Origin of the sequence: Nocardia sp. CY15 (assembly GCF_009829295.1) — a bacterium.
Lineage (GTDB): Bacteria > Actinomycetota > Actinomycetes > Mycobacteriales > Mycobacteriaceae > Nocardia > Nocardia sputi.
In genome coordinates this window covers 171,847-228,429 of sequence record NZ_VUOT01000001.1, presented here as the reverse complement: position 1 = coordinate 228,429, position 56,583 = coordinate 171,847, and the positions used below count along the sequence as shown (strand labels likewise).

The following is a 56,583-nucleotide window of genomic DNA, read 5'->3' as shown; positions in this document are numbered from 1 at the left end:
TCCGGCGTCGGCTCGCGGCCGAGGTCCTGGAGCAGCTCGCGCTGGATGCGGCCGAGCTTGTTGATGACCTCCACCATGTGCACCGGAATGCGGATGGTGCGGGCCTGGTCGGCCATGGCGCGGGTGATGGCCTGCCGGATCCACCAAGTGGCGTACGTGGAGAACTTGTAGCCCTTGGTGTAGTCGAACTTCTCCACCGCGCGGATCAGACCCAGGTTGCCTTCCTGGATCAGGTCGAGGAACGCCATGCCACGGCCGGTGTAGCGCTTGGCCAGCGAGACGACCAGACGCAGGTTGGCCTCGAGCAGGTGGTTCTTGGCGCGGTTGCCGTCCCGCACGATCCAGTTGTAGTCGCGGCGCATCGCGACCGGCAGCTTCTCGCCCTGTTCGGTGAACTCGCGCACCTTCTCCGCGGCGTAGAGGCCCGCCTCGATCCGCTTGGCGAGTTCGACCTCCTCCTCGGCGTTGAGCAGCGCGACCTTGCCGATCTGCTTGAGGTAGGCGCGCACCGAGTCGGCGGAAGCGGTGAGCTCGGCATCCTTGCGGGCCTGGCGCAGCGCCTCGGATTCCTCTTCGTCCCAGACGAAATCGCCGGAGGCCTTGTCCGCCGCCGTGGGTTCGTCGGACTCGGCCTCGGGCGCCTCGGCCTCCTCGGCGGCGTCGACCAGGTCGTCGCCGTCGGTGAGGTCCTCCTCGGAGACCTCGAGATCGCCGAGATCCTCGAGATCGAGCGACTCGTCCTCGATCGCCTCGTCGGCGCCGGGCTCGCCGTCCGGACCCGCCTTCTTGGTGCCGGCCTTCTTCGCGGGAGCCTTGGTCGCCTTCGCGGCTTTCTTGGCAGGCGCCTTCTTGGCGGCGGCCTTCTTCGCCGGAGCCTTCTTCGCGGCAGCTTTACGGACCGGCCGTGCTGCGTTTACATCTGCGGAGTCGGCATCGGCCGATTCGGCGGTCTGACGGGTATTCGTGGCTACCACGTACGCCCTTTCGTGACGGTCTCGTGCGGCGTCACGCCAGAGTTGGGTTCCGGCGGAGCGATCTGTCGGGTTTCACCGGCGCAGCGCCGGTCGGGGTTTCTCCGGCTCAGCCGGGCACGTTCCATTGTAACGATCTAACCAGGGTACCTACGGCACGATGCCGGGAACGGCATCCTCGCGGTACCCGCGCGCCTCATGGGGCGACACCCCCCGCGATCGCCATGGCGGCGCCGACGATGCCCGCGGTGTTGCGCAGGCGCGCCGGAATGACCGGGGTCTGGTTCGTGAGCAGCGGAATCCAGTGCTCGGCGTCCCTGCTGATGCCTCCGCCCGCGACGAAGACGACGGGGAAGAACAGGTTCTCCAGTGTGGTCAGGACCAGGCTGACCTGCGCTGCCCACTGTTCGTAGGTCAGGTCGTCGCGTTCCTTCACCGAGGCCGCCGCGCGGTGCTCGCTCTCCATGCCCCCGACCTCCAGGTGGCCGAGCTCGGTGTTGGGCACCAGCGTGCCGTGGTAGAGCAACGCGGAGCCGATGCCGGTGCCCAAGGTCAGCAGCATGACCAGTCCCGCGAAATTCCTGGCCGCGCCGTAGCGGTCCTCGGCCATGCCCGCGGCATCCGCGTCGTTGAGCACGGTGACCGGCCGGCCGCCGAGGGCGGCGGAGAACAGCGCGCGCGCGTCGGTGCCGATCCAGGACTTGTCGATGTTGGCCGCGGTGCGTGCCACACCGCCGATCACCACGGCGGGCAGTGTGAGGCCCACCGGACCGTTCCACCCGGCCTTGGCGACCAATTCGGCCACCGCCTCCGCCACGGCGAACGGTGTCGCGGGGTGCGGCGTCGCGATCTTGATCCGCTCGTGGACCAACTCGCCGGTGGCCAGATCGACCACGCCGCCTTTGACGCCGCTGCCGCCGATATCGATGCCGAATGCGTGCCCCCGAGCGGACATGACTAACCCCTCGTTCCCTGTGCTGGCCGATGTGATGACAGCGCTGCACGGGGCCCACGGCGCCACGGCGGGCGTTGCGATGGGATGCCCGACGACGGCGCTGTGTCGTGCACGACAAGAGTAATGCGACCCCGAGGCTGGGCGTTCGGCGAGGATATGTGATGCGATGGAAGGCGTGCCGGAAACCACATCGTCAGTGTCCGACTACACCTCCGACTCGTTCGTCTCGATCGTCGCGCGTGGCGACGAAGCCGACCTGCGGCGTATCGCGGTCGACATCGCCGAGACGGCCGCCGCCCATGTCCGCACCCGCCGTCCCGAGGTGTTCGGGCCTTCGGGCGCGCACGCCGAAGGCGCCGTACAGTCCAAGAGCCACGAGACCGACCCGGTGACCATCGTGGACACCGAGACCGAAGAGCTGATCCGAAAACTGCTCGCCGAACAGCGCCCCGGCGACCCGATCCTCGGCGAGGAGGGCGGCGGCAGCATCGATGACGCGAGCGCCGACACCGTCCACTGGGTGGTGGACCCGATCGACGGCACCGTCAACTTCCTCTACGGCGTCCCCGGCTACGCCGTGTCGGTGGCCGCGCTGCGTGGCGGGCGACCGGTCGCGGGCGCCGTGGTGGACGTGGCCCGGGCGGCCACCTACAGCGCGGGGCTCGGCCTCGGTGCGCTGCGGGTCGACGCCGACGGCGTGGTGGAGCACTTGAGCTGCACGCCCGTCGAATCGGTCGCGATGGCTTTGGTCGCCACCGGATTCGCCTACGGCAGGCACCGCAGGACCAGGCAGGCGGAACTGGTCGCGCAGGTGCTGCCGCACGTGCGCGACATCCGTCGTTTCGGCGCGGCGGCGCTGGACCTGTGCCATGTCGCGGCGGGCCGGGTGGACGCCTATTACGAGCACGGACTGAACGCCTGGGACTGGGGCGCAGGCGCGCTGATCGCCGCGGAGGCGGGCGCGCGGCTGACGTTGCCGCCCGCGACGGTGCCGGGCACCGACGGCGACCTGGTGGTGGCCGCCGCGCCCGGCATCGCCGACGAACTCGGGGAACTGCTGGCCCGGGTCGGCGCTACCGAGCCGATTCCGGACCGCTGATCAACAGCGCGCGTTCCGCGCGGCTGGTCAACAGCGCGCGTTCCGCGCGGCGTCGAGCAGCTTGATATCGATGGATGTGGAGTTGCCCGGCGCGGGGTTCTTGAGCGAACGCAGCACTTCCTCGGCGTCGTTGCTGGGCCGGATGTCCCGGAACAACGAGCCGAGCACCAGATCGACCGTGTCGTCGCCGCGCTGATCCTCGATCAGCTCGGCGCACGGCGCGACCAGTTGCACGGATGCGGCGGCCGGTCGGCCGTTGACGCCGAAGCGGATCTGTCCGGCGCATTCCAGGTCGCCGTTGACGTATACCGAATCGTTGCCGTACTGCATTCCTGGCGCGCCGGCGAAGCCGAGGTCGCCGAGCTTGGCGGCGACGTGCGCGGCCTGCCCGCGCTGGTTGTTGGCGTTCAGCACGCGCACCTTGCTCGCTGACAGCGGTGCGGGTTCCACGTCTTCCAGTCGCCCCGCGCCGACCCGCTGACCGAGCGGAGTCGCTTGGGGCGCACCCGGATCCGAGGCGGGGCTCGGTGAGTTGCACGCCATCGCGGTGTAGTCGGTGTCGTGCGTCGTGAGGGCTTTGATCCAGACGATCCCGCTGATCAGAGCGAGAACGCCGAGCATGATGAGCCAGGGCTGCGGGCGGCGGCGCAGGAACGGACGACCTTGCGGATCCGTCGCGCTGCCTTCGGTGATCAGTGAAACCACCAGCACACTCTACGAAAATGTGGCGAGGGCGCGGCGCAAGGTCTCGGTGCGTTCCCCGAACGGTGTCGATTGGCCCTCGATTTCGACTCGTCTGTGTTTTGATTGCGACTTTTGCTCCGGCGTCCGCTATTGTCTGGCGGCCCAGATCGAATCGCCGGTGCGGAAATCAGTGGTCGGTCGCGGGAACAAGAAGGGCATGTCCTGCGTTTACCCAGCGCTATCGGGAGTGGATCGGCACGATCCGCCCTGATAGGCGACCGGTGTACGTGTGACGTGCACCACCGGCGGGGCGGCTTCCGTCGCGGCGGTTCCGGCAGGAATCGGGTGTGAGCGGACCGGTCCGGGATATACGGAGTTAGGACGAGGGGAAGACGACATGGCAACCGACTATGACGCACCGAGGCGCACCGAAACCGACGATGTGTCGGAGGATTCGCTGGAGGAGCTGAAGGCTCGTCGTAACGAGGCACAGTCCGCCGTCGTGGATATCGACGAATCCGATACCGCGGAGTCGTTCGAGCTTCCCGGCGCCGACCTGTCCGAGGAAGTGCTGACGGTTCGGGTGATCCCGAAGCAGGCCGACGAGTTCACCTGTTCCAGCTGTTTCCTGGTCCATCACCGGAGCAGGCTGGCCAGTGAGAAGGGCGGCCAGATGATCTGCATGGATTGCGCCGCCTGATCTCGACGAGATCGAACAATGTGTCAGCCCGCGCTCGGTAGACCGAGCGCGGCAAGGACCCGTTCGGGCCGCCGCGTACTGACCAGCCAGTACGGCGTCGGATCGTCCGGGTCGTCGAGCACGAGCAAAACCATCGGCCCCACCCAGGGGCGATGCTGGACATAGGCGGCGGGGTCGAGCTGGCGACCCAGCGCCGCGCTTTTCGCGGTGGGGGCGACGATGGCCGCGCGGGCCACGAAATTCACCGGCAGATGCGCGCGATCGGCGCGCAACTCCGGTGTCCCGGTCGCGTCCGGCGCCACTTCGACGCGATGTCTGCTCAGCCACAGCAGCACCCAGACCGGCACCGGGAACAGCAGCACGTAGGGCAGCCACGCCCGTAATCCCGGGGCTCCCATGTGGATCTCCGCCGCGAGCAACCCGGTGAGAGCGAAGGCCACGGGCCACCACCACAGCGGCACCCACAGACGCTCCCGGTACAGGTGCGCTTGCTGCTTTTTCTCGTCCGCGGTCATGGGATTGGGCTGGTCCGACACGAGTCAACACTAAGTCACGAGGGCGAACAGCCTACGCGTAGGCTCGTCCAACGTGAGCGCACTTTCACCCATACCCTTGCTGCGGCTGGACCCCGGCATACCTGTGCCCACGCGCGCCCATGCGGGCGACGCGGGCGTGGATCTGTGCACCACGCAAGACGTCATCCTGGAGCCGGGCGAGCGGGTGCTGGTCGGCACCGGTGTCGCCGTCGCGCTACCGGCCGGCACGGTCGGCTTGATCCATCCGCGCTCGGGTCTGGCGGCCAAGGCCGGCCTGTCGGTGGTCAACACCCCGGGCACGATCGACGCAGGGTATCGGGGCGAGATCAAGGTGTGCCTGATCAACCACGACCCGCGCACGCCGATCGAGTTGCGTCGCGGCGACCGGATCGCGCAACTGCTGGTGCAACGAGTGGAGCTGGTGGATTTCGTGGAGGTCGACTCGCTCGACGAGACGACCAGGGGGGCGGGCGGCTACGGCTCCAGCGGCGGCCACGCGAGCCTGACCGCGCAGACGAACGGGGCGGGCCGGACGACCGGCAAGGAGGCATGACGGGAATGTTCGGAAAGAGAAAGAAGTCGAGCCGGGCCGCGGACGACCGATACGACGAGGCGGAGGACTACGCCGACTATGAGCCCGAGTCCGACTACGAGTCCGACTACGAGTCCGACTACGAGTCCGACTATGAGTCCGACTACGACGACGACTTCTACGACGACGCCCCCACCGACGAGCGCTCGTACGAGGGCGTCGACCTCGACGCCGACCGGCCGCACGGCCGACCCGGCCCCTACGACTACGACGAGGTCGACGAACTGCTGGATTCGGTGTCCGAGCAGCGGCTGGATCTCGGGTCGGTCCTGTTGCCGGTCCCGCCGGGCGGTCAGCTGCAGGTCGAGATGACCCCGGAGGGGCAGCCGCAGGCGGTGCACCTGGCCACCGAGCACGGCCGGATCACCGTCGCGGCCTACGCCGCGCCCAAGACCTCCGGCCAATGGCGGCTGGTCGCCGCGGATCTCGCCGACTCGCTGCGCAAGGACGGGGCCAGGGTGTCGGTGGAGAACGGCCCGTGGGGCCGGGAACTGCTGGCCCTGACCGAGGGCGCCGACCTGCGTTTCATCGGTGTGGACGGCTATCGCTGGATGGTGCGGCTGGTCGCGGCGGGCCCCTCGGGCGCTGCGGACGACGGCAGTCCGCTGGTGAAGGCGGCGCGCGCGATCTTGAGCGAGACGGTGGTGCGGCGTGGCGAGGACCCGCTGCCCGTGCGCGAGCCGCTGCCCGTCGTGCTGCCGCAGCAGTTGTCCGAGCAGCTGGCCGCGGCCCATCAGCAGCAGGTCGAAGCTCAACAGCAGGCGATGGCCGCGCAGGCGGCGGCGCAGACCGGCGCGCAGCCGGTGGTGCCGCGGATGTCGCAGGGACCTCGACGCGGTGCGGACGGCTCGGCCATGCAGCAGCTCGGCCTGAACTGAGCCGACCGAGCCGACGAACTCACTCGAAGGCGCCGAGCCCCGCGTGCCCCAGTATCGCGGGGTCGGCGCCGAGTTCTTCCAGGGTGATCCGGTGCAGGTGGGAGTGCGGGGCCGCCGTCGCCCACTCCTCGGCCACCGCCGCCGGGTGCACCGGGTCGTCGACCGCGGCGACCACCGCGAGCGGCGGCTCGAAGGTGGCCAGCCGCTCGACGTCCGGCCACTTGTAGTCCGCGGCCTCCTCCAGCGCCTGCGGAAGATCCGGCCACTGGGCCCGCCAGGACTGGGTCAGCGCGTCCGCCAGCCACCGCGGACTGCTCGACCGCATGCGGTCGAGCACCGTCGCCAGACCGTCGGCGCGCAGTTGCGCCGCGGTGGCCGCGGCGCTGAGCGCGGCCGGGCAGGCGGCGGTGTCGCTCCCGGTCCAGGCGGGCAGCGCCGCCACGACCCCGACGACGCGATCCGGATGCTCGGCCGCCCACTCCAGTGCTATCGCGGCGCCGAGCGAGATCCCCGCCGCCAGCACCGGTGCCGAATCCGCCGCGGCGTCCAGCGCGGCCCGGCAGCTCGCCACCACGCGGCGCGGGTCCGGTTCCACCGCGACGAATTCCAGTCCGCGGGCAGCGCTGGCGGGCCCGAAGGCGCGCCTGGCGAAGGCGGCGTCGGACCCGGTTCCGGGCAGTGCCACGACGCGAGCGAGGTGTGGGGAGGCGAACATCGGTCCGAGCGTAGCGGGGGTCGCCCGGCCCATCTACAGTGGCGTTGTACGACCACGACAGGTCGTGCGGATCGGATCCCTCACGATGGTGTGCGACCCACGCCATCTGCTCTACGCAGGAGAGCGTGCACAATGTCATCCGCAGCCTCAGGATATTTTCGCCGTCTGGGCCGCAGGCTGACCGAAGACATCGATCAGCTGGATGCCGAAGAGCTGGCCGAGACATCCGAGGCCTCGGGAGCGTGTCGCGCGTCGGAGTGCCGACGCGGTGACGAGGCCACCATGCTCGGTAGGCTCCGCAGCGTCGAAGCGTGTCCCAAGTCCGCAGGCGCCAGCGTCCAGGCGGAGTTCTTCGACGGCACCGACGCCATCACGCTGGTCTGGATCGGGCGTAGGCGCATTCCCGGCATCGAGCCGGGTCGGCGCATCCTCGTCCGTGGCCGGGTGGGCGATCGGGACGGCCGCAAAGTGATCTTCAACCCTTACTACGAATTGCGCGGGAACAGCTGACGTATGCCATTGAGCGACGACAACGCAGGATCGGACGACCGCACCGGGCTCGCCGTGCCCGACCGTGAGGAAGAACGTGCCGAGCAGACCCTCCTCGAACAACTCGGCGGCTTCAGCGGCCTGATCTACTCGACGCTCCCCGTTGTCGTGTTCGTACCCGTCAACAGCGTCGCCGGGCTGACCGCCGCCATCTGGTCGGCTCTCGGGGTGGCCGCCGCCATCCTCCTCTGGCGTCTGGTGCGGCGCGATCCCATTCAGCCCGCCATCTCGGGCTTCTTCGGCGTCGGCATCTGCGCTTTCATCGCCTACCGGATGGGCGAGGCCAAAGGGTTCTTCCTCTTCGGCATCTACACCAGCCTCCTCTACGCCGGGGCGTTCCTCGTGTCCATCCTCGTTCGTCGGCCGCTGGTCGGCGTGATCTGGGGGGTGCTCAACGGCCACGGCTCGGACTGGCGGTCCGATCCGCGCGCGGTGCGACTCTACGACCTGGCCACCACGACCTGGATCGTGGTGTTCGGCGCGCGCTACCTGGTGCAGTCGCAGCTCTACGACACCGACCGGACGGGCTGGCTCGCGTTCGCCCGTATCGGGATGGGCTGGCCGCTGACCGCCGTGGCGCTGGGCGTCACCATCTGGGCGGTGCGCCGGGCTGGTCACCTGCCCACCAAGACGGTGGCCGCGACCGGCTCGGCCTGAGCGTCGGCCCCGCGCCGCCGCCCGGCGAAAACCACAGGGGTGGGGTAAGTCCCACCGCCGAGGTGGGTGGTAACCCACCCTGGGGTGCCTGGTTGCCGTTCCGCGTTCATCAGACGATCTATGCGTACCGAGAACACGCACTGATCGGCAAGAAAGGACTAGGACGTGGCTACCGAGCACAACACCGCGGCGCTGCCCAAGAACCACCATCCCGCTCTCTCGGAGAGCCGGCGGGTATCGGCCGAGTTGGACAAGCTGATCGGCCCGGCGGCCGCGGGCGACCGGCAAGCGATCAGCGAGATCATCCGGATCGTGCACCCGCTGGTGCGCCGCTACTGTGGTGCGCGCCTGGGCAACACGGCCCATCTGCACGTCACCGCCGACGACGTGGTGCAGGAAATCCTGCTGGCCACCGTGAACGCCATTCCGCGCTACCGCGATCAGGGCAAATCGTTCCTGGCCTTCGTCTACGGCATCGCGGCCAACAAGGTCGCCGACGCGTTCCGCCGCTCGCAGCAGCATCCCGCCTACCCGACGCCCGACGTCCCGGACCGCGCATCCTCCGCGGCCGGCCCGGAGGAGTGGGCGCTGGCCTCCGAACGGCGCACCGCCACAAGGGAACTCATGAAAGTGCTGGCGCCCGCGCACCGTGACGTGCTGGTGATGCGCATCATGCTGGGCTGGTCGGCGGCGCAGACCGCCGAAGCCATCGGCACCAGCCCGGGCGTGGTCCGGGTGATGCAGCACCGGGCGCTGAACAAGCTGCGCGCGCAGCTGAAGCCGGCCGCGTAGTCCCGCGTGCGGCGCTTCGCCGACAACGCATCCGGCCGTGTACGGGGAGTTATGGCCTGATGCCGTGATTGGCGAGTTCCACCCGGAGGTCCTCCTCTGCCTCCACCGAGGTCACGAACAGCAGCTCGTCGTCGCCTTCCAGCGCGTCGTCCGGCTGCGGCACGATCACCCGCCCGCCACGCAGGATGGTCACCAGGGCGGCGTCGCGCGGCAGGGTGAGCGTGCGCACCGGCTTACCCGCCAGCGCGGTGTCCGCGGGCAGTGTCATCTCCACCAGGTTCGCCTGGCCCTGACGCAGCGTCATCAGGCGCACCAGATCGCCGACAGACACCGCCTCCTCGACCAGGGAGGCCAGCAGCCGCGGCGTGGATACCGCGACGTCCACACCCCAGGAACCGTCGAAGAGCCACTCGTTGCGCGGGTCGTTCACGCGCGCCACCACGCGCCGCACCCCGAACTCGGTCTTGGCCAGCAGGCTGTGCACCAGGTTCGCCTTGTCGTCACCTGTGGCCGCGATGACCACCTCGTAGGTCTCGAGCCCGGCCTGCTCCAGTAGCGCGAGTTCGCACGCGTCCGCGTGCACCCAGATCGCGTCGGGGATCGCGACCGCATCGATGTGCTCGAGCTGACGCTCCAACAGCATGACCCGGTGTCCGCCGCGCAGAAGCTCCCTGGCGATCGAACGGCCTACGGCGCCCGCTCCGGCGATGGCCACTTTCATGTTCAATCCTCGCTCGCTGGGGGCTTGGTGGCCATGGCGACGGCTTCGCCCACGGTGCCGGATGCGGCGGCCACATAGACGATGTCGTCGGCCTGGATGATGGTCTTGCTGTCGGGAAGCAGCGCCTGGCCGAACCGGATGACGAACGCCACTCGGGCCGAGATGGTCTGCTCGAGGTCGCGCACCGTGCGGCCGTACCACTCTTCGTGCAGCGTCAGCTGGGTCACAGCAACTGTTCCGGTCGGGTCCCGCCAGGTGGTGGTGCCGGTGTCGCCGATGAGCGCGCGCAGGAAGCGGTCGGTGGTCCACGGGACCGTCGCGATGGTCGGGATCCCGAGCCGTTCGTAGACGGCCGCGCGCTTGGCGTCGTAGATGCGGGCGACCACCCGCTCCACCCCGAACATCTCTCGGGCGACCCGGGCGGAGATGATGTTCGAATTGTCACCGGAGGAGACCGCCGCGAACGCTTCGGCTCGCTCGATTCCCGCCTTTATCAGCACATCTCGATCGAATCCGACGCCTGTCACCCGCTCACCGGGGAAGTCGGATCCCAGGCGTAGGAAGGAACTGGGGTCCCGATCGATCACGGTGACCTCGTGACCTACGCGGACCAGGGCATGGGCCAGTGACGAGCCGACCCGCCCGCACCCCATGACCACTACGTACACCGTGCAACCTCGTTCCTGAAACCATGGTGTTCGGTCTGATCTGCCGTTCGGTCGAACGCTACCCGTCGAATGATTCCACCGGCCACGTTCCCCCTCCAGCCCGCGAGCAAACCTGCGAGCCACGCGCGCGATCCACCGTGCGGGGGCCTATGCTCGCTCCAGTGTCCAAGTTGACGACGGCAGCGAAGCGAGTGCTGCTGGGCAGGCCTTTCCGTAGTGACTCGCTCGGCCACACACTGCTGCCGAAGCGGATCGCGCTTCCGGTGTTCGCTTCGGACGCCATGTCGTCGGTCGCCTACGCCCCCGAGGAGATCTTCCTCGTCCTCTCGGCTGCCGGGGTGGCGGCGTACCTGTACGCCCCGTGGGTCGGATTGGCGGTCGCCTTCGTCATGGCGGTGGTGGTGGCCAGCTACCGGCAGAACGTGCATGCCTACCCCTCCGGCGGCGGCGACTACGAGGTGGCCACCACCAACCTCGGCCCCAACGCCGGGCTGACCGTCGGCAGCGCGCTGCTGGTCGATTACGTACTCACCGTCGCGGTGTCGATCTCTTCGGCCGCGTCGAATATCGGCTCGGCCATTCCGTTCGTCGCCACCCACAAAGTGCTGTTCGCCGTCGTAGCCATCGCGGTGCTGACCGCGATCAATCTGCGCGGCGTGCGGGAATCGGGCACCGCGTTCGCCATTCCGACCTACGCGTTCATCGCCGGAATGTTCATCATGCTCGGCTGGGGGCTGATTCGGATCTTCGTGCTCGGCGAGGAATTGCGGGCCGAATCGGCCGGCTTCGGGTTGATCGCCGAGCACGAGCATCTCTACGGCTTGGCGTTCGCCTTCCTCATCGCGCGCTCGTTCTCCTCCGGCTGCGCCGCGCTGACCGGTGTGGAGGCGATCAGCAACGGGGTGCCTGCCTTCCGTAAACCCAAATCGCGCAATGCCGCCACCACCCTGCTGATGCTGGGGGCGATCGCGATCGTCTTGCTGATGGGCATCATCATCCTCGCCCAGAAGATCGGAGTCGTCTACGCGCACAACGTCGCCGACCTGACCGGGGCACCAGCCGACTACCACCAGAAGACGCTCATCGCCCAGCTCGCCGAGACGGTGTTCCACGGGTTCCCGCTCGGATTCTTCTTCATCACGGCGGTGACCGCGCTGATCCTCGTGCTCGCCGCGAACACCGCGTTCAACGGGTTCCCCGTGCTCGGCTCGATCCTGGCGCAGGACCGCTACCTGCCGCGCCAGCTGCACACCAGGGGCGATCGGCTGGCCTTCAGCAACGGCATCCTGTTCCTGTCCGGTGCGGCCATCGCGTTCGTGGTGCTGTTCGGCGCCGAGGTGACCAAGCTGATCCAGCTGTACATCGTCGGCGTGTTCGTATCGTTCGTGCTCAGCCAGACCGGCATGCTGCGGCACTGGACCCGCCTGCTGCGCACCGAGACCGACCCGGCGCAACGCGGGCGGATGAAGCGATCACGGGTGATCAACGCGGTCGGTCTCTCCGCGACCGGAGCGGTACTGGTGATCGTGCTGATCACGAAGTTCTTCGCGGGCGCCTACATCGCCATCTTCACCATGGTCGCGATCTTCGTCGTGATGAAGCTGATTCGCAGGCACTACGATTCGGTCGCGCGTGAGCTGGACGAGCACGAGTGGGACGGCGTGCTGCCCAGCCGCTCGCACTCCATCGTGCTGGTCTCCCGGCTGCATCTGCCGACCCGCCGCGCGCTGGCCTACGCGCGCGCCAGCCGCCCCGACACGCTGGAGGCGGTGACGGTGAACGTCGACGATGCCGACACCAGGGCGCTGGTGCGCGAATGGGAGAAAAGCGATATCACGGTGCCGCTCAAGGTCATCGAGTCGCCGTACCGCGAGATCACCAAACCGGTCCTCGACTATGTGAAGCGGGTGCGCAAGGACGCCCCGCGCGACGTGGTGACCGTGTTCATCCCCGAGTACGTGGTCGGACACTGGTGGGAACAGATCCTGCACAACCAGAGCGCGCTGCGGTTGAAGGGCAGGCTGCTGTTCGAGCCGGGCGTGATGGTGACCAGCGTGCCATGGCAGCTGAGTTCGTCGGCTCGGGCCAAGGCGCCGGGTGTGGTGAACGCGGCCGGTGCGTGGCGGCGCGGCTACGAGGACCGGACATGACGCTCGCGGAGCATGCGCGATGAACGATCGGCGGACGAGGACGTTCGAGGTGCGGCTCGGGCCGCCGGGGCACGGCGGCTTCTGCGTCGCGCGGCACGAGGGACGCGTGGTGTTCGTCCGGCACGGACTGCCCGGTGAGCTGGTGCGGGTCCGGGTCACCGAGGATCGCGGCGGCTCGTTCTGCCGGGCCGACGCGGTCGAGGTGCTCGAGGCGTCACCGGACCGGGTGCCCGCCATCTGCCCGGTCTCCGGTCCCGGTGGCGCGGGGTGCTGCGATTTCTCGTTCGCCACGCCGACGGCCCAGCGCACGATGAAGGCCGCGGTGGTGGCCGAACAGTTGCGACGGGTGGCCGGTATCGAGCGCGAAGTGCTGGTGGAGCCGATCGGACCCCCGGACGCGGTCGGCGGATGGCGTACGCGGGTACGGCTCGCGGTCGACGCGCACGGCCGCGCGGGAGTACATCGTTATCGCAGCACCGACGTGATCGCGGATCTGCGGTGCCCGCAACCGGTCGCGGGGGCACTGGAGGGAATCGCCGACCGGCAGTGGACGCCGGGCGCGGACTTGGTCATCGCGGTGGACGGTGACGGGATCCGGCACGTCGTCGAGCTGGCGCCCGCCGCCGAGGCCGAGCCGGTCAGCCGGGGCGGGGATCGGCGCGGCCCCGGCGGGAGTGGGCGGCGATCGGAGACCGGTGGTCCGGACCGGCGTGAACGCGCCGGAAGCGGTCGGCGTGAGCGGCCGCACGGCCGCGATCAGCGTGGGGGACGGCGTGGCGGCGGCGGAGCGTGGGCCGGCGCGGACAACCGGCGCGACGGCAGGCGCGAGGCGTCCGCGCGACGTGCCGCGGCGCACGCGGCGCGTGACGAGTGGGTGTTCGGGGGAAGCGGCCGCGCGGTCGAGTACGTGGCGGGCCGCCGGTGGGAGGTCGCGGCGACGGGCTTCTGGCAGGCACATCGCGGTGCGGCGCAACGCTATTCGGATCTGATCGCGCAGTGGGCGGACCTCGGGCCGGGCGGGCGGGCCTGGGATCTCTACAGCGGCGCGGGGGTCTTCGCCGCGCGCCTGGGCGAGCAGACCGGGCGGACCGGGGTGGTGCTGGCGGTGGAATCTGCGCGGCCCGCGGTGGCCGACGGGTCCGCCGCGTTGCGTGATCTGCCCTGGGTGGAGCTGCGGGCGCAGCGGGTGGAGCGCTGGGTGCTCGAGCACGTCGGCGCGGCCGCGCCGGATGTCGTCGTGCTCGACCCGCCGCGCGCGGGCGCGGGCAAGGAAGTGGTCGGCGCGGTCACCGCCAGCGGGCCTGCGCGCGTCATCCACGTCGGGTGTGATCCCGCCTCGTTCGCTCGCGATCTGGGCCTGTACCAGGCCGCGGGCTACCGCCTCGCCGATCTGCGCGCCTTCGACGCGTTTCCCGCCACGCACCACGTCGAATGTCTTGCGTTGCTGCGGCGGTGAGTGCAGGCTCACCGCCATGACCGTGTATGTGATCGCACAGCTGAAGTTCACCGATCGCGCCGCTTACGATCGCTACCAGGCGCGATTCCTGGACGTCTTCGTCCGCTACTCCGGCACGCTGCTGGCGGCCGACGAAGCCCCGCAGACCATCGAGGGCGTCACCGACCGCGAAAAGGTGGTGCTGATGTCCTTTCCCGACGAGCCGTCGTTCCGCGCCTGGGCCGAATCGCCGGAATATCAAGAGATCTCGAAGGATCGTCATGCCGGAGCGGACACGGTGAGCCTGTTGGTGCGAGGTCTCGGTCACGGTTCGTGAACCACCGGACCTCCGGCACGATGGAGGGATGATCCATCACGTCCAATTGTGCTGTCCCGCAGGCGCCGAGGACCGGCAGCGTGGTTTCTATGCCGGGGTACTGGGGTGGCCCGAATTGCCGAAGCCGCCGCTGTTGGCCGCGCGCGGCGGCTGCTGGTTCCGTGTCCCGGGCCACGGCGGCCCGGACGGGGAACTGCACGTCGGCGTGGAAGCCGACTTCCGTCCCGCCGTCAAGGCGCACCCCGCGTTCGTCGTGAACATCGATGCTGTCGCCGAAGCGGTCGCAGCGGCCGGATATCCGGTCGTGTGGGCCGATCCGGCGGAGATCCAGGGCCGGCGGCGGTTCCACACCCACGACGCGGTGGGAAATCGGCTGGAGTTCCTCGCCGGTTGAGATCAGGCGGGCCTCCGGTTACCCGGGTCGTCGGACCGCCTGGCCGTGGCGATGTGCCGTCACTCCAGTTGCCAGGTGACGCGGATACCCGCCGAGATTTCGCTCTGGCCCAGTTCGACCGGGATGGCGGCGGCGCGGTAGGCCTCCATGGGCGCGGACAGGGACTGCGCGCGCGGGACCGGAGGGGCAGCGGCGGTGTCCTCGGTGATCTCAATGACCTTGCCCAGCGCCCGCTGCGCACGTTGCGCGTACTGGTCGGCCTTGGCCCGGGCGTTCTCCCAGGCGGCGTCGCGGGCCCGGGTGAGCAGGGACTCCTGGTCGGCGAAGGTGAGGACGAGACCGCCGAGGCGGACATCGTCACCGCCCGCCTCGACGCAGTTGGCGATGACGGTGCCCGGGCCGGGATCGGCTTCCTCGCCGATGTCACGCAACGCGACGGTCAGCGACGTGCTCGCGAGGTAACCCGTGATGCGGTTGCCCTGACCCTCGGTCCATACCGTTTCGGTCTGCACCGACAGTCCGCTGGTGGCGATGTCCGCGCCGTCGACGCCGTCGGACCGCAGCGATCGCGCGACGGCGGCGACGCGCTCGCCCGCCTGCCCATAGGCGAGCGCGACCTTGCTCGCCCGCGATTCGACGGAGATCGTCACCCGCATCAGGTCCGGGGTGGCGCGGGCGGTGCCGTGCCCGTAGGTCGTGACGGCGCCTGCGCGCGAATCGGTCTTCTTGCCCACGGAACTCTCCTCGTCGGTCGCCTGTCGAGCCGTACCGCACCATCGTGCCCGCTTCGATCGCCCGCGACATCGCTTGCTCGGGCCGGCCCACCCTGGCGCCGCATGCCGGGTACCGTATGTCGAGGCTCACATTTCGATGCCATGCGGGTCGGTGTGATCGTTCTCGTGCGGGAGCATCGGCCGCCGCTCCGTAGACTGATGGATCAGATGCGCTATCCGGAGGGAGCTAGTTCAGGTGGGAGTGCTTTCCCGGGTCGACACGCCCGATGATCTGCGTCGGCTGACCGCGCCGCAAGTGCGCGAGCTGGCGGAGGAGATCCGCGAGTTCCTGGTGCGCAAAGTCGCCGCGACCGGTGGGCACCTCGGCCCCAACCTCGGTGTGGTCGAGCTCACCATCGCGCTGCACCGGATCTTCGACTCGCCGGCCGACCCGTTGATCTTCGACACCGGGCACCAAGCCTACGTGCACAAAATTCTCACCGGCCGCAAGGATCAGTTCGACTCGCTGCGCAAGCAGGGCGGCCTGTCCGGCTACCCGAGCCGCGCCGAGAGCCCCCACGACTGGGTGGAGTCCTCGCACGCCTCGGCAGCGCTGTCCTACGCGGACGGTCTGGCGAAGGCGTTCGCGTTGAGCGGGCAGGACCGGCACGTGGTCGCGATCGTCGGCGACGGGGCGCTCACCGGCGGCATGTGCTGGGAAGCGCTCAACAACATCGCCGCCGCCCCGGACCGGCCCGTCGTCGTGGTGGTCAACGACAACGGCCGCTCCTACGCGCCCACCATCGGCGGCCTGGCCGAGCGGCTGACCGCGCTGCGCACCCAGCCCGCCTACGAGCACGCGTTGGACACGGGCAAGCGCCTCTTGAAGAGCATTCCCCGGGTGGGCGAATCGGCGTACTCGATGGTGCACGCGGTGAAGGCGGGCATCAAGGACGCGGTCAGCCCGCAGGAACTGTTCAGCGATCTCGGCCTCAAGTACGTCGGGCCGGTGGACGGCCACGACGTCGTCGCCCTGGAGGCGGCGCTGCGCCGTGCCAAGGACTTCGGCGGCCCCGTCGTGGTGCACGCCGTCACGCAGAAAGGCCGCGGCTACGCGCCTGCCGAGAACCACGTCGCCGACCAGATGCACGCCTGCGACCCGATCGATCCGCTCACCGGCGTCCCGGTCGGCGGTCCGAAGGCGCGCGGCTGGACCTCGGTGTTCTCCGAGGAATTGATCGCGCACGCCGAGCGCCGCGCCGACATCGTCGCCATCACCGCGGCGATGCCCGGCCCGACCGGACTGGCGGCGTTCGGGGAGCGCTTCCCCGACCGGATGTTCGATGTCGGCATCGCCGAACAGCACGCCATGGCCTCGGCGGCGGGGCTCGCGCTCGGCGGCATGCATCCGGTGGTGGCGATCTATTCGACGTTCCTCAACCGCGCCTTCGACCAGTTGCTGATGGACGTGGCGTTGCTGAAGCAGCCGGTCACGGTGGTGCTCGACCGTGCGGGCATCACCGGCTCCGATGGAGCGAGCCACAACGGCATGTGGGATCTGTCGGTGCTCGGGATCGTCCCCGGCATCCGGGTCGCCGCTCCGCGCGACGCCGCGACGCTGCGTGAGGAACTGGCCGAGGCGCTCGCCGTCAACGACGGGCCGACCGCGCTGCGTTTCCCGAAAGGCAGTGTCGCCGAGGACATCTCCGCGGTGGAGCGGCTGGACGGCATCGATGTGCTGCGGATGGCCGAGCCGGACGGCGGCTCGGTGCAGGCGGTGCACGGCGACGTCCTGCTCGTCGCGGTGGGCTCGTTCGCGGCAGCGGCCCTGGAAGCGGCGAACCTGCTGGATTCCGAAGGGATTTCGGTGACCGTCCTCGACCCGCGCTGGGTGCTGCCGGTCTCCGACACGTTGCTCAAGCTCGCGGAGAACTACCGGCTCGTGGTCACCCTGGAGGACGGTGGGTTGCACGGCGGCATCGGTTCGACGGTGTCGGCCCGCCTGCGCAACTCCGGGCTGGACATCCCCACCCGTGATCTCGGTGTGCCGCAACAGTTCCTGGAGCACGCCTCGCGCGGTGAGGTGCACACCGAACTGGGCCTCACCGGCCCGGACATCGCCCGGCGCATCAGCGGGTGGCTGGCAGCCCGCTGACGCGGGCGCTCGAGCCGCACCACCCGGGGGAATGTTAGACCGACGGTAGCAACGCGGCGGTCAACCGCGGCACCGCGAGTTCCCGCTGCCAGGGCCGGGCGCCGCCGGACTTCAGGAATCCGTCGACGGCGGAGGGTTCGGCCACGTCGTAGTCGGGCAGCCCGTCCCAGCACAGGCGGCGGACCAGGTCCGGCGCGAGCAGGTTCTCCACCGGAATCCCGTGCTCGGCCGACAGCTCGCCCATGGCGGCACGCGCCCGGGCCAGGCGGGCCGCCGCGGCCGGGTCGCGGCGCTCCCAGCGATTGACCGGCGGCGGGCCGTCGAAGGGCTGGGTGAGCGGCGGCAGCTCGCTGTCGGGCAACGTGCGGCCACGCTCGATCGCGGCGAGCCATTCGCGGGAATACCGGCGCTGTCGCGGACCCCCGAACACGGGCAGGGTGCGCAACTGCGCGATGGATCTGGGCTCCGCGGCCGCCGCGGCGATGATCGCGGCATCGGGGAGGATACGGGCGGGCGCCACGTCACGGGCGCGGGCCAGCGTGTCCCGGGCGGTCCACAGCTCCCGCACCACCGCCAGCTGCCGGGTGCGGCGCAGCGTGTGGATGCCCGAGGTGCGCCGCCAGCGTTCGGCCTTCGGCGCGGGCGGATCCAAGGTGCGAACGTGCTCGAATTCTTGTGCCGCCCAATCCGTTTTGCCTTGCTCGTCGAGAGCGGCGGCCACGGCGTCGCGCAGTTCCAGCAGCAATTCGACGTCGAGGGCGGCGTAATTCAGCCACTCGGCGGGCAGGGGACGGGTGGACCAGTCGGCCGCCCCGTGGCCCTTGCGCAGTGCGCGACCCAGCAGACGCTCCACCATCGCCGCCAGCCCGACCCGCTCGAAACCCGCCAGCCGTCCGCCCAACTCCGTGTCGAAGAGCCGGGCCGGGCGTAAGCCGAGCTCGGCCAGACCCGGCAGGTCCTGATCCGCGGAGTGCAGGACCCACTCCAGTCCGTTGATCGCCTCGGCCAGCGGACCCAGAGCGTCGGTGACCGGAATCGGATCGATGAGGAACGTGCCCGCGCCCGCCCGGCGCAACTGGATCAGATACGCGCGTGCCGAATAGCGGAACCCGGAGGCGCGCTCGGCGTCCACGGCCAGCGGGCCGGTGCCCGCGACCAGCAGGGCGGCGGCCGCGCTGATCTCGGCGGCGGTGTCCAGTACCGGTGGCACGCCCTCCGTCGGCGCGAGCAGGGGCGTCGCGACCGAGGGTTCGTTTTCATCTGGTACGGACATGGTGATGAACTTTACGTGCCGACTCGACGGCGCCGCCGTCCTATCGGCGCATATGTGTCGACGGATCGGGCCGGACGGGCCCGGTGGAGCGGGTGTCGGAGGTTCCGTCGCAGGTCACGCTCTGCCACGGGTCTGCTCAGGGGTGATCGCCGGACAGCCCGGGTGGTACGCGCAACTGGGTGACCCCCGCCGGGGGGAGCCCGGCCGCGTAGGCCAGCACCTCGCAGAACGCCTCCAGATGTGGGCGCAGGTCGGTGGTGACGGGCGTCCACGAGGCGCGTAGTTCCAGCTGATGAGCGCGCGGTGGACCGGCGATGTCCCCGTAACGCACCGAACTGGTCGAGGTCACCGTGCCGCCGAGCGCGGTGAACGGCTCGGTCCGCGACTCCAGTGCGTCCACCAGCCAGCTCCACGCCACCTCGGGTAGCAGGGGGTCGGTGGCGAGCGCGGCATCGATGTCGGCCTGGATGTAGGCGACCAGACGCAGGGTGCCGTGCCAGGTGTCGTCGCCGTCCGGATCGTGCAGCAGGATCAACCTGCCGAAGGCGTCGCCTTCGGAATCGACCGGAACCACGGCGGCTTCCGGATGTTTGACCTCCGCGCCGATGGCGTAGGAGTACGGTGCGAGTCGTTGCGGCGGCCGGATGGGCGCGAGCTCGATCCGAGGGTGCACGGTTGCGGTGCCCATCGCCTCGACCGCGGCGCGAAACTGAGCTGGCTCGCCATCGGGTCCTTCGGTCGGTGCGGCGCCGTCGCGGAAGTCGAGCGGTGTCACGAATGCTGACGGTAGACCTTGTGCACCCGGCGCAGTCGGAGGCGCGCCGCTGTAGGCGATGCGGCGTCGGCGCGGTCATCTCTGTCGCCTCCGCGTCCGCCCCTCCCGCCGGGCCCGCATACGATAGCCGTGATGAGCACTCATACCCGCCGCCGGTTGACCGATGCCCCGTTCCTGGCCGCCGCTACCGGCGCGACGCCCAGCAGGCGTCCGGTGTGGTTCATGCGCCAGGCCGGACGCTCGCTGCCCGAGTACCGCGAGGTGCGGGCGGGCATCGGGATGCTCGAGTCCTGCTTCGATCCGGAGCTGGTGTGCGAGATCACCTTGCAGCCGATCCGCAGGCACAGGGTCGACGCGGCGATCTTGTTCTCCGACATCGTTGTTCCGCTCAAGGCGGCGGGCATCGATCTGGACATCGTGCCCGGCGTCGGCCCGGTGGTCGCCGCGCCGGTGCGGACGGTGGACGACGTGCGCGCGCTGCCCCGGTTGCGCCCCGAAGAGGTCGGTGCGGTCACCGACGGCGTGCGCCTGCTGGTGGACGCGCTGGGGGAGACGCCGCTGATCGGGTTCGCCGGCGCGCCGTTCACCCTCGCCTCCTACCTCGTCGAGGGCGGTCCGAGCAAGAACCACGAGCGCACCAAGGCGATGATGTACGCCGACCCGCAGACCTGGCACGCGCTGCTCGGCGTGCTCACCGATATCACCATCGCGTTCCTGCAAGCGCAGCTGGCGGCGGGCGTCGACGCGGTGCAGCTGTTCGACTCCTGGGCGGGCGCGCTCTCGCTGGCCGACTACCGCAGTTTCGTGCTGCCGCATTCGGAGCGGGTGTTCGCCGAGATCGCCGACGCGGGCGTGCCGCGCATCCACTTCGGCGTGGGGACCGGCGAGCTGCTCGGCGCCATGAGCGAGGCGGGGGCCGATGTGGTCGGTGTCGATTGGCGGGTGCCGCTGACCGATGCCGTCCGCCGCGTCGGAGCCGGAAAAGCGTTGCAGGGCAATCTCGATCCCGCCGTGCTGTTCGCCGGACCCGCCGCGATCGAACAGCAGGTCCGGCGGATCGCGCGCGAAGCGGACGAGGCGATCACGCTCGGCGCCACCGGGCACATCTTCAACCTGGGCCACGGGGTGCTCCCGGATACCGATCCCGGCGTGCTGACGGCATTGGTGGAATTGGTTCACGAACTATAGGGCGGTCAGCATGGCGATTTCCGAGAACGCGGACGAACCGTCATCGGCGTGCCGTCCGAGCGAGGTCAGCTGACCTGTGCCACGCGCCGGCCCGGAGTACCGGGCGTCCATGGCGCGCTCGATCGAGCCGGGTCCCGTTTCGGAATGGTCGACCCGCCGCCGATATGCAACCGCCGGTGACGAGTGTGTCCCGGGTCATCGGGCGCCGACCGTTCGGTGGTCGCGGTCGCGGCACGCGATACGGTCGAGGCATGCGTATCGCTGTGGTCGGCGGTGGGATCAGCGGGCTCGTGGCCGCTTATCGGTTGCGGACGTCGCTGGGGCCGGACGCCGACGTGCTCGTGCTCGATCGGGCCGATCGGGTCGGCGGCATTCTCTACACCGGTGAATTAGCCGGGGAGCCAGTGGATCTCGGGGCCGAAGCGTTCGTCGGCCGACGGCCGGAGGTGCCCGCGCTCCTGCGTGAACTCGGTCTCGAGTCGCAGCTGGTGACCCCCGCCGGTCTCCGGCCGCTGGTGTGGTCGTCGGGGACGGCGCATCCGCTGCCCGAAGGGACGCTGATGGGTGTCCCGGCGAATGCCGAGTCGATGCGGGGGCTGGTCGACGACGCCACGCTGGCACGGATCGCCGCCGAGCCCGACCGGCCTCTGGCTTGGGAGCCGGGCTCCGATGTCGACGTCTACCGCCTGGTCGCCGACCGGTTCGGCGCGCAGGTGGCCGAGCGCAGCGTGGATCCGTTGCTCGGTGGTGTGTACGCGGGCAGCTCCCGTTCCATCGGCGTCCGCGCCGCACTGCCGACGCTGGCCGCGGCCCTGGACGACGGTGCGCCCAGCCTCACCGCCGCCGTCGGCGCCGCGCTGCCGCCGCCCTCGAACGCGCCGGTCTTCGGCGGCATTCGCGACGGTTACCGGGTGCTGCTCGAGGCGCTCGCCGAACGGTCCGGAGCGCGATTCGTCACCGCGACACCGGGGACACGCCTGGCCAAGGGCTTGCGTGGCTGGGTGGTGGACCCGATCGGCGCCGTGGACGCGGTGGTCCTCGCCACCCCGGCGCCGGTGACCGCACGGCTGTTGAAGGCCGTCGCCCCCGGCGCCGCTGCCGAACTTGCGGGTGTCGAGTTGTCCTCGTCGGTCGTGGTGGCGCTCGCGCTGCCCCGCGAGACATCTCTCCCGCAGAACTCCGGAATTCTGGTGGCCACCGCAGAACCGCTGCGCGCCAAGGCTTTCACCTTGTCCAGCCGTAAGTGGACACATCTCGCCGAGCGGGAAACGGCTGTCGTCCGGGTGTCTTTCGGCAAATTCGGTGACGACTCCCCGCTGTCGTGGCCGGATACCGAACTGGTCACCGCCGCCACCGGGGATCTGGCTACCGTCACCGGAGTCGCCATCGAACCGGTCGCGGCGGTGGTGCGGCGCTGGCCGGGCGGCCTCGCCCAGTACGCGCCCGGCCACACCGCCCGCATCGCGGTCGTCGAAGCCGAGGTCGCGACGCTCGACGGACTCGCCGTGGCCGGTGCGTACCTGCACGGCGTCGGCGTACCCGCGTGCGTCGCCTCCGGTACCGCCGCCGCGAACCGTATCGCGGCGCGAGTCGGCGCGGACACAGCGCACTGAGCTACCCGGGCCGAGCGCCGCGACCCATCCCGCCGAGCGTGCGTCGCGCACGGGTGGCTGCCCAGCGGATCGCGTGCTGCCGGACGAGTGGCACGATAGGGCTATGGCGCGACTCGACTATGAGGCTCTCAACTCCACCATCCGCTACCTGATGTTCTCGGTGTTCCAGGTGCAACCCGGAGTGCTGGGCGAGGACCGGGACGCCGCGACCAAGGAGGCCAAGGCGTTCTTCGACGGCCTCGCCGACCGTGACGTCGTGGTCCGCGGCATCTACGACGTGGCGGGAATGCGCGCTGACGCCGATTTCATGATCTGGACGCACGCCGAACGCGTGGAGGACCTGCAAGCCGCTTACGCCGACTTCCGCCGCACCACCGAGCTGGGCCGGGCCTGCGCGCCGGTCTGGAGCAATGTGGCGCTGCACCGTCCCGCCGAGTTCAACAAGAGCCACATCCCGGCGTTCCTGGCCGGGGAGGAGCCGGGCGCTTACATCTCCGTGTACCCGTTCGTCCGGTCCTACGAGTGGTATCTGCTGCCTGATGAGGAGCGCCGCCGGATGCTGGCCGAACACGGGAAGGCCGCCCGTGGCTACCCCGACGTGCGGGCAAACACGGTCAGCTCGTTCGCCCTCGGCGACTACGAGTGGATTCTGGCCTTCGAAGCGCCCGAGTTGCACCGCATCGTCGACCTGATGCGTGATCTGCGGGCTACCGACGCCCGGCGGCACGTGCGCGAAGAAATTCCGTTCTTCACCGGTCCCCGCCTGGAGATCGAGAAGCTGATCGCCGCTCTGCCCTGAGGTCCTGGCGAACTCGCTGCCGTGTGCAATCGCCGGTCGGTAGACCGGCGGTAGCGGCCGACGACGCGGGCGTTTGTTCCGGCGCGCTGCAGCGGTCCGCTCCAGCTCGGACTCCCGGCTCGCCTGCCGGGAGTCACCTGGTCGGCAGCCGATGCGGCGAGAGCGCGTATCGGCGTTTCAGGTGGTCCGGTCACACCCGTGCCGCTTGCCCAGAGTTTTCGGGGCATGCGCCGAGCCCTACGGGCTACGTACTCTGCCGGTGAGCGTCGGGTCGTTACTCCGCTGCGCTGTCCGAGGGGTGCAGTCGCAGGGCGATGGAGTTGATGCAGTAGCGCTTGTCGGTGGGCGTGCTGTAACCCTCGCCCTCGAACACGTGTCCGAGGTGGCTGTGGCAGTTAGCGCACAGCACTTCGACACGGTGCATGCCGAGCGAGTCGTCCGACCGGAGAATCACCGCGTCGGACTCCGCCGGATCGAAGAAGGAGGGCCAGCCGCAGTGCGAGTCGAACTTCTCGGTGCTGCGGAACAGTTCGGCGCCGCAGGCGCGGCACGCGTAGACGCCTTCGGTCTTGGTGTCGGTGTACGCACCGGTGAACGGCCGCTCGGTGGCGGCCTCGCGCAGCACCGCGTATTCCTCGGGGTCCAGCTTCGACCGCCATTCCTGCGGCGAGAGCTGGATCCGCGGTGCGGGCAGAGACGTGTCGGCTTCGGAACTCATGGCTCCACGCTAATACGATCCTGCTCCGCGGGCGTCGAGCTGTTGGGTGCCTCGGGTGTTCCAGCCGTCACGCCCCCGTCGGACCCCGGGACCGGTCGCTGCGGCGCGTCGCCGCGTGGGTCCGGGGCGGATTTCATCCACACGGGATCGATGCCGAACGGCAGCCTGCCCTCGCGCCGCGCGGCCAGATAGCGCTCGCCGAGCACGCAGAAGACGACGATGAGCAGCAGACCCCAGCCGAAGGTGATGCGCAGGTACTCCAGGTTGCGGCCGATGTGCTGCCAGCGGTCCGACAGCCACTTGTCATAGCTCATGAACCCGAAGATCGCCAGCCAGGCAGGCCAGTTGCGCAGCACCGAATTGCGCAGCACCACCGTCATCAGGAACGGGAACAGCATCATCGAGTAGTACATCTGTCCCAGCGAGCTGAGCAGGAACGAGGCGGTCAGCAGCACGCCGGAGGAGGTGCAGACGAAGAACAGTTCGTCCTCGCGGTAGTACCGGTACAGCAGCCACAGCGAGATCAGCACGAGCACGCCCAGCACCACGCGCATGCCCCAGGTCAGCCACGGCGGCAGGCCGTAGTACTCGCCGTTGCCGACGATCGCGCTGTTGAAGTAGTCGCGGGACTCGAAGATGTAGGGCGCGGTGCGACTGAGGAACTTCTCCGGGTCCTTCGACAGCGGCCAGGCGATCGCGGTCAGCGCCACCGGCACGCCGATCGCGGTCACGAACACCTTCCATTGCCCGCGCACCAGCGCGATCAACAGCAGTGGAGCCAAGGTCGGTTTCACCGCGATGCTCAACCCGAGCGCCGCGCCTGCCCAGAGGTCCCTCCGTTTCAACAGCAGGTGAATGAAGATCAGCTCAGCCAGCAGCACACAGCCGTTGACGTTGGTGAACACCAGCGTGTTGATCACGGTCTCGGACATGAACATCGCCAGCAGCAGCGCGGGTGCGGCGACCGAGTTCAGGGTGTACCGGAACAGCCGCAGCAGCAGATACCACGCGATGAGGATCGCGATCGCGTTCAAGGCGATGAACAGCCACCGCGACTTCTCGTAGTCGATGGCCGCGATCGGAGCGATCAGCAGGGTGCCGCTGGGCGGGTACAGGTAGTGCGGGTCCACCGAGTCGAAGTTGGCGGTGTAGACCGGCCGCCCGTTCAGGAAATCGAGGGACGCCTGGTAGACCGGCTTGTAGTCGTCGGTGATGAAACCATTGACAGCCTTGATGAAAACCCGGTTCAGCACCGTCATGACCGCCAGCGGCCAGAGTGCGAACTTGATCACCTCGGCGGTGGTGCGAGCGGTGCGGGGCTCGAGCTGTCGAAGGAACACTGGGGCACGGTACACCGGATCGGTTACCGGCGGTTGCCGGGACCTGCCTGACGCCCCACCCGAGCGGTTGCTCGGCCCCGGCTCAGGCCGGGCAGGCGGTGCCGTCCGCCGGAAGTTTGCCGTCCTTCAGATAGTCGAGCACCGCCCGCTGCGCGCACCCGGAATGGGTGGACACCGGATGGCCGAAACCCTGCCAGGACAGCGCCGCGTGCCGGGCGCCCGCCGAACCGAGTGTGCCGGTCACCGACGATTGACCGCCGTTGCCGACCACCGGATCGGCGACCCCGCCGAGCACGAGCACCGGAATGCCCAGCTTCTCCGGCAGCGGAGGTGCGGTCGACACCGGCCAGGCCGCGCACTCCATCAGCGCGATCGCTGCCGCTTTGCCGAAGACGGGATATTTGCCGGCCCACGTACCCGCCAGTTCCGTGGCCTTGTCCGGCGTCGGCGGCAGCTGCGTGTCGGTGCACCGGTTGACGAACTGGCCGTCGCTCTCGATGGCCGCGGCTTCGCGTGTGATCAGGTTGCTCACCGGTCCCCGGTCACCGCGCGCTGCCGCGGCGAGCGCGTCGGACAGCTCGCCGACCCGGGTGGCCTGGTCGGCGCGCGGACTGCCGAGGAAGCCCGACAGCGCGGTGAGCAAAGCGTTCGCCGAAATATCGCCCAGTCCGCCGGTCCCGGCTCGGTCCACCAGGTCGGTGACCGCGGCGCGGGGGTCCGCGCCGAGCGAGCACCCCACGCCGACGCAGCGCTGCGCGAAAGCGGTCAGCGCCGCCTCCGCGCCCTGCACGGCCTGTTCGGCGCGGGTGACGGAATCCGTGCCTACCGGTTCGGGCGAGTCGAGCACCAGCCGGGCGAGGTGGTCGCCGTACTTGCGTGCGTAGCTGAGCGCGACCTTCGCGCCGTTGCCGGTGCCCAGCAGCGCGATGTGCTCCACCTGCCACTGCCTGCGCAACTGCTCGATGTCGTCGGCGGCGTGCGGCGCGTCGAAGGTGCCCTCGTAGGGCTGCAGGAAGTCGCGGCAGGCGATGGTGCCGTCCTGGCTCAACTTGGTCATGCGCGCCACCGGATCGCCCGCGCCGGATTGGGCATTGTCGGCCAGGCCGCGGCGGATCTCCGGCGGCAGGCAGTCGATCGGTTGCGAGCTACCGATGCCGCGCCGGTCCACCGCGACGATCGGGCGGGCGGCCAGCAGCGCGGAGGAGGCCGGGCCCGCGGCCAATCCGGCCAGGGTGGCGGACGAGGAGCGATCCGAACCCGAGGTGAGCACCAGCGGCGGCGCATCGGCAGGCGTCTGCGCCAGCCGGGCCCGCATCGCGCCGGCCCGGAAGTTGCCCAGCACGGCGCCCGTCGAGTCGATCGGGGTGGAGTATTCGGCGCAGTCGAGCACCAGCCCGGCGGGGGCGGGGCCGAGCCCGAGCTGGTCGAGCGTCGGTCGAGTGCACTCGCGCCAGCTGAGATCGGTCTTGGGCAGCTCGGCGTCCGGCGGGGGAGCGGGCGCCGCGGATGTCGTCGCCGTGCCCGCGACCGGCGGGCGCTGCACCGCGACACCGGGACGATCCGACGGTCCCGCGCCGCAACCAGCGGTCACGATCGAGAGGGTGGCGGCAAGCACGGCAGCCCGAGTCCAGCGCATTGCTACAGCCTGCCAGGTTCGGGCGGTTCTTTCATCGACGGGCCCACCGGGTGAGCATCGTGCCGTCGTCGTCCAGCAGCACGTGCGCGCGCGTCATGCGGAGGCGGAACTCGTGCGCCGACAGCGAGATTCGCCGTGCCGCGCCACCGACCAGCAGCGGCGCGGTGGTCAGGCAGAGTTCGTCCACGACGTCGGCCTCGAGCAGTTCGCCGAACAGGTGCGGGCCGCCCTCGGTCAGCACGCGCAGCAGGCCGCGTTCGGCGAGCACGCGCAGCAGTGCGCTGGGTGTCACCACGATGTCCCCCGCTTCGATCACCTCGGCGCCCGCGTCCGCCAGGCGTTGTTTGCGATCGGCGGGCGCGGTGGCGGTCGTGATGATCAGCGGCGGCACCTGGGTGTCGGTGAGCAGGCGCGCGCCGGGGTCGAGCGCCGCGCTCGCCGTGACCACCGCGATCGGCGGCGGCGCGCCCTCGGGATGTCCGCCGATGCCGCGTTGATGGAACGCGCGGCGGCGCCCCGGGTCGGTGCGCGCACCGCCGTAGTTCTCCGCGCGTACCGTGCCCGCGCCCACCACGATCACCTCCGCCAGTTCGCGCAGCAGCATGAACACCGTCCGGTCGGCCGGAGTGCCCAGCCCTTCGGTCAGGTTCCCGCTGGTGGCGGCGCCGTCGATGCTGGAGACGAAATTGGCACGGACCCATGGCGCGTCGAGTTCGGCGGGAAACGCGTACAAGCGCGCGAGGTCGTCCGGGCTGAGCCCTGTGAGCTGGATCGCATTCTGGCTACGCTGCATGAGACCAGATCACACCACGTCTCTAGGCTTCGTCCATGCAAGAACGCCTCGTCGATCGTCACCCGGAGGTCCCGGCCGATCAGCTCGTCGCCCAGATGGTGCCTCCGCCCATGTTCGACGAGGTGAGTTTCGCCTCCTACATCCCCGATCCGAAGGAACCCAGCCAGGCGGCCGCAGTCGGCAAGGCCGAGGAGTTCGCCGGGCAGGTCGCCAAGATCAGCAAGGCCGCGCACAAGAAGAGCTTCTTCGGCAAGAGGAAGCAGGTCAGCGGTGCCGGGCTGTATCTGGACGGCGGGTTCGGTGTCGGCAAGACCCACCTGCTGGCCTCGATCTTCCACAGCTCGCCCGCGCCCAAGTCGTTCGGCACGTTCGGCGAACTGACCAACCTGGTGGGCGCGCTCGGCTTCGCCAACGCTCTCGAACGGCTCTCGGGCAACAGCGTGCTGTGCATCGACGAGTTCGAGCTCGACGATCCGGGCGACACCATGCTGGTCTCGCGCCTGCTGACCGAATTGTCCGCGGCCGGTGTCTCGATCGCCGCCACGTCCAACACCTTGCCGGGCCAGCTCGGCGAAGGACGTTTCGCCGCCCAGGATTTCATGCGCGAGATCAAGAAGCTGGGCGCGATCTTCGAGGCGGTGCGCGTCGACGGGCCCGACTACCGCCACCGCGATCTGCCGCCCGCGCCGGAGCCCACCGCGCCGGATGTGCTGGCCGAACGAGCGGCGAATACCCCTGGTTCCACGCTCGACGAGTTCGACGCGCTGCTGAAGCACCTGAGCACGCTGCATCCGTCGAAGTACGGCGCGCTGATCTCCGGTGTGTCGTCGGTGTTCGTCTCCAACGTGCATCCGGTCACCGATCAGGCCGTGGCGCTGCGGATCGTGGTCCTGGCCGACCGGCTCTACGACGCGAGCGTTCCGGTGACGGTGTCGGGCGCGAAGCTCGACCAGATCTTCTCCGCCGAGATGCTCGAGGGCGGTTACCGCAAGAAGTACCTGCGCGCCATCTCCCGCCTGCTCGCGCTGTCGCGGTTCGAGGTCCCGGCCTAGCGCGGCGGTTCGGCGGGAACGCAAGCACCGCGGACACGATGATCGGAGTAGCCGGATGACCCCTCGTTTTCGTGCCCCCGTCGCGGTAGCGGCTGGTCTGGCGGTCGCTTTCGGGCCGGTGGCGGCCATCGCCGCGGCCGACCCGCCCGCGACCCCGGCCGCCGTAACCGATCCCGCACTACACCTGCAGGGCGTACAGAACGCCCGCGATATCGGCGGGTACCGCACGACCGACGGCCGGATCGTGCGCACCGGACTGGTGTACCGAACCGGGCAGTTGAATCACGCGACCGCGGATGACTCGGCTGCGCTGACCGACCGCCGCGTGCGCTCCGTCCACGATCTGCGCACGGTCTACGAGCGCGTGCTCGGGCCGGACCGGATTCCCGCGGGCGCGACGCCGCACTGGGCCGACGTGATCGGCCAGGCTCCGCCGGAAGTCGTGGCGACCGCGCTCACCGGCGGCGAGGGGCTGTATCGCGCGTTCATCACCGCGCCCGGCGCGAACGAGGCATTCGCCTCGGTGCTGCGCGACATCATCGGCTCCGACGGGGCGGTGCTGTTCCACTGCACCGCGGGCAAGGACCGCACCGGCTGGATGGCGGCGGTCCTGCTCACCCTGCTCGGTGTCGATCGAGCCACCGTCACCGAGGACTACCTGCTGTCCAACCGGTTGCGCAACGCCGACCGAAACGACCCGCTCAACGGTGTGCAGCGCGCCTGGCTGGATAACGCCTTCGACCAGGTGAACCAGACATACGGGAGTTTCGACGCCTACGTCCGGGACGGGCTGCGGCTCACCGACGGCGATCTCTCCGTTCTGCGAGCTCGTCTGCTGGGCTGAGCGCGCCGCCGCCGGAGGCTCACTGCGCCGGACGGCCACCGTATCGCGCACTACGATCCCGGCATGACGAAGTTCGAGACATGGGACGGCCTGAATCTCAATTACCGGCTCTGGGAGGGCGAAGGCATCCCGGTCGTGCTGCAACACGGAGTGGTCGCGGACACCAACGCGAACTGGATGAGCACCGGCGTGGTCGGCGCCCTGCAATCCGCCGGGCATACCGTGGTGTCCCTGGACGCGCGCGGCCACGGGCGTTCCGACAAGCCGCACGAGGCCGCGCGGTACTCCTGGCGGGCCATGGCGCGCGACGTGCGGGCGCTCTACGACGAACTGGGCTTCGAGGAAGTCGTGCAGGTCGGATACTCGATGGGCGGGGTGATCTCACTCATGGTTGCCGCCGCCGACCAGCGGGTGCGGCGGCTGGTCGTCGGCGGCATCGGGTCGGGCGTGCTGGACTGCGGGGGCGTCGACCGCCGCGTGATCGACCTGCCCGATCTCCAAGCCGCGATGACCGGAGACGGCTCGGGCGCGTCTCCGGCGGCAAAGATGTTCCGGGTGCTGGCCGACGCGGTGAGGGCCGACGTGGACGCCATGCACGCGGTGGCGACTGGGCTCGACGACCGCCCCATCGCGACCCTCGCGGACGTCACCGTGCCTACCCTGGTGCTGGCCGGCGACAACGACCCGTTCGCTGCCGAACCGGAGCGACTCGCAGCCGCCCTGCCCGAGGGCAGGCTCGCTGTGGTGCCCGGCGATCACCTGATGGCGGTGGTGGCTCCCGCCTTCCACGCCGCGCTCGTCGATTTCCTGCGCTGAATCCGGCCTAGAAGACCAGCCGCAGCACGTAGTCGTGATGCAGCTGGTTGCCGACGAGGAACGTCTTCGTGCCGACCTCGGCGAAGCCGTGCTTGGCGTAGAAGCGCTGGGCGCGGACGTTCTCCTGGTTCACGCCCAGCCAGACACCGGGATAGTGTTCCGCCCGCGCCCAATCCAGCGCGGCCCGCATCAGCGCGGTCGACACCCCGCTGCCGTGATGACCGGGCAGGACATACATCTTGCTGATCTCCACCGCCGGGTGCAGCCCGACCGACTCGGCCACCGCTGGGTCGGCCGGGTCGCCCGTGACCAGCATCGCGTAACCGACGATGTCCTCGTCGGCGACGGCCTTGAGCACGACCCGGGCCGGATCGCTCAGATACTCCCCGAAGCGTTCGCCCGACAGCGCCTCGCTGACGAAGACAGCGATGTCGTCGGGCGTCGCTCCCGGTGGACAGGCGAGTGGGAACGTCGCCGCCGCAACGTCACTGAGGGCTTCGGCGTCCCACAGCCCGGCCCGGTCGACGATGACGGGAAGGTTGCCCATGCCTTTATCAGAGCACACGTGCGACAGGCCGCTAACGCCGCGTCGCCTGCGCGGTCGCGGTAGCCGCAGCGGTAGCCGCCGCTGTGTTCTCGGGCGCCGCACCGACACGGGCCGACGGACAGGCGCCCTCGCACGATCCCGTGGCCTCGGTGGGATGCGGAGGGCCTACGGCGGCACCGGGACGAGCGACGCTGCGATTGGTTGCGGGCGACAAATCGGGCACCTACACCCGGGACATTCCCGTGACCGACCCCGGGCGGCCGACGCCCGTGGTGTTCGACCTCCACGGTTATCTCGAGCCCGCCGAGCTCGAGCCCGCCGGCAGCGGGATCAGCATGCTCGGCGCAGCCGAGGGGTTCGTGACGATCACCCCACAGCTCGAGCAACCGGGCTTGCCGCGATGGGACTTCGGCCAGGGGAGCGGTGACGTCGCCTATCTGTCCGAACTCATCTCACACGTCGAGTCGTCGTTGTGCGTCGACAGGCGCCGGCTCTATGGCACCGGCCTCTCGATGGGAGCCTTCACGACCTCGTCGCTGGCCTGTCAGCTCTCGGATCGGATCGCGGCGGTCGCTCCGGTGGCCGGTCTGCAGGACTTCGCGTGGTGCCGTACCGAACGTCCGGTGCCCGCGATCGCCTTCCACGGCACCGCGGACCCCATCGTCGCCTACACCGACGGCACGGGTCCGAACGCCCGGTTCCTGCCGTCACCGGACGGCTCGGGGTCGGTCGTGGAACCGGATGACGGTACGGGGCGCCCGAAGATCGACCGACCGCATCCCGGCGCAGGCGACGGCGTGGGCGCGCCGGAACGGTTGCGCGGCAGACCCGGTACAGCGGCAGATCGCTCCCGACGTGACGCTGGCGAGTTACCCGTGCCCGGCCGGGGCCACGTGGAGCTCTACTCGATCATCGACGGCGGGCACACGTGGCCGGGTCATCCTTCGCTGGCGTCGCCCGTGCCGTTGGTCGGCACCACCACCACGTCGATCAGCGCCGACCAGGTCATGTGGCACTTCTTCCGGGCACATCCGCTGGCAGGTCCGATGCGCCGCTGATCGTCACGCCCGCGACGACAACAGCGGACCGGCGAGCAAGTCTTCGATGCGCTACCGGGCCGACCAGCGTCCTACGGCCGGGTCGGCGGCGAATACGACGGCCGTCGCGATCCGGACGCCGAACAGGGCTCCGGTGCTCGATTCAGCGCTCCGCGTCGGCCGAACTCGGACGAATTCGCGATTCGGGCGAGCGCCGGCACGGGCGCGATCGAACTCACCGGCGCGTGGTAGCCGGGCCGAAGCGACGGCGCGCATCGCATCATGCCGCCCAACCTGATCGGCGACACCGTGCTCGAACTGTTGACCGAAACTGGTGCTGGTCTCGGTCGCGTCGGCCAACCACGACGAACGGCGGTTCGCCGCGCCCGCTACGTTCGATCCGGCCCGCGGCGCGAACGGCCACCTGGCCTTCGGCCACGGCATCCACTACTGCCTCGGCGCCGGACTGGCCAGGCTCGAGGCCCGCGTCGCGCTGACCAGGCTGGTCCGGCGCTATCCGCTGCTGCGTCCCGCCGTCGACGAAGTGGATCTGCGGTGGCGGGAGAGCATCCTGATCCGCGGCCTGCTCGAGCTTCACGTTGTTGCCGTGAGTGCGCCCGCAGCGCGCTGAAGAGCGGATTCGGTCGACCGACTTTGCTCCGCGCCGCTGGCGACGTAGTCTCCTGCGCATGACAAGCGGAAGCCGCATCGGGATCGTCGGTGCGGGTATCGCAGGTCTCGCCTGCGCGAAAGTGCTGAAACAGGAGGGTTTTCCGGTCGAGATATTCGACCGCACACCCGATGTCGGTGGCGTGTGGAGTGCGACCCGGCGATACCCGGGCCTGCAAACGCAGAACTCCAAGGACACGTATCACTTCTCCGACTTCCCGATGCCCGCGGACTACCCCCGCGTGCTCGACGGGCAGCACATGCAGGCCTACCTGGCCGCCTACGCCGAGCACTTCGGGCTGACCGAGCATCTGCGGTTGCGCACCGAGGTGGTCGCCGCCGACCCGGTGGACAGCGGCTGGTTGCTGGAAATCCGCGACGAGAGCGGAATCCACCGGGCCTCCTACGACCACCTGGTGATCGCCAACGGCGTGTTCAGCGACCCGGCGATGCCGGACTACCGCGGCGCCGACTGGTTCCGCGCGGCGGGCGGGCGGCTGTGTCACTCCTCGGAGTTCACCGATCTCGAGTCGGTGCGCGGCAAGTCGGTCGTCGTGGTGGGCTACGGCAAGTCCGCTTGTGACATCGCCGCCGCGGTGAGCGAGGTCGCGGCGTCCACCTCGGTGGTGGCCCGGCGGCTGTTCTGGAAGATGCCGCGCAAGCTGGCGCGGGTCATCGACTACGAACGGCTGATGCTCACCCGCTTCGGCGAGGCCCACTTCCACTACCTACGGCCCCGCTGGATGGATCGGTTTCTGGACGGCCCGGGCGAGTCGGTGCGGATCAGCAATTTCGATCTGATCCAGGAGTTGGTCACCAAGCGCTCGCACCTGCGCGAACTCGGCCTGGTGCCTGGCGGGCGGTTCGAGGAGATCGCCGAGAGCACCATCAGCCTCGTGAGCGAAGGCTTCTACGAGCAGGTGGCCAACGGCCGTATCACGGTGCATCGTGACACGACGATCACCGAGTTGGGCGGCGGCCCCAAGGCGGCGCCCGGGGTCCGCCTGTCCACCGGTCAGGCCCTGCAGGCCGACGTCGTCGTGTGCGCCACCGGCTTCCAGCAGCGCGTGCCGTTCCTCACGCCGTACACCCAGCGCAGGCTGACCGACGAGCACGGCAATTTCCGCCTGCACCGACAGATCCTGCCGTTGGAAGTCCCGAATCTGACCTTCGCCGGTTACAACTCCTCGGCGGTCAGCACGCTGAACGCCGAAGTCGCCGCGCACTGGACCGCCGCGTTGCTCACCGGCAGGATCGACCTGCCGGCCTCCGACAAACTCGACGAGCAGATCGACGCCCGCCTGCGCTGGATGCAGGAGCGTACGCACGGCCGCCACGCCCACGGCGCCGCGGTCGTCCCGTTCTCCATCCAGAACATCGATGAGATGCTCGCCGACCTGAAGTTCCGGCTGCCGCTGCGCACCCGTGCGGCACAGGTGTTCCGCCGGATCAAGCCGGAGTCCTACCGGGGATTGGCCACCCGCCGCAAACCAGTGGCCGGGCCGGTGACGCACCCGGCGGCCCCGATCGATGCGGAACTGCTGCCGTACGAGGGCGACAGCGGGCGGGTCAGCCACTGAGTCCTCTTCGTGGCTGACCGGCGGCTGTCCGTGCGCCTTCCAGGTCGCGCGGTGGACAGGACGGAGACCTCGGTCCGAGGCGCGATGCAGGGTGCGTGGGCGACTGCGAACGCTGCGTGCGCACAGTTGCATCGACTGCCGAAATCGACCCACGCCGATCGACAGGGCGGTATGCGGCCCTCGGGCGACCGACTCCAGCGCGGCATGGTTGGGCGCACGAGCCGTCCCGAGTTGTCGCCAGGTAGCGGCGCACGGGCTGGTAGACGCTGTGGTGCAGTGAATATCCGCAGGTCACCGGAGGGTCAGGTGTTCGGTGGGGCATCGCGCTCGAAGCGACGTCGCGCTCGGTTGCGGAGTGTCGCGCCGAGGACATGCCGGTGCTGCCGCTCGGGAGGAGACTCGCCCCGGGTTGTCGCCCGCGCAATGCCGGGGCCGGCGGTTTGCGTTGGCGATAATCCAAGGGTGGAAGCGCTGGACATGAATCTGCTCGTGGCCCTGGACGCGCTGCTGGACACCAACAGCGTCACCCTGGCCGCGCAGCGCCTACACACCTCCCCGCCCGCGATGAGCCGGACGCTGGCCAAGTTGCGCGGCGTGCTCGGCGATCCATTGCTGGTGCGCGCGGGTCGCAACCTGGTACCGACGCCACGCGCGCTGGAATTGCGTTATGAGGTCAGCACGCTGGTCGAGCAAGGACGCGCGCTGCTGACGCCGCGCGACGATCTCGACCCCGCGGCACTGCGCCGGACGTTCGCGGTGCAAGCCGGTGACATGGTGCTCACCGAACTGGCGGAGCCCCTGCTGTCGGCGGTCCGGGCGCAGGCGCCGGGCGTCACGCTGCGCTTCCTGCCCGACACCCTCGAGGGCACCGCCGCCCTGCGCGACGGACGCGTCGACCTGGAAGTCGGCGTGATCGACCACACCGACCCGGAGACCACCGTGCGCAGAGTGCTCACCGACCGGGTGATCGGAGTGGCCGCCGCGGACCATCCACTGGTCACCGATCGCGTCACCGTCGCCGCGTACGCCGCCGCGCCGCATCTGAGCATCTCGCGCAACGGCCGTTCGCACGGCCCGATCGACGACCGCCTGGCCCTGCACGGCCGCACCCGGCGGGTGGTGGCCACCCTGCCGACGCTGACCAGCGCGCTGTTCGCGGTGCGCGGCGGCAACCTGGTCTGCCCTGCGCCTGCCATGCTGAGCGCCGCCACACTACCCGCGATGGGATTGAGCGCGTTCGAGATACCGCTGCCGCTGCCCGAAGTCGCCATCGGGATGGCGTGGCATCCGCGTAACACCGCCGATGGGGGGCATCGCTGGCTGCGCGATCTCGTCCAGGAGATCCTGCTGGGTTCGGCGGCTGCGGCGCGCCCCCCGAAGCGGCGCCGCGCCAAAGCCGGTCAGGACACCGGGGGCGGGCTGGAGAGCCGGTAGTCGGTCGGCCTGCGCTGCGCGTCGGTGCGCTCGGACTGATATCCGTTGACGGTCGAGTCGAAGACGTCGGAGCGGCCCAGCGGAGCCGCCGCCGTGCGCTTGAGTTCGTCCAGCATGGCCTGCAGTTTGTCCACGTGTGTGTTCTCTACCGGGGTGCGGTGTTCCTCACCGGCGCGGTGCGCTCCGGTGAGGCCCGTGCCCGGGGCGTCCGCAGCCGCCCCGTTCTCCGGGCCGCTGTGATTCGTGGTGGCGGACGCGACGATGCTTTCGTACGCGGCGTTCTCGCCCGCGGAGTACGAGGCCGATGTGGTGGCGGGTTCGCGTGCCGCCGTGGACCTTTCCTGCCCCGCACTCGGATCGCGTGGCGTCGGCGGTGTGAACGGGGATAGGGGTTCCCGCGGTGTCGCCGCGGTGAAGGTCGGCTCGCGCGACGGAGGGGCAGTGAAATTCGATGCCGGTTCGCGGGGCGCGGAGACGCTCTGCTCGGAGGTGGAATCCGGTTGCAGCGCGGGCTCGCGAGGCGGCGTGAAGCTCGACCGCACAGCGGAATTAGGTTCCGCTGCCGCGTGCACCGGCTCCCGCGGTGTGCTCGTCGGCCGCGCGCCGTTGCGGAAACCGGCTGGCTCGCGGGCATCACTATTCCGCGCCGCGAACTCGGCGCCGCCGCGCTCGGACTGGCGCGCGTTCGCCCGTCCCTCGGCTGCCCGGGGCAGCGGTGCGGCCGGGCGCTCCGGCGCCGCTCGCCGATCCTCCGGCGTGTGGTCGTCAGCGGATTCCAGGCGCTCCACTCGCGTATCGAGATTCGAGATGTCTTGTCCGGCACGGAAAGCCCACGCTTCCAGCTCGGCCAACCGCCCTTCGACGCTCGGTTCGCCCACCACGGCCGGTGCGCCATCGATCCGGGCCGCCACCGCGTCCAGCTTCTCGCTGACCTCTCGGAGAGCCGACGCGATACTCGACAGCATCGCGCCGATCGACTCGCCGGTCTGCTGACCGTGCTCCATCCAGTACCTACTTCCCCGTATCGGCCCAGCTCGCACTCGGCCGGACGATTCTATCCGCCCAGTTGGGCATCCGCGGCTCGCGAAGAATCGGCGGTAAACCGATCCGAGACCTGATCGATGCAGCCTAGGCCCCCGGAAATACCCCCACGCAGGCGGATTACGCGGCGACCCGGTTTGTCCGGAAACCATGCCGACGCATCTGATCGATCATTATCCGCCCGAACCGCGCCGTCCGCGAGTCCGCGCTCGCCGTCGCCGCGAGGCTCGGCGTTGCGCGACCCGGTGCCGGTGCGGCGGGCTGGAGACCGTCGAACTCTTCACCCCCGGGCGCGTCGCGGCGGCGGCAACGGTCAATTCGCCGATACCGGAGTGTCCGGTTCCGTCCGGATGGCATGATGAAAGTCCTTGTGCCGCAGGATGCGACGCCGACCCCAGCGACAGCCCACGTGCGTGGCACACCCGAGTGCGGGGTGAACGGGGCTGGCGAGGTAGCCGAGTCTGACGCACTCTTGATCTATGGCGTAGGTCGCCTGGCCTGCGGTGGTTTGTGCAGGGGAGTGGTCGCGTGAGAACGAAGCAGCGGGCGGAGATCGCCTGCGGGCGCCGAGCGATGCTCGCCGAGTTGGGTATCGGAGAGGCTTCCGGCCGTACACGTGGGTCGAAGTCCGGCTACGCCTGCGGGTGCCCGGAATGTTCCGCCGCGCAGTGGGATATGCAGCGGCTCAAGTACTGGTTGTGCGGCAGGCTGCTCGCCTACGGGGCGGACGAAGCCGAAGTGGATGGGCGCATCGGAACACTGCCGGTGGACGTGTATTGGCGCAAGGGTGATCGGGTATACGCGATCGAGGTGCGCAGCGGTCCGCTCGAGCGCGCGCTCGCCCAGGAGCACACCGAGCGGCTGCGTGCCGCGGGCTGCACGGACGTGTTGTGGCTGTGCCCACCCGGATACTGGGTGCCGTACCTGCACGCGCTGGGCATCTCGGACTTCGCGCCCGTCGCCTGTGAATACCGCGCGGTCACCGGCGTGCTGGACACCGAGCACGCGATGGCGGCGCCGCGGCGTGACCCGGTCGAACTGCGCGAGTTCCTCGCCGGCTGGGTACGCGGCGAGTACGTCTGGGGCTATCGGGATGAGAAGACAGGAGGCTGGGCCACTGTGACCGACTGGGAGTACCACACGAGGACGCAGGCCACGGTCATCGCCCGGCAGCGCCAGGAACTGGTCAACCAGCGCACGGCGCTGGCGGTTGCCCGCAAGTCGTTGCGGGACAGGCAGAAGCACTTGCTGAAGCTGACCACGCGACTGGAACGCGCGGAGCTGGCCGCCCAGGAAAGGGCCGATGCCCTCGCCGCCGCCCAGCGCACGATCGCCGATCACGATCGGCTGGACAAAGCCCTGCGCAACACGATCGCCAACCTCGAGGTGACCATCGGCCGCTGGCAGCTGATCACCATCTGCGCGATGCTGCTGATCGTCACGTTCCTGGCGGCGGCGATGGTGGTGCGCTGAGCCGGAACGGCGCCCGGTCCCATCGCCATTCGTGGCGCAGCACCAGCGCGAGGAAGTCCAGCAGCTCCAGGCCGGTCTTCGCGCGCACCTCGCGTAGCGCGGCCCAGTGCACCGGTCCGCGCTCGACGAGGCTTCGCAGCATCTGCTCGCTCGTCGCGCCGACCGGGCGCGCGCGCAGATCCGGGACGCCGATGCGGCTGCCGGTCCAGACCAGCCAGCCCCAGCCGTTGGCGTGCGCGTGGGCGCGACCGGCGGCCGCCTTCACCCGGTTGACGTGGAAGCCGACGTGGCCCAGCGGCGCGACGTCGATCAAGACCGTGCGGCCGTCGGTGAGGCGGGCGACGATGCTCGGATAGTGCAGCCGCCGCGCACCGTCGAAGTCGTAGCCGACTGCCGCGGGTTGCTCCTGGAACGTCTCGACTCGGCCGCTGGCGTTGAGGATCCACAGCAGCCTGGCCTCCAAGCCGGAGTCGAACGGCACGTCGCGGCCGACCTTGTCCAGGTAGAAGCGGCCGCGGCCGTCGTCGTCGCTGTCCACGGTGCGCGCGGAGACGGTGGGGACCGCGGCGGCGGCGCCTGCGCCCGGCCAATCGACCTGCTCCAACCAGGGATCGAGCTGACTCGTCGCGCGCGGCTCGGCGTCGTGCAGCTTCGCCAGGCGACGGTTGGTCTTCTTCTGCCAGGCGGCGATGCGCTGGGTGACGAACCCGGCGATCCGCTTCGCGTCCTCGGCGGCGTGCCCGGCCAGCCGCAGCTTCAGGTACGACAACTCGGTCGCGGCGATGTCGGTGTCGGTCGCGTACGTCTCCACCAGCAGCGCACGCACCAGTTGCCGGTCCATGGCATCGAGCGGATAGCGCGCGGACAGCACCGCGGCGGCGCGATGCCCGGACAGCTGGGCCGTCCGGATCATCTGCCCGACCGCTTTGGTGTGCAGTTGCCGCACACGGTCACGGGAGAGGTCGTAGCGCGCGCCGATCCGAGCCAGGGTTTCGGGTTTTTCCCCACCGACCCCGAGCCGAGCGGTCAGCAGGTCGCCGTCCTTGGCCTTCCGGTCGGCTTGCAGTGCGATCAACTCGCCGAGCACCTCGTTGACCTCCTCGAGTTCGAACGAGATGTCATCGCGCAGATCGAGCGACTCGGGATCGTCGTCATCGGCTCCCTGCGCGACCTCCGCACTGATCGTCACGCGACAACCCCCTGACTCGGCTCCGGCACTGTGCGGCACAGCGTATCCCCACCCACCGACACTGATCCCTGCCGCGGCCGCACCGCCGAAATGCGCGCCACACGACTTTCGACGCGTTGGGCTCGGCGAGGCAGTCTCGGCTGACAGCCACAGCGGCAACGTTTCCCGTGCTTGCAATTCTCGGTCGAGGCGGCCGAACTGGTCGTGGGTGATCTGCTCAGGCTTCGACGGCGCCGACGTGGGCAGGCCAGTCCTGGCGCGCCGCCCAGTCGCGCACGGTGGTGGCGCCGGGGGTGACCACCGCTGGATCGGGTCCGGGTGATGGAGGTGTTCCCGGAGGCGGTGGGGTGTAGGCCCCCGCGATACCCTCCGCGGCCTCGGCCCCCAGATGCGGGGCCAGCATCCGCTCGTAGGCGGCGGGGGTTATCGAGTTCCATCGCACCGAGTGTCCCAGGGCAGCGGTGAGTTCGGCGGCGACCTCGTCGCCCGTCAGTGTTCGCGGGCCTGCCACGATCTGGAGTGGGGGAGGAGCTTTCGACGTGATCAGGGCGGCGACGGCCGCTCCGAGATCGTCCAGTGCCACCCAGGGAACCGGCAGTTCCCGCGGGAGCGGGTAGGCGACTTCCCCCGCCCTGACAAGCGGAGAGGACCAAGGGGCCGAGAGGTTTTCCATGTACGTGTGGGCCGGGGCGACCACCGTGGCGACACCGGCACTCCGGGATAGTTCGGCGGACACGAGTACGCGGGCGTCCACGAAGGGCACACCGACGGCCTCCCTCGGCACCACACTGCCCGCGTTGAAGATCGCCTGCCGCACCCCCGCCTCCCGGAGCCCGGCCAGCGCCGCCCGGGCCTGCCGGATGGCCGGATCGGCCGCGAACACGAGCGGCAACTGGACGATCACCGCGTCGACGCCGCGGTACACGGCTGCCAGCGAGCCGGCATCGAGCAGGTCGGCCCGGACCGGCTCGGCGTCCGGGTGCAGCCGGGAGGTCGAAGTATCGCGGACTATGCCACGCACACGGTGTCCTGCCGACAACAGTCCACGGACGATCGCGGCTCCTTGGGTGCCCGTCGCCCCATGGACGATCACGGTTGAACTGTTCATGTCGGCGACGGTAGTTTCCGTCATGAAGCAATACCCAGAACGTGATATAGGTTCCCTGTGGAAACTATCAGCAGCGAGCAGCTCGAACGGCTGCACAGTGCCCCGCCGCGGGGCTGCGGCATCGAGCGCACGCTCGAGGTCCTCGACGGGAAATGGACGACGCTGATCGTCCGGGAGCTGCTGTCCGCACCGAAGCGCTTCGGCGAGCTGCGCACCGCTCTCGGCGCTCCGAGCGCCAAGACGCTCACCGACCGCCTCAGAGTCCTGGAACACCAGCGGATCCTGACGCGCACCGTGCACGCCGAAGTGCCGCCCCGCGTGGTCTATGAACTCACCGAGGACGGGCGAAGCCTCAGCGAGGTCTTTTACGCCATGCTGAAGTGGGGTGAGGAGCACCCCTCGCCCCACAGTAAGGTCACTGTGCTCTCGGGATGACTCGGTGGCTCTACAGTGATGTCTTTGCACAACCGCCGCGTGCAACCGACGCAGTTCTCGGTCAAGACACCACAAAGGTCAAGACACCACAAAGGCCCGGTGAAAACCGGGCCTGAGCTGGTGAGACGGTGGTGCGCGATACTGGGATTGAACCAGTGACCTCTTCCGTGTCAGGGAAGCGCTCTCCCGCTGAGCTAATCGCGCGAGGTGGAGACGGGAATCGAACCCGTGTGCACGGCTTTGCAGGCCGTTGCCTCACCACTCGGCCACTCCACCGCGCAAAGGGGGACGGCGTAATGTTGCCTGGCCCTACCTCTCGAGCGGATGACGGGATTCGAACCCGCGACCCTCACCTTGGCAAGGTGATGCGCTACCAGCTGCGCTACATCCGCATTTTGCTTCCCCGGGGCTCGTTTCCGGCCTCCGTGGTGCGAGACAGAACATTAGCCGACGCTCGGCGAAAGGTACAAATCCGCAGGTAGGGCAGGGGAAATCTGGGAGGTTGCGTACTGTGACGCCGGTGGCTCATGTGGTGGATGGGGGAGTAGAGGCTTCCAGTCACCGATCCGACGATCCGATACGGCCGGCCGCAGGGAGCGAAGGGGTGCCGATCGCATACTCGCTTACGGCACTGTGCTCCGGCGGGTCGGATCCGAGGCTTCGGAGTGAGCCCCCGCTCGCGTGCGGGACCTCGTCCGCCGCCTCCCTGTCCGGATGGCGATTTGGTGAACCGCGGGTGGCGCGTGCTAATGTTTCGTCTCGTCCGGAGGGCATCCCCGAGCCCCCGGAAACTGTCGGGTCTCATAGCTCAGCGGGAGAGCGTCCGCCTCACACGCGGAAGGTCGCTGGTTCGATCCCAGCTGGGACCACACACAGTGCGAGGCCGGTGCAGTATTGCCCGGCCTTCTTTGTTCTCCGAGCCGATCGGCCCCGTGGGTTTCGTGGCGTCGGCGATCTGTATCGAGTCCCCGGTGTGGCCCACGTCTCTCCTTGTGCTGTGACTTGGGTCACATTATGGTAGCGGTTGTCCCCATCTGGACCGGAAACCTTTTCAAGCGCTTTGCGAAGTCTTTACTATCAATCCGACCGCTGCGTCACGGGTCGCGCTTCCATCGAGGGAGGGCGGCTCGGGCGTCGCCCGCCGCTCGCTTTCGATGCCAAGAACATGTTCGACCGATGAACCGGGGCCACGATCCCGGCGAAGGAGAAATATGTCCCCCGACACCGATCCCGTACCACGGACGTCGTCGCACGCAGGCATGCTTGGTCGTCTGACCGGAACCGGCCGTTGCTCTTCGGCCTCCTCGGCCGCGGTTTCCCCTGTCGCCCTGTGCCTTTGGCATGCGGGTTCCTCGCCGACCGCGCGTGCGTGCGCGAATACTTCGGCGGCACGGCGCATTTCGCCGAACTGGGCTGCGTGTGGAAGTTCGCCGGTGTCACTGGGCCGCCTGGGTAAAGGTACTTCCGGCACTGCCTCGATCGAGCCTCGGCGGCGCACCGGAATCCGGGAAGGGTCTGTCATGACGGGCGACCCCGCCCGCCACCACGGGCGCGCGACCGTGTTGCACCCGCACCTCCGGCGCGACCTCGATTGCTTATTCCTCTCCTTTGCGGTTACGCAAATCGCGCCCAACACCGTCGCGGGCTGCGGGCAGGGTGACCTGCGCGCCGTCCGCCCGGTGTGCGATCCGGTGCGTGAGGGAAGCCGGATGTCTCGGTGGAGGCGGTCCCCGCCCACGCGCTGCGCGTGTGATCGAGGTCATGGTCGCGGGGAACGCGGAGGTCGACGGTGGCGCGCACCGGATCGCGGCGGAGCCTGCCTGGCCCGGTGATGTGCGGTAGGTCACGGTGATAACGACGAGAGGACGGTGGGGAATAACACACAATTTCTTGAAGTTCTCAGGCTTTGCTAAGTCTTTACCAATACACTTGTCCTCGTTTACATCTCGACTCATCGCTGTGTCGGGACTGCTTCACCGCGAGATGCCGGTTCGCGGTCTTGTGCCCTGCTGGACATGTTGATCGTCAACCGACCTCGGCGAAACAGCCGAGTCGGCGAAGGAGAGTCATGGCTATCGATCACGATTTAGCCCCGCCACTGTCAATGCCCGCACCGGCGGGCCCGGGCCGCAGTTCCGGACCGCGGTCCGACCGCTTCACCGATATCCTGCGCCACGATGTGCCCGCCTCCATCGTGGTTTTCCTTGTCGCGCTGCCGCTTTCGCTCGGCATCGCGATCGCTTCCGGAGCCCCCGTCGCCGCGGGGCTCATCGCCGCCATCGTCGGCGGCATCATCGTCGGGCTGCTCGGTGGCTCGGTACTCCAGGTGAGCGGCCCTGCCGCGGGCCTCACCGTCGTCGTGGCCGAGACGATCGACCAATTCGGTTGGCGCCTCACCTGTTTCATCGTCGTGGCAGCGGGTGTCCTGCAGATTCTGCTCGGGCTCAGCCGTGTGGCCAGAGCGGCGCTCGCCGTGGCGCCCGTGGTGGTGCACGCGATGCTCGCCGGTATCGGCATCACGATCGCGCTGCAACAGATCCATGTGCTGCTCGGCGGTTCCTCGCACAGTTCGGCCTGGCGGAACATCATCGAGCTGCCCGGACAGCTGATGTCCCTGCACGGCGGCGGCGCGTTGATCGGCGCGGTCGTGATCGCGATCATGGTCGGCTGGAAGTACCTGCCCGCCAGGATTCGCGTGGTGCCGGGGCCGCTCGCCGCGGTGCTCGTGGGCACGGTGTTGTCGCTGGTCCTGCCGCTCGGCGCCGAGCGCATCGTGCTCGACGGCTCGCTGTTCGACGCCATCGGCCTGCCCGCGCTGCCCAGTGGTAACTGGTCGGCTCTGGTCCTGGCCATCATCACCATCGCCCTGATCGCCAGCGTGGAGAGCCTGCTGTCCGCGGTGGCGGTGGACAAGATGCACACCGGCAAGCGCACCGACTTCGACCGGGAGCTGATCGGCCAGGGCTCGGCGAACGTGCTGTCCGGCCTGCTCGGCGGTCTGCCGGTCACCGGCGTGATCGTGCGCAGCGCCACCAACGTGACGGCGGGCGCGCACAGCCGCGCCTCCGCGGTACTGCACGGAGTCTGGCTCTTGGTGTTCTCGGTGGCCCTGGTCTCGGTAGTGGAGCAGATCCCGAAGGCCGCCCTGGCCGGTCTCCTCATCGTGATCGGCACCCAGCTGGTCAAGCTGGCCCACATCAAACTGGCCCAGCGCACCGGTGACCTGCTGGTCTACGTCGTCACGGTGCTCAGTGTGGTGTTCTTGAACCTGCTGGAGGGCGTGCTGATCGGCCTCGGCCTGGCCTTCGGCCTGCTGCTGTGGCGGGTGGTCCGGGTGGCGGTCAAAGCCGAACAGATCCCGGGCACGCAGCGCTGGCTGATCACCATCGACGGCTCGGCCACCTTCCTCGCGCTGCCGAAACTGTCGGCGCAGTTCGCGAAGATCCCCGCGGGAGCCGACGTCACGGTGGAGATGACGGTCGACTTCCTCGATCACGCGGCATTCGAGGCGGTCGAGGAGTTCGCCCGCCAGCAGGTGAACAGCGGAGGCAGCGTCGACTTCGTGGAGATCGGTGGGGCCAGAATGGCCCAGGCCACGGCCAAACCGCCGGCGCGGAGCTTCGCGCGCTCGGTCTGGGACGACATCCTCGGCCCGTGGCGCCGCGACGAGGGGCACAAGAACCCGGTCGCGGCAGGCGTCGCGGCCTACCACCGCAGCCACGCGCACGTCGTGCGGCCGCACCTGGACGAGTTGCGCGACAGGCAGGACCCGGATTCGTTCTTCCTGACCTGCTCGGACTCGCGGATCGTGCCGAACATCATCACCAACAGCGGGCCGGGCGACTTGTTCACCGTGCGCAACGTGGGCAACCTCGCTCCCGCGGAAGGTGACGCGTCGGTCGAGGCCGCGCTGGTGTTCGCGCTCGAACAGCTGAACGTCCGCTCGATCGTGGTCTGTGGGCATTCCTCCTGCGGTGCGATGAAGGCGTTGCACACCGGCGCCCAGGTCCCCGGCGTGGACGCCTGGCTCGCCCACGCGCAGCCGAGCCTCGAGCGGTTCCGCGCGGGCCATCCGGTGGCGGCGGCGGCTCGGGAAGCCGGCTTCGGTGAGGTCGATCAGCTGGCCATGGTGAACGTCGCGGTGCAGCTCGAACTGCTGCACCGGCACCCCGCGGTGCGCAAGGCGATCGCCGAGCGCGGCGTCACGGTGTCGGGCCTGTTCTTCGACATCGCCAGTGCCCGGGTCGTCGAGGTGACCGAGAACGGGATCGCGCACATCGATGACGCGGGACATCAGCCCGCTCGCGAACTGGTGTGATCGACCGGTGATCCCGCCCGGGCGGCCCGCCGCCCGGGCGGGATCACCGTGTCCGGGGGCGTGGAGCGGGATTCGGTGGGCCGGATTGCTCGTACCCTGGGGAACGTGACCGCAGATCTGGAAACGAGCTCTGCCGACCGGCCGACCCGCTGGCGCGCCTTCCGCGCCGGGCTCGAACGACGGCCTACCCTGTATCTCGCCTACCGGATCGTGGTCGCGGTGGTCGGTGTCGCCGTGCTCGCGGTCGGCGTTCTCGCGATCCCCTATCCCGGTCCCGGCTGGGCGATCGTGTTCGCGGGGCTCGGCATCCTGGCCACCGAATTCGCTTGGGCGCACCGCGTATTGACCTGGCTACGGGACCGATACCGGCAATTGATGGCCTGGTACTCCGGCCAGGGGCGGGCCGTGCAGGTGGCAGGTGCGATCGGCACCGCGGCGTTGGTCGTCGCGACGCTGTGGATTCTGGGAACCTTCGGGCTGGTCGGTAGTTGGATCGGAGTGGAATGGGAATGGCTGCGCAGCCCCCTGCAGCGGTGACCACCGTCGCAGGGCGCATGCTCACCCAGCCGGACTGGCTGGCCGCGCGGATCGCGGAAATGGGCCACTCCTGGGGGACCACGTCGCCGCGCATCGCGGGCACGCTGTGGTGGTGCATGGTGGCCTCCGCTCTGGTGGAGCAGATCGCGCGCGCCTACGCCTACGACGAGCACGCCCCCGAACCCGCCCTGGATCGGATGGAGTGCGAGGTGCGCCCGGACGGTGGTGTCGAGCGGGTGCGCATCCCGGCGAACGATGGTCCGCGGGCAGGCAGCGCCGCGGTGCTGCGTGAGACGCTCGCCGCCGTGATCACGCCGGTCGCCGAGGTGTCCGGTGCCGCAGTCCCCGCCCTGTGGGCGATCACCACCGATGCGATCGGCAACCGGGCGCTGGATGCCGGTTCGCCGGACGCAGGCGCACGGCTGGCCATCGACATCGGTGGCAAACTGCCTGCACCGCGGTTCGTCGAAATCGGCGGGCGCACCTTCGTCCGGCGAATCTCCTGCTGCCTGGTGTTCGAGGTCCCCGGCTGCCAGATGTGCACGAGCTGCCCGAAACGCCCGGCCGCCGAACGAACGGCACTGCTCGCGGACCTAGCCGCCGGGGGCTGACGTACTGCCGGGGACAACTGAACTCCTGCACATACGGGTAACTCGCCGCATATGCCCGTAACTCGAGCGTCACGGAGGGGACTCGGACGCAAACCCCACGCCACCTGACCGGTACGGCCTAAAACCCGGAGGCGCGGGCGAGCGCGGCGGGACAGTAGCATGGTCGCGCCGGGCGAACATGCGATCGGCCACCGTCCAGCGGGACCCCTCCCGCACACGAGAACGCCAAGGAGAGCGCAGCCGTGACCACCTCAGCCCCCATCAGCCCAGTCGCCCTCGTCCGGGTGCCGGCCGGGACGACGGCGGGCGCCGCGGTGCGCGAGGCGGGACTACCCACCAAGGGCCCGGAAACCGTCGTCGTCGTCCGGGCCGACGGTGAACTCAAGGACCTGTCCTGGACCCCGGACGAGGACGTCGACGTGGAGCCGGTGGCGGCGAACACCGACGACGGCCGCAACGTCATCCGCCACTCCGCCGCGCACGTGCTCGCCCAGGCGGTGCAGCAGGAGTTCCCCGGAGCGAAGCTGGGCATCGGCCCCTACATCAAGGACGGGTTCTACTACGACTTCCGCGTCGAGCGGCCGTTCACCCCCGAGGATCTGGCCAAGCTCGAATCGCGGATGAAGAAGATCGTCAAAGGCGCGCAGCGGTTCTCCCGCCGGGTGGTCGAGGTCGACGACGCCAGGGTCGAGCTGGCCGCGGAGCCCTTCAAGCTCGAGCTGATCAGTGACAAGTCCGGGATCGATGACCCGGAGGTCATGGAGGTCGGCGGCAAAGAGCTGACCATCTACGACAACCTGGATCCGCGCACCGGAGAGAAGATCTGGGGCGATTTGTGCCGCGGCCCGCACATTCCGACCACCAAGTTCATCCCGGCCTTCAAGCTCACCCGCAGTTCGGCCGCGTACTGGCGCGGCGACCAGAGCCGCGAGGACCTGCAGCGCATCTACGGCACCGCTTGGGAGTCGCAGGAGGCGCTCGACGAACACCTGCACCTGCTCGCCGAGGCCGAGCGCCGCGACCACCGCAAGCTGGGTCTGGAGCTGGACCTGTTCAGCTTCCCCGACGAACTCGGTTCCGGCCTTCCGGTGTTCCACCCCAAGGGCGGGATCATCCGCAAGGAACTGGAGGAGTACTCGCGCCGCAGGCATGTGGCGGCGGGTTACGAGTTCGTCAACACCCCGCACATCACCAAAGGCCACCTGTTCGAGGTCTCCGGCCACCTGGACTGGTACCGCGACGGCATGTTCCCCGCGATGCACCTGGACGCCGAACTCAACGAGGACGGCACCGTTCGCAAGCCCGGCCAGGACTACTACGTCAAGCCGATGAACTGCCCGATGCACAACCTGATCTTCCGCGCCCGCGGCCGGTCGTATCGGGAGCTGCCGCTGCGGCTGTTCGAGTTCGGCTCGGTCTACCGCTACGAGAAGTCCGGCGTGGTGCACGGCCTGACCCGGGTGCGCGGCATGACCCAGGACGACGCGCACATCTACTGCACCAAAGAGCAGATGCACAGCGAGCTGACCGACACGCTGCGGTTCGTGCTGGATCTGCTGAAGGACTACGGCCTCGACGACTTCTACCTCGAACTGTCCACCAAGGACCCGAAGAAGTTCGTCGGCTCCGAGGAGATCTGGGAGGAGGCCACCGAAACCTTGTCCAAGGTCGCCTCGGCCTCCGGTCTCGAGCTGGTGCCCGATCCCGGCGGCGCCGCTTTCTACGGCCCGAAGATCTCCGTGCAGGCCAAGGACGCGCTGGGCCGCACCTGGCAGATGTCGACCATCCAGCTGGACTTCAACCTGCCCGAGCGCTTCGACCTGGAGTACACCGCCTCCGACGGCACCAAGCAGCGGCCGGTCATGATCCACCGCGCCCTGTTCGGCTCGATCGAGCGATTCTTCGGCGTGCTCACCGAGCACTACGCGGGGGCGTTCCCGGCCTGGCTCTCGCCGGTGCAGGTGGTGGGCATCCCGGTCGCGGAAGCGTTCGCCCCGCACCTGGACCGGGTGATCGAGCAGTTGCAGGACGAGGGCGTTCGCGCGCAGGTGGACCGTAGCGACGACCGGATGCAGAAGAAGATCTTCAACAACACCGCGCAGAAGGTGCCGTTCATGCTGCTGGCCGGTGAGCGCGACGTGAACGCGAACGCCGTGAGCTTCCGCTTCCGGGACGGCACCCAGGTCAACGGTGTGCCGGTCGACGACGCGGTGGCCACCATCGTCGCGTGGATCGCCCACCGGGAGAACGCGTCACCGACGGCCGAGGGGTTCGAGATTCGATCAACGAACAAGGGCGGGGACCCGGCATGAGCGGTCAGTCCCGGAGGCGGCAGCGCAGCGTGACCACGCAGGGCCCCGCTCGTGCCGCCAGGAGTTACAGCATGAGCGGTCAGTCCCGGAGGCGGCAGCGCAGCGTGACCACGCAGGGCCCCGCTCGTGCCGCCAGGAGTTACAGCATGAGCGGTCAGTCCCGGAGGGGGAGGGACACGGCATGACCGAGCGTACGGTGCCGGACGGGCTCGCGGATCTGGACGCGACCTCGGCCGAGCCGGGCAGCATCGTGGACACCGGCGCCGGGGAACCGGACCGGCTGCTGCGGCTGTGGACGCCCTACCGGATGTCCTACATCGCGGAGGCTGCCACGGGCCCGAAGGATTCGACCGGCCATCCCTTCACCGACATCCCGAAGATGTCCGACGAGGACGGACTGGTCATCGCCCGGGGTGAGCTGGTGTACGCCGTGCTCAACCTGTACCCCTACAATCCGGGGCACATGATGGTGGTGCCCTACCGCAAGGTGGCGAACCTCGAGGATCTCACCGAGGCGGAGAGCGCCGAGCTGATGGCTTTCACCCAGCAGGCGATCCGGGTCATGAAGAAGGTGTCGCGGCCGCACGGGTTCAATGTCGGGCTGAATCTCGGCGGGGTAGCGGGTGGGTCGCTCGCCGACCACCTGCACCAGCACATCGTGCCGCGCTGGGGCGGTGACGCGAATTTCATCACCGTCATCGGCGGGGCGAAGGTCATGCCGCAACTGCTGCGGGAGACCAGGGCGCTGCTGTCGGCGGCCTGGAAGGAGGCGTAGATGAGCGCCCGGGCGGAGTTGCCGTGCTGAGCTTCTTCGGCCGCGAGACGTTCGCCAAAGCGACGGCTCCGCTGGGCCGCGCACTGGTCGGCACGGGACTCACTCCCGACGCCATGACGCTGATCGGCACCACTGCCTCCATCGCCGCAGCGGTCACGCTCTTCCCGACCGGACACCTGTTCTGGGGAACCATGGTGATCTGGCTGTTCGTCATGTTCGACATGCTCGACGGTGCCATGGCCAGAGCTCGCGGCGGCGGCACGAAATACGGCGCGGTACTGGACGCCACCTGCGACCGGCTGGCCGACGGCGCCATCTTCGCCGGGCTGGCCTGGTGGGCAGTCTTCCACGAGCAGCACAAACCGCTGTTCGCCGCGACGCTCGTCGTCCTGGTGACTTCGCAGGTGATCTCCTACGCCAAGGCGCGCGCCGAGGCCAGCGGACTGTCCGCGGACGGGGGCCTCATCGAGCGGCCCGACCGGCTGATCATCGTTCTGGTGGGAGCGGGGTTCACCGGGATCGGCGGCTACTGGGGCATCGAGTGGCTCACCTACGCCGTGCACGTGGCTATGTGGATCCTCGCCGTGCTCAGCATCGTCACCGTCGTGCAGCGGGTGCTGGCGGTGCGCAACTCGCCGGGTGCGCGCACCGTGATCCCGGCAGGGCAGCCGCAGAGCCCGAGCGCGGGAACCCCGGGCACCACAGGACTTCCGTCGTGATCTCACCCAGGTACGGACGCCGACCGATCGATGGTGGCGTCGGGGCATTCGTGACGACGGAGTGTGGACCGGCAGCGCGGGAGTGCGAATGACCATCGGGGAGCGGCTCGCCGCCACCGGATACGCGGCGGGCTGGCGGCTGGTGCGTGCGCTGCCGGAGCCGACGGCACGGCGGCTGTTCGAGTGGGGCGGGGACCAAGCGGCCCGCCGCGCCAATCGGGAGTTCCACGCGGGCGGCCCGCCGAACCAGTTGCGCCGCAACCTGGCGCGCGTGCTCGGCGTGCTCCCCGCCGACGTGCCGGACGAGCTGATCAGCGCCAGCATGCGGTCGTACGCGCGGTACTGGCGGGAGGCGTTCCGGCTGCCCGCGATGGACCATTCCACGATCGACTACTTCGTCGACGGGTTGCCGTACCTGGACGCCGCGCTGAAGGAGGGGCGAGGCGTGGTGCTCGTGCTGCCGCACTCCGGCAACTGGGATATGGCGGGTGTCTGGCTCGTGCAGCACTACGGGGCATTCTCCACCGTGGCCGAGCGACTGAAGCCCGAATCGCTGTTCGAGCGGTTCGTAGCCTACCGGGAGAGTCTCGGCTTCGAGGTCTTCCCGCTGACTGGTGGCGAGCAACCGCCGTTCGTCCAGTTGGCGGCGCGCCTGCGGCAGAACAAGATCGTGTGCCTGATGGGTGAACGCGACCTCACCGGCAAGGGCGTCCCCGTCCAGTTCTTCGGTGAGCGCACCTGGATGCCCGCGGGCGCGGCGAAATTGGCCGCCGAGACGGGAGCCGCGTTGATTCCGGTGCACGCGTGGTTCGAGGTCGATACCGACGGCCGCGAGAACTGGGGCCTGAAAACCGAGGCGCCGCTGGACGTTTCCGTCGGGGTGGCCGCGGCTACCCAGGCGCTGGCGGACCGCTTCGCAGCGAATATCGCCGAGCACCCCGCGGATTGGCACATGCTGCAACCATTGTGGGAGAGCGATCTCTCGCCCCGGCGGCGCGCCATGATCGCCGCCGCGCAGGCGGGGCTCAAAGCCGAGCAGGGAGACGTATCGCCATGAAGATCGGCATGGTCTGCCCCTATTCCTTCGACGTCCCCGGCGGGGTGCAGGCGCATGTGGTCGAGCTGGCGCGGGTGTTCATCGAACGCGGACACAAGGTGAGCGTTCTGGCGCCCGCGTCCGACGAGACCCCGCTGCCGGAGTTCGTGGTGTCGGCCGGCCGCGCGGTGGCGATCCCCTACAACGGGTCGGTGGCCAGATTGTCCTTCGGGCCCATGGCCTACACCAGGATTCGCCGGTGGATCGACGGCAACGACTTCGACGTGTTGCACATCCACGAGCCGAACGCGCCGAGCCTGTCCATGCTCGCGCTGAAGATCGCCGAGGGCCCGATCGTGGCGACTTTCCACACCTCGACGACGAAATCGTTGGTGCTGAGTACTTTTCAGGGCGTGCTGCGGCCGTATCACGAGAAGATCTCCGGCCGTATCGCCGTTTCCGAGCTGGCGCGACGGTGGCAGGTCGAAGCGCTGGGCTCGGACGCGGTGGAGATACCCAACGGCGTCGACGTCCCGGCGTTCGCTCGGGCGCCGATGCTGCCGGGGTACCCGCGCCCAGGGGGGACGGTGCTGTTCCTGGGGCGTTACGACGAGCCGCGCAAGGGCATGGAGGTGCTGCTCGGCGCGCTTCCCGAGCTGGTGCGCAAGCATCCCGATGTCGAGATCCTGATCGTCGGCCGCGGGGACGAGGACCGGTTGCGCCGCGAAGCGGGTGAGCTGTCCGTTCACCTGCGCTTCCTCGGCCAGGTGTCCGACGAGGAGAAGGCTTCGGCGATGCGGAGCGCGGACGTGTACGTCGCGCCCAACCTCGGCGGCGAGAGTTTCGGCATCATTCTGATCGAGGCGATGGCCGCAGGCACCGCGGTGGTGGCCAGCGAACTGGACGCCTTCCGCCGGGTGCTGCGTGACGGTACGGCGGGCATGCTGGTCCCGGTCGGCGACCCGGCGGCCCTGGCCGCCGCGCTGCACGCCGTGCTCACCGACGAGGTGCGCAGGGAGGCTCTGGTGCGTACCGCGACGCAGGTGGTCGGCGAGTACGACTGGCCGGTGGTGGCCGAACAGATCTTGCGTGTCTACGAGACGGTGACCATCGGCGACACGAGAGTGCGGGCCGCCGGATGATCACCTTTTCCGCGACCACCGTTCTCGTTCTCGCGCTGATCGCCGCGGTGATCGTCGCGATCGGTCTGTGGGCCTACTCCACCGCCAACCGACTGGACCGGTTGCACGTGCGGTCCGATCAATCCTGGCAGGCACTCGACGCGGCTCTGGCCAGGCGGGCGGTGGTGGCTCGGTCGGTGGCCATGGCGATCGCGGGGCCGGTGTCCGATCCGGCCCGGTCGGAGCAGGCCAGAAACCTCTCGTCGCTGGCCGACCGCGCCGAGCGCGCCGGTCGCGCCGAGCGGGAGACGGTGGAGAACCAGCTGTCCTCCGCGCTGTCGGCGGTCGATATCGGCACGCTGCGCCCACAGTTGGTCGCCGAACTGGCCGACGCCGAGGCCCGGGTGCTGATCGCCCGCCGCTTCCACAACGACGCCGTGCGCGACACGCTGGCGCTGCGCACGCGGCGTCCGGTCCGCGTCCTGCACCTCGGGGGCACCGCCCCGCTGCCGTCGTACTTCGAGATCACCGAGCGCGCCACTCCCGCGGCATCGACCGGCCTGGCGGTGGACACCATTCGTACCACCGCGAGGATCGTGCTGTTCGACGAGAACGACCGGACCCTGCTGATGCGCGGCAACGACCCGAAGACGCCGGAGGTGTCGTTCTGGTTCACCGTCGGCGGCGGCGTGGAGCCGGGGGAGAGCCTGCGCGTCGCGGCGGTGCGGGAACTGTACGAAGAGACCGGGTGCCGCGCCGACCCGGCCGATCTGCGCGGGCCGCTCTGGCGGCGGGTCGCGGTATTTCCCTTCAACGGCGAGCTGATCCGGTCCGAGGAGCTGTTCTTCGCGCTGCGGGTGCGTGGTTTCGAACCCTACGCGGCGAATCCGACCGCGATCGAACGTCGTTCCATCACCGGCCACAAATGGTGCACCGCAGCCGACATCGTCGCGCTGGATCGCGGCGGTGAGACCGTGTACCCGTATCACCTCGATGAGCTGCTCGCCGAAGCGGCCGAGGCGGCGTCGGGCACCGCTGATCCCGAGGTCCGCTCCATCCGCTGACGGGCGCGAGAACCTGTGATGTGTTTCACGATCGTGATACCGTCGCGATGATTCGAGACGCCAGAGGGTAGTGCTGTCAGGGGCGCATGCGTTTTCGGCGTCGTGGTTCTGCTGACGGCGGGGCCGTTCCTGCTCGGTTGTGGAGGTAGTTGCTTCATGTCGTACCTGCTGTTCGATTTCCTGTTGCCGCTGATCGGCCCGGCGGCCGCGGAGTACTGGGCACATTTGCTGGTGGTCGGCCCGCTGTGACCCGCCGCCCGGCGGCGGCCGGGCAGGCCAGTGCGTCGCCGGGACGGCACGGCTGCCGAGCCCTCCCGGCGTAGGGGCGCCAATAACCGAGATCACACCAGGCCAGTCCACTCCAACTGGCTATCAAGTGGCCTTTCCCGGCCGCCTAGAATCGTGGCGTTCGCATCCGAGCGATCGATTGGCGCACATGCCTGGAGGAGTTTGCCGTGACCACGCCCGAGACCACCCAGACCGTCGGCACCGCCCGCGTGAAGCGCGGCATGGCCGAGATGCTCAAGGGCGGGGTGATCATGGACGTCGTCACGCCGGAGCAAGCCAAGATCGCCGAGGACGCCGGCGCGGTCGCGGTGATGGCGCTGGAGCGCGTGCCCGCCGACATCCGCGCCCAGGGCGGCGTGTCCCGCATGAGTGATCCGGACATGATCGATGGCATCATCTCCGCGGTCTCCATTCCGGTCATGGCCAAGGCCCGTATCGGCCACTTCGTGGAAGCGCAGATCCTGCAGAGCCTCGGCGTGGACTACATCGACGAGTCCGAGGTGCTCACCCCCGCCGACTACGCCAACCACATCGACAAGTGGAACTTCACCGTGCCGTTCGTCTGCGGCGCCACCAACCTCGGCGAGGCGCTGCGCCGAATCACCGAGGGGGCGGCCATGATTCGCTCCAAGGGCGAGGCCGGCACCGGTGACGTGTCCAACGCGACCACACACATGCGCAAGATCCGGCAGGAGATCCGGAGGCTTTCGTCGCTGCCCGAGGACGAGTTGTTCGTCGCGGCCAAGGAACTGCAGGCTCCCTACGAGCTGGTCCGGGAGATCGCCGAGACCGGGAAGCTGCCGGTCGTGCTGTTCACCGCGGGCGGTATCGCCACCCCCGCCGACGCGGCGATGATGATGCAGCTCGGTGCCGAGGGCGTGTTCGTGGGGTCGGGCATCTTCAAGTCCGGCAACCCGGCTCAGCGCGCCGCCGCCATCGTCAAGGCCACCACCTTCTACGACGACCCCGATGTGCTGGCCAAGGTGTCACGCGGGCTCGGCGAGGCCATGGTCGGCATCAACGTCGAAGACATCGCCCAGCCGCACCGCCTGGCCGAGCGCGGTTGGTGATCGCGGGCCGGTAGCGTCTGCCGCGTGGAGTTGCGGCAGTTGCGGTACTTCGTGGTCCTGGCGGAGGAGCTGCACTTCCGCCGGGCCGCGGAGCGATTGTTCATCTCGACGCCCACACTCAGCCAGCAGATCAAGGTGCTGGAACGGGAAACTGGGCGGTCCACTGCTGGTCCGGGAGCCGCGCGTGGAGCTGACGGCCGCGGGTGCGGTGCTGCTGCGCACCGGCAAGACCGTGCTGCGCGCGATGGACGAGGCGGTCCGGGAAACGAGGCGCGCTGCCGCCGCGGGCGCCCCGGTGGTGCGCCTGGGTTTGCTGAACGGTGTCCCGCCCTGGCTGCCCACGCGCATCGGCAGCCTGCTCACCGCCGCGCTGCCCGGCGCCCGCCTGGTCCTCACCGGCGGGACCACCGCCGATCAGGTGCGCTTGCTCGATGACGACGAAGTCGATCTCGCCTTGGTCCGCACACCGGTGAACCTGCCCGAACGCTTCGCGCAGCGCCCGGTCGCCCGTGAGGAACTGGGTGTTGTGATGTCGGCGCGGCATCCGCTCGCGGGCGCGGCGCTGCTCGATCCGGCGGATCTCAGCGGGCAGGAGCTGATCTTGTTCGCGCGTGAGTCCGCTGCCGGTCTGCACGATTCGCTGCTGCGCGCGCTCTCCGACCACGGCGCCGGAGTGCGGCTCAGCGACAGCGCGATGGGGCATGCGCAGATGCTCGCGGTCCTGCCGTCACGGCCCGACGTGATCGGGCTCAGCTCCTCGCGTGCGGATGGACTACCCGGTCTGGTCTGGCGGCCGCTACGCGGCGCGCCGCTGGTGGTGACCTACGCCGTCGCCTGGCGCGCAGTGGTGCGCGATCCGGCCGTCGGGGTGCTGATCGCCGCCCTCGCACGCGAACTGCTGGCGGAATAGGCCGCTCGTACCGCTTCCGATGCTAGGTTCGACTCTCATGGCGACCAAAAGGTCGCCTCATGGTTCCCACAATCACGCTCAGTAGCTTCGCCATTCGATGGCCATCCCGGCCACGCGCCCTCTCACCGTCGGAAAGATCCGAGCGCAAAGGACGAACAGTTGAAGCTTCCCACGACCGGACGTATCGCAGTCGCGAGCCTGGCCTTCGCGGCCGCCCTCGGCCTCGCCGCCTGCGGCGGCGACGACGCGAGCGACTCGCCCACGGCGACCCGCACCACGGCTGCCGCCTCGCCGACTGGGAGTACACCTGCCCCGCCCACCGTCGACGAACTCAACGCCCTGTTGCAGCGGGCCCTCGACCCCACGGTGCCGAATGAGCAGAAGCTCGAATCCGTGCAGGGCATCGAAGCCGACCCGGCGCTGCCCAACCGGCTGGCCGACGCGTTCCGTCAGGCCAACGCCACGGCAGTGGTGACAGGTGTGACCGTCTTCGGTGACAGCGTCAGCGCACAGGCCAAGTTCACCATCAACGGGCAGGAGAACCCGGTCGACGTTCCGTTCGTCCTGGACGGGGGCAAGTGGAAGGTCCAGAAGGCCTGGGCCTGCCAGGCGCTGGCCAACCTGAATCAGCAATCCCCGGCCTGCGTCCCCTGAGAGTCGGAATCGGCCCGGCGCGTGGGGCGGTGATATCGGCGCCGTCGCGGGTGCCGGGCCGAGTCCATTCGCTGCCTGCGGTGTTAGTCGGCGGCTAAGCCGTATTC

The 56,583-nt window shown here is 69.3% G+C and carries 54 protein-coding genes, 4 tRNA genes and 2 pseudogenes (1 of these 60 only partly in view); 39 read left to right on the top strand and 21 right to left on the bottom strand.

Translation table 11 applies throughout. The features are described from left to right. A pseudogene (locus GVY39_RS01100) lies at positions 1-1,019 on the bottom strand (RNA polymerase sigma factor) (its annotated part extends 397 nt beyond the left edge of the window); the annotation flags it as partial. A gap of 148 nt (positions 1,020-1,167) precedes the next feature. Further along, positions 1,168-1,926, bottom strand: a complete 759-nt coding sequence (gene ppgK, locus GVY39_RS01095) for a polyphosphate--glucose phosphotransferase (RefSeq protein WP_159919508.1) — start codon at positions 1,924-1,926, stop codon at positions 1,168-1,170. A 166-nt stretch (positions 1,927-2,092) separates the two neighbouring features. On the opposite strand from ppgK, the gene GVY39_RS01090 reads away from it, so the two are divergent. Next, positions 2,093-3,025, top strand: coding sequence for an inositol monophosphatase family protein (locus tag GVY39_RS01090; protein ID WP_159919506.1), 933 nt, complete (start codon positions 2,093-2,095; stop codon positions 3,023-3,025). 27 nt (positions 3,026-3,052) lie between these two features. On the opposite strand, the gene cei is transcribed toward GVY39_RS01090, so the two are convergent. Continuing rightward, positions 3,053-3,730, bottom strand: a complete 678-nt coding sequence (gene cei / locus GVY39_RS01085; RefSeq protein WP_159919504.1) for an envelope integrity protein Cei — start codon at positions 3,728-3,730, stop codon at positions 3,053-3,055. A 376-nt stretch (positions 3,731-4,106) separates the two neighbouring features. Here cei and GVY39_RS01080 point away from each other — a divergent pair, with 376 nt between their 5' ends. Then, entirely contained in the window at positions 4,107-4,409 is a 303-nt protein-coding gene (locus GVY39_RS01080) for a DUF4193 domain-containing protein (protein WP_014986697.1), read from the top strand. Positions 4,410-4,432: 23 nt separating this feature from the next. Here GVY39_RS01080 and GVY39_RS01075 read toward each other — a convergent pair whose 3' ends face one another. After that, positions 4,433-4,924 carry a DUF3093 domain-containing protein gene (locus GVY39_RS01075; RefSeq protein WP_159920241.1) on the bottom strand — a complete coding sequence of 164 codons (492 nt, stop codon included), beginning with the start codon at positions 4,922-4,924 and terminating at the stop codon, positions 4,433-4,435. 73 nt (positions 4,925-4,997) lie between these two features. Between GVY39_RS01075 and dut the strand changes: the two genes are divergently transcribed. Together dut and GVY39_RS01065 are read left to right on the top strand one after the other, a co-directional pair. Continuing rightward, complete coding sequence (gene dut / locus GVY39_RS01070) at positions 4,998-5,498, top strand: dUTP diphosphatase (protein WP_159919502.1); 501 nt, start codon at positions 4,998-5,000, stop codon at positions 5,496-5,498. 5 nt (positions 5,499-5,503) lie between these two features. After that, entirely contained in the window at positions 5,504-6,415 is a 912-nt protein-coding gene (locus GVY39_RS01065) for a DUF3710 domain-containing protein (RefSeq protein WP_159919500.1), read from the top strand. A gap of 19 nt (positions 6,416-6,434) precedes the next feature. On the opposite strand, the gene GVY39_RS01060 is transcribed toward GVY39_RS01065, so the two are convergent. Then, positions 6,435-7,130 (bottom strand): alpha/beta fold hydrolase, encoded by a 696-nt coding sequence (locus GVY39_RS01060; RefSeq protein WP_159919498.1) that lies wholly within the window; start codon positions 7,128-7,130, stop codon positions 6,435-6,437. Positions 7,131-7,262: 132 nt separating this feature from the next. Between GVY39_RS01060 and GVY39_RS01055 the strand changes: the two genes are divergently transcribed. From GVY39_RS01055 to GVY39_RS01045, 3 genes are all read left to right on the top strand, one after another. Continuing rightward, complete coding sequence (locus tag GVY39_RS01055; protein WP_067808861.1) at positions 7,263-7,640, top strand: OB-fold nucleic acid binding domain-containing protein; 378 nt, start codon at positions 7,263-7,265, stop codon at positions 7,638-7,640. Between the two features lie 3 nt (positions 7,641-7,643). After that, positions 7,644-8,336 (top strand): DUF3159 domain-containing protein, encoded by a 693-nt coding sequence (locus GVY39_RS01050; protein WP_159919496.1) that lies wholly within the window; start codon positions 7,644-7,646, stop codon positions 8,334-8,336. 165 nt (positions 8,337-8,501) lie between these two features. After that, positions 8,502-9,128, top strand: coding sequence for a sigma-70 family RNA polymerase sigma factor (locus GVY39_RS01045; RefSeq protein ID WP_159919494.1), 627 nt, complete (start codon positions 8,502-8,504; stop codon positions 9,126-9,128). A 49-nt stretch (positions 9,129-9,177) separates the two neighbouring features. Here the strand turns inward: GVY39_RS01045 and GVY39_RS01040 are convergent, their stop codons facing one another. Then, positions 9,178-9,849, bottom strand: a complete 672-nt coding sequence (locus GVY39_RS01040; RefSeq protein WP_159919492.1) for a TrkA family potassium uptake protein — start codon at positions 9,847-9,849, stop codon at positions 9,178-9,180. 2 nt (positions 9,850-9,851) lie between these two features. Beyond that, complete coding sequence (locus GVY39_RS01035; RefSeq protein WP_159919490.1) at positions 9,852-10,517, bottom strand: TrkA family potassium uptake protein; 666 nt, start codon at positions 10,515-10,517, stop codon at positions 9,852-9,854. 161 nt (positions 10,518-10,678) lie between these two features. Between GVY39_RS01035 and GVY39_RS01030 the strand changes: the two genes are divergently transcribed. From GVY39_RS01030 to GVY39_RS01015, 4 genes are read left to right on the top strand one after another with little or no spacing between them, the layout of a single operon-like run. Further along, positions 10,679-12,667: an APC family permease gene (locus GVY39_RS01030; protein ID WP_159919488.1), complete on the top strand. Its 1,989-nt coding sequence runs from the start codon at positions 10,679-10,681 to the stop codon at positions 12,665-12,667. Positions 12,668-12,686: 19 nt separating this feature from the next. After that, a complete protein-coding gene (locus GVY39_RS01025) occupies positions 12,687-14,123 on the top strand; it encodes a class I SAM-dependent RNA methyltransferase (RefSeq protein ID WP_159919486.1) in 1,437 nt (478 codons plus the stop codon). A 16-nt stretch (positions 14,124-14,139) separates the two neighbouring features. Next, on the top strand, positions 14,140-14,439 hold the full coding sequence (locus GVY39_RS01020; RefSeq protein ID WP_159919484.1) for a DUF1330 domain-containing protein: 300 nt from the start codon (positions 14,140-14,142) through the stop codon (positions 14,437-14,439). A gap of 28 nt (positions 14,440-14,467) precedes the next feature. Beyond that, positions 14,468-14,833 (top strand): glyoxalase, encoded by a 366-nt coding sequence (locus GVY39_RS01015; RefSeq protein ID WP_159919482.1) that lies wholly within the window; start codon positions 14,468-14,470, stop codon positions 14,831-14,833. Positions 14,834-14,892: 59 nt separating this feature from the next. Here the strand turns inward: GVY39_RS01015 and GVY39_RS01010 are convergent, their stop codons facing one another. After that, on the bottom strand, positions 14,893-15,567 hold the full coding sequence (locus GVY39_RS01010) for an SIMPL domain-containing protein (protein WP_159919480.1): 675 nt from the start codon (positions 15,565-15,567) through the stop codon (positions 14,893-14,895). A gap of 235 nt (positions 15,568-15,802) precedes the next feature. Between GVY39_RS01010 and dxs the strand changes: the two genes are divergently transcribed. Beyond that, positions 15,803-17,701, top strand: coding sequence for a 1-deoxy-D-xylulose-5-phosphate synthase (gene dxs, locus GVY39_RS01005; protein ID WP_159919478.1), 1,899 nt, complete (start codon positions 15,803-15,805; stop codon positions 17,699-17,701). A 34-nt stretch (positions 17,702-17,735) separates the two neighbouring features. On the opposite strand, the gene GVY39_RS01000 is transcribed toward dxs, so the two are convergent. Together GVY39_RS01000 and GVY39_RS00995 are read right to left on the bottom strand one after the other, a co-directional pair. After that, positions 17,736-18,974, bottom strand: coding sequence for a ribonuclease D (locus GVY39_RS01000; protein ID WP_159919476.1), 1,239 nt, complete (start codon positions 18,972-18,974; stop codon positions 17,736-17,738). Between the two features lie 136 nt (positions 18,975-19,110). After that, positions 19,111-19,749, bottom strand: a complete 639-nt coding sequence (locus tag GVY39_RS00995; RefSeq protein WP_159919474.1) for a DUF3000 domain-containing protein — start codon at positions 19,747-19,749, stop codon at positions 19,111-19,113. Positions 19,750-19,881: 132 nt separating this feature from the next. Between GVY39_RS00995 and hemE the strand changes: the two genes are divergently transcribed. From hemE to hemQ, 3 genes are all read left to right on the top strand, one after another. Next, positions 19,882-20,937, top strand: a complete 1,056-nt coding sequence (gene hemE, locus GVY39_RS00990; protein WP_159919472.1) for a uroporphyrinogen decarboxylase — start codon at positions 19,882-19,884, stop codon at positions 20,935-20,937. Between the two features lie 251 nt (positions 20,938-21,188). Next, on the top strand, positions 21,189-22,550 hold the full coding sequence (locus tag GVY39_RS00985; protein WP_159919470.1) for a protoporphyrinogen oxidase: 1,362 nt from the start codon (positions 21,189-21,191) through the stop codon (positions 22,548-22,550). 103 nt (positions 22,551-22,653) lie between these two features. After that, positions 22,654-23,349, top strand: coding sequence for a hydrogen peroxide-dependent heme synthase (hemQ, locus tag GVY39_RS00980; protein ID WP_159919468.1), 696 nt, complete (start codon positions 22,654-22,656; stop codon positions 23,347-23,349). A gap of 274 nt (positions 23,350-23,623) precedes the next feature. Here hemQ and msrB read toward each other — a convergent pair whose 3' ends face one another. The 4 genes from msrB to GVY39_RS00960 all read right to left on the bottom strand — a co-directional run bounded on the left by msrB (position 23,624) and on the right by GVY39_RS00960 (position 27,836). Continuing rightward, positions 23,624-24,067, bottom strand: coding sequence for a peptide-methionine (R)-S-oxide reductase MsrB (gene msrB / locus GVY39_RS00975; RefSeq protein ID WP_159919466.1), 444 nt, complete (start codon positions 24,065-24,067; stop codon positions 23,624-23,626). Continuing rightward, on the bottom strand, positions 24,064-25,407 hold the full coding sequence (locus GVY39_RS00970; RefSeq protein ID WP_236565236.1) for a glycosyltransferase family 87 protein: 1,344 nt from the start codon (positions 25,405-25,407) through the stop codon (positions 24,064-24,066). The genes msrB and GVY39_RS00970 overlap by 4 nt, the downstream gene beginning before the upstream one ends. An 82-nt stretch (positions 25,408-25,489) precedes the next feature. Beyond that, complete coding sequence (locus GVY39_RS00965) at positions 25,490-27,043, bottom strand: alpha/beta hydrolase (RefSeq protein WP_159919462.1); 1,554 nt, start codon at positions 27,041-27,043, stop codon at positions 25,490-25,492. A 31-nt stretch (positions 27,044-27,074) separates the two neighbouring features. Next, on the bottom strand, positions 27,075-27,836 hold the full coding sequence (locus GVY39_RS00960; RefSeq protein WP_159919460.1) for a pyrimidine reductase family protein: 762 nt from the start codon (positions 27,834-27,836) through the stop codon (positions 27,075-27,077). Positions 27,837-27,871: 35 nt separating this feature from the next. Here GVY39_RS00960 and zapE point away from each other — a divergent pair, with 35 nt between their 5' ends. From zapE to GVY39_RS00945, 3 genes are all read left to right on the top strand, one after another. Then, a complete protein-coding gene (gene zapE / locus GVY39_RS00955) occupies positions 27,872-28,888 on the top strand; it encodes a cell division protein ZapE (RefSeq protein ID WP_159919458.1) in 1,017 nt (338 codons plus the stop codon). 55 nt (positions 28,889-28,943) lie between these two features. Then, complete coding sequence (locus GVY39_RS00950; RefSeq protein ID WP_159919456.1) at positions 28,944-29,732, top strand: tyrosine-protein phosphatase; 789 nt, start codon at positions 28,944-28,946, stop codon at positions 29,730-29,732. A 63-nt stretch (positions 29,733-29,795) separates the two neighbouring features. Next, positions 29,796-30,548 carry an alpha/beta fold hydrolase gene (locus GVY39_RS00945; RefSeq protein ID WP_159919454.1) on the top strand — a complete coding sequence of 251 codons (753 nt, stop codon included), beginning with the start codon at positions 29,796-29,798 and terminating at the stop codon, positions 30,546-30,548. 7 nt (positions 30,549-30,555) lie between these two features. Here the strand turns inward: GVY39_RS00945 and GVY39_RS00940 are convergent, their stop codons facing one another. After that, positions 30,556-31,095 carry a GNAT family N-acetyltransferase gene (locus tag GVY39_RS00940; RefSeq protein WP_159919453.1) on the bottom strand — a complete coding sequence of 180 codons (540 nt, stop codon included), beginning with the start codon at positions 31,093-31,095 and terminating at the stop codon, positions 30,556-30,558. A gap of 242 nt (positions 31,096-31,337) precedes the next feature. Here GVY39_RS00940 and GVY39_RS00935 point away from each other — a divergent pair, with 242 nt between their 5' ends. The 4 genes from GVY39_RS00935 (at position 31,338) to GVY39_RS00920 (ending at position 35,815) form a co-directional block, all read left to right on the top strand. Beyond that, on the top strand, positions 31,338-32,153 hold the full coding sequence (locus GVY39_RS00935) for a PHB depolymerase family esterase (RefSeq protein WP_159919451.1): 816 nt from the start codon (positions 31,338-31,340) through the stop codon (positions 32,151-32,153). A 313-nt stretch (positions 32,154-32,466) separates the two neighbouring features. Next, positions 32,467-32,763, top strand: a complete 297-nt coding sequence (locus tag GVY39_RS35100) for a cytochrome P450 (RefSeq protein WP_304654063.1) — start codon at positions 32,467-32,469, stop codon at positions 32,761-32,763. Positions 32,764-32,821: 58 nt separating this feature from the next. Next, positions 32,822-34,381 carry an NAD(P)/FAD-dependent oxidoreductase gene (locus tag GVY39_RS00925; RefSeq protein WP_159919449.1) on the top strand — a complete coding sequence of 520 codons (1,560 nt, stop codon included), beginning with the start codon at positions 32,822-32,824 and terminating at the stop codon, positions 34,379-34,381. A 462-nt stretch (positions 34,382-34,843) separates the two neighbouring features. Next, positions 34,844-35,815, top strand: coding sequence for a LysR family transcriptional regulator (locus GVY39_RS00920; protein WP_195070551.1), 972 nt, complete (start codon positions 34,844-34,846; stop codon positions 35,813-35,815). Here GVY39_RS00920 and GVY39_RS00915 read toward each other — a convergent pair. Further along, on the bottom strand, positions 35,782-36,819 hold the full coding sequence (locus GVY39_RS00915; RefSeq protein ID WP_159919446.1) for a hypothetical protein: 1,038 nt from the start codon (positions 36,817-36,819) through the stop codon (positions 35,782-35,784). The genes GVY39_RS00920 and GVY39_RS00915 overlap by 34 nt on opposite strands. A 565-nt stretch (positions 36,820-37,384) precedes the next feature. Here GVY39_RS00915 and GVY39_RS00910 point away from each other — a divergent pair. Continuing rightward, a complete protein-coding gene (locus GVY39_RS00910; RefSeq protein WP_223513205.1) occupies positions 37,385-38,329 on the top strand; it encodes a hypothetical protein in 945 nt (314 codons plus the stop codon). Here the strand turns inward: GVY39_RS00910 and GVY39_RS00905 are convergent. Together GVY39_RS00905 and GVY39_RS00900 are read right to left on the bottom strand one after the other, a co-directional pair. Beyond that, on the bottom strand, positions 38,295-39,518 hold the full coding sequence (locus GVY39_RS00905; RefSeq protein ID WP_159919444.1) for a sigma factor-like helix-turn-helix DNA-binding protein: 1,224 nt from the start codon (positions 39,516-39,518) through the stop codon (positions 38,295-38,297). The genes GVY39_RS00910 and GVY39_RS00905 overlap by 35 nt on opposite strands. 217 nt (positions 39,519-39,735) lie before the next feature. Beyond that, complete coding sequence (locus GVY39_RS00900; RefSeq protein WP_159919442.1) at positions 39,736-40,626, bottom strand: NmrA family NAD(P)-binding protein; 891 nt, start codon at positions 40,624-40,626, stop codon at positions 39,736-39,738. 57 nt (positions 40,627-40,683) lie between these two features. Here GVY39_RS00900 and GVY39_RS00895 point away from each other — a divergent pair, with 57 nt between their 5' ends. Continuing rightward, complete coding sequence (locus GVY39_RS00895) at positions 40,684-41,061, top strand: helix-turn-helix domain-containing protein (RefSeq protein WP_236565235.1); 378 nt, start codon at positions 40,684-40,686, stop codon at positions 41,059-41,061. Positions 41,062-41,190: 129 nt separating this feature from the next. Here GVY39_RS00895 and GVY39_RS00890 read toward each other — a convergent pair. The 3 genes from GVY39_RS00890 to GVY39_RS00880 form a co-directional block, all read right to left on the bottom strand. Continuing rightward, a tRNA-Val gene (locus GVY39_RS00890) sits at positions 41,191-41,265 on the bottom strand. Between the two features lies 1 nt (position 41,266). Next, positions 41,267-41,337 (bottom strand) — tRNA-Cys (locus GVY39_RS00885). Positions 41,338-41,380: 43 nt separating this feature from the next. Beyond that, positions 41,381-41,453, bottom strand: a tRNA-Gly gene (locus GVY39_RS00880). 405 nt (positions 41,454-41,858) lie between these two features. Here GVY39_RS00880 and GVY39_RS00875 point away from each other — a divergent pair. The 15 genes and pseudogenes from GVY39_RS00875 to GVY39_RS00810 all read left to right on the top strand — a co-directional run bounded on the left by GVY39_RS00875 (position 41,859) and on the right by GVY39_RS00810 (position 56,476). Further along, positions 41,859-41,930, top strand: a tRNA-Val gene (locus tag GVY39_RS00875). 1,199 nt (positions 41,931-43,129) lie between these two features. Beyond that, a complete protein-coding gene (locus GVY39_RS00870; protein WP_159919440.1) occupies positions 43,130-45,379 on the top strand; it encodes a solute carrier family 23 protein in 2,250 nt (749 codons plus the stop codon). A 105-nt stretch (positions 45,380-45,484) separates the two neighbouring features. After that, positions 45,485-45,916 (top strand): TIGR02611 family protein, encoded by a 432-nt coding sequence (locus GVY39_RS00865; protein WP_159919438.1) that lies wholly within the window; start codon positions 45,485-45,487, stop codon positions 45,914-45,916. Continuing rightward, a complete protein-coding gene (locus tag GVY39_RS00860; protein WP_236565234.1) occupies positions 45,913-46,527 on the top strand; it encodes a (2Fe-2S)-binding protein in 615 nt (204 codons plus the stop codon). The genes GVY39_RS00865 and GVY39_RS00860 overlap by 4 nt, the downstream gene beginning before the upstream one ends. Before the next feature lie 242 nt (positions 46,528-46,769). Continuing rightward, positions 46,770-48,839, top strand: a complete 2,070-nt coding sequence (gene thrS, locus GVY39_RS00855; RefSeq protein ID WP_159919434.1) for a threonine--tRNA ligase — start codon at positions 46,770-46,772, stop codon at positions 48,837-48,839. 181 nt (positions 48,840-49,020) lie between these two features. Further along, positions 49,021-49,614: an HIT domain-containing protein gene (locus GVY39_RS00850; protein WP_159919432.1), complete on the top strand. Its 594-nt coding sequence runs from the start codon at positions 49,021-49,023 to the stop codon at positions 49,612-49,614. A gap of 23 nt (positions 49,615-49,637) precedes the next feature. Then, positions 49,638-50,333, top strand: a complete 696-nt coding sequence (gene pgsA / locus GVY39_RS00845) for a phosphatidylinositol phosphate synthase (protein WP_159919430.1) — start codon at positions 49,638-49,640, stop codon at positions 50,331-50,333. Positions 50,334-50,421: 88 nt separating this feature from the next. Next, positions 50,422-51,390, top strand: coding sequence for a phosphatidylinositol mannoside acyltransferase (locus GVY39_RS00840; RefSeq protein ID WP_159919428.1), 969 nt, complete (start codon positions 50,422-50,424; stop codon positions 51,388-51,390). Next, on the top strand, positions 51,387-52,511 hold the full coding sequence (locus GVY39_RS00835) for a glycosyltransferase family 4 protein (protein ID WP_159919426.1): 1,125 nt from the start codon (positions 51,387-51,389) through the stop codon (positions 52,509-52,511). Before GVY39_RS00840 ends, GVY39_RS00835 begins: the two co-directional genes overlap by 4 nt. Then, the gene (locus GVY39_RS00830; protein WP_159920233.1) at positions 52,511-53,554 is read left to right on the top strand and encodes an NUDIX domain-containing protein; all 1,044 of its coding nucleotides are present in this window, start codon (positions 52,511-52,513) and stop codon (positions 53,552-53,554) included. The genes GVY39_RS00835 and GVY39_RS00830 overlap by 1 nt, the downstream gene beginning before the upstream one ends. Positions 53,555-53,656: 102 nt before the next feature. Further along, entirely contained in the window at positions 53,657-53,803 is a 147-nt protein-coding gene (locus tag GVY39_RS34195) for a hypothetical protein (protein ID WP_240679448.1), read from the top strand. Between the two features lie 206 nt (positions 53,804-54,009). Further along, complete coding sequence (pdxS, locus tag GVY39_RS00825) at positions 54,010-54,912, top strand: pyridoxal 5'-phosphate synthase lyase subunit PdxS (RefSeq protein ID WP_195070555.1); 903 nt, start codon at positions 54,010-54,012, stop codon at positions 54,910-54,912. Between the two features lie 24 nt (positions 54,913-54,936). Then, a pseudogene (locus GVY39_RS35155) lies at positions 54,937-55,056 on the top strand (LysR family transcriptional regulator); the annotation flags it as partial. A 40-nt stretch (positions 55,057-55,096) separates the two neighbouring features. Continuing rightward, on the top strand, positions 55,097-55,822 hold the full coding sequence (locus tag GVY39_RS00815) for a LysR family substrate-binding domain-containing protein (RefSeq protein ID WP_369412099.1): 726 nt from the start codon (positions 55,097-55,099) through the stop codon (positions 55,820-55,822). Positions 55,823-55,981: 159 nt separating this feature from the next. Beyond that, positions 55,982-56,476 carry a hypothetical protein gene (locus GVY39_RS00810; RefSeq protein ID WP_195139086.1) on the top strand — a complete coding sequence of 165 codons (495 nt, stop codon included), beginning with the start codon at positions 55,982-55,984 and terminating at the stop codon, positions 56,474-56,476. The last annotated feature ends 107 nt before the right edge of the window (positions 56,477-56,583 follow it).

Bases quoted from the DNA above. Each gene is read 5' to 3' on its own strand.
- ppgK (WP_159919508.1), bottom strand. From the start codon at position 1,926: ATGTCCGCTCGGGGGCACGCATTCGGCATCGATATCGGCGGCAGCGGC.
- GVY39_RS01090 (WP_159919506.1), top strand. From the start codon at position 2,093: ATGGAAGGCGTGCCGGAAACCACATCGTCAGTGTCCGACTACACCTCC.
- GVY39_RS01080 (WP_014986697.1), top strand. From the start codon at position 4,107: ATGGCAACCGACTATGACGCACCGAGGCGCACCGAAACCGACGATGTG.
- GVY39_RS01075 (WP_159920241.1), bottom strand. From the start codon at position 4,924: ATGACCGCGGACGAGAAAAAGCAGCAAGCGCACCTGTACCGGGAGCGT.
- GVY39_RS01065 (WP_159919500.1), top strand. From the start codon at position 5,504: ATGTTCGGAAAGAGAAAGAAGTCGAGCCGGGCCGCGGACGACCGATAC.
- GVY39_RS01060 (WP_159919498.1), bottom strand. From the start codon at position 7,130: ATGTTCGCCTCCCCACACCTCGCTCGCGTCGTGGCACTGCCCGGAACC.
- GVY39_RS01055 (WP_067808861.1), top strand. From the start codon at position 7,263: ATGTCATCCGCAGCCTCAGGATATTTTCGCCGTCTGGGCCGCAGGCTG.
- GVY39_RS01050 (WP_159919496.1), top strand. From the start codon at position 7,644: ATGCCATTGAGCGACGACAACGCAGGATCGGACGACCGCACCGGGCTC.
- GVY39_RS01040 (WP_159919492.1), bottom strand. From the start codon at position 9,849: ATGAAAGTGGCCATCGCCGGAGCGGGCGCCGTAGGCCGTTCGATCGCC.
- GVY39_RS01025 (WP_159919486.1), top strand. From the start codon at position 12,687: ATGAACGATCGGCGGACGAGGACGTTCGAGGTGCGGCTCGGGCCGCCG.
- GVY39_RS01020 (WP_159919484.1), top strand. From the start codon at position 14,140: ATGACCGTGTATGTGATCGCACAGCTGAAGTTCACCGATCGCGCCGCT.
- GVY39_RS01015 (WP_159919482.1), top strand. From the start codon at position 14,468: ATGATCCATCACGTCCAATTGTGCTGTCCCGCAGGCGCCGAGGACCGG.
- GVY39_RS01000 (WP_159919476.1), bottom strand. From the start codon at position 18,974: ATGTCCGTACCAGATGAAAACGAACCCTCGGTCGCGACGCCCCTGCTC.
- hemE (WP_159919472.1), top strand. From the start codon at position 19,882: ATGAGCACTCATACCCGCCGCCGGTTGACCGATGCCCCGTTCCTGGCC.
- GVY39_RS00985 (WP_159919470.1), top strand. From the start codon at position 21,189: ATGCGTATCGCTGTGGTCGGCGGTGGGATCAGCGGGCTCGTGGCCGCT.
- hemQ (WP_159919468.1), top strand. From the start codon at position 22,654: ATGGCGCGACTCGACTATGAGGCTCTCAACTCCACCATCCGCTACCTG.
- msrB (WP_159919466.1), bottom strand. From the start codon at position 24,067: ATGAGTTCCGAAGCCGACACGTCTCTGCCCGCACCGCGGATCCAGCTC.
- GVY39_RS00965 (WP_159919462.1), bottom strand. From the start codon at position 27,043: ATGCGCTGGACTCGGGCTGCCGTGCTTGCCGCCACCCTCTCGATCGTG.
- GVY39_RS00960 (WP_159919460.1), bottom strand. From the start codon at position 27,836: ATGCAGCGTAGCCAGAATGCGATCCAGCTCACAGGGCTCAGCCCGGAC.
- zapE (WP_159919458.1), top strand. From the start codon at position 27,872: ATGCAAGAACGCCTCGTCGATCGTCACCCGGAGGTCCCGGCCGATCAG.
- GVY39_RS00950 (WP_159919456.1), top strand. From the start codon at position 28,944: ATGACCCCTCGTTTTCGTGCCCCCGTCGCGGTAGCGGCTGGTCTGGCG.
- GVY39_RS00945 (WP_159919454.1), top strand. From the start codon at position 29,796: ATGACGAAGTTCGAGACATGGGACGGCCTGAATCTCAATTACCGGCTC.
- GVY39_RS00940 (WP_159919453.1), bottom strand. From the start codon at position 31,095: ATGGGCAACCTTCCCGTCATCGTCGACCGGGCCGGGCTGTGGGACGCC.
- GVY39_RS00925 (WP_159919449.1), top strand. From the start codon at position 32,822: ATGACAAGCGGAAGCCGCATCGGGATCGTCGGTGCGGGTATCGCAGGT.
- GVY39_RS00915 (WP_159919446.1), bottom strand. From the start codon at position 36,819: ATGGAGCACGGTCAGCAGACCGGCGAGTCGATCGGCGCGATGCTGTCG.
- GVY39_RS00900 (WP_159919442.1), bottom strand. From the start codon at position 40,626: ATGAACAGTTCAACCGTGATCGTCCATGGGGCGACGGGCACCCAAGGA.
- GVY39_RS00870 (WP_159919440.1), top strand. From the start codon at position 43,130: ATGGCTATCGATCACGATTTAGCCCCGCCACTGTCAATGCCCGCACCG.
- GVY39_RS00850 (WP_159919432.1), top strand. From the start codon at position 49,021: ATGACCGAGCGTACGGTGCCGGACGGGCTCGCGGATCTGGACGCGACC.
- GVY39_RS00840 (WP_159919428.1), top strand. From the start codon at position 50,422: ATGACCATCGGGGAGCGGCTCGCCGCCACCGGATACGCGGCGGGCTGG.
- GVY39_RS00835 (WP_159919426.1), top strand. From the start codon at position 51,387: ATGAAGATCGGCATGGTCTGCCCCTATTCCTTCGACGTCCCCGGCGGG.